Below are 54,769 nucleotides of genomic sequence, written 5' to 3'. Positions count from 1 at the left end.
CCGCGAAAACGGCCAGTTCAAGACCAGCTACCGCGCCGACCAGCAGATCTTCCCGATCGCGCAGGACCGCATCGCCATCCTTCTCATCCTGGCCGTGGCCTTCGTCGCCGTGCCGGCGCTGGCCAGCGACTACGCCTTCCGCGCCATCCTGATCCCCTTCGTCATCATGGCGCTGGCGGCCCTGGGGGTGAACATCCTGGTCGGCTACTGCGGGCAGATCTCGCTGGGCTCGGGCGCCTTCATGGCCGTGGGGGCTTACGGGGCCTACAACTTCTTCGTGCGCATCCCCGGCATGCCGCTGGTCCCGGCCCTGATCCTGGGCGGCCTGTGTGCCACCTTCTTCGGCATCCTGTTCGGCCTGCCCAGCCTGCGCGTGAAGGGCCTGTACCTCGCGGTGGCGACGCTGGCCGCGCAGTTCTTCAGCGACTGGATGTTCCTGCGCATCAAGTGGTTCACCAACAACTCCGACTCGGGTTCGGTCTCGGTGAACAACCTGCAGGTCTTCGGCCTGCCCATCGACAGCGCGACCTCCAAGTACCTGTTCTGCCTGGCGGTGCTGGTGGTGGTGGCCCTGCTGGCCAAGAACCTGGTGCGCGGCGCCATCGGCCGCGAGTGGATGGCCATCCGCGACATGGACGTGGCGGCCGCGGTGATCGGCATCCGCCCCATGTACGCCAAGCTCAGCGCCTTCGCCGTGAGCTCCTTCATCATCGGCGTGGCCGGTGCGCTCTGGGCCTTCGTACACCTGGGTGCCTGGGAACCGGCGGCCTTCTCGGTGGAAGTGTCCTTCCGCCTGCTGTTCATGGTCATCATCGGCGGCCTGGGCTCCATCATGGGCGCCTTCTTCGGCGCCGCCTTCATCGTGGTGCTGCCCATCTTCCTGAACCAGTTCCTGCCGGCCTTTCTGGGCATCTTCGGCATCTCCATCTCCACGGCGGGCGTTTCGCACGCCGAGCTGATGATCTTCGGTGCACTCATCGTGTGGTTCCTGATCGTGGAGCCCCACGGCCTGGCCAAGCTGTGGTCCACGGGCAAGCAGAAGCTGCGCCTGTGGCCCTTCCCGCACTGAAGAGCGAGCGCACTGCGCCAGCCCTCCCAGGAAACCCCTTACACGCAAGTCCTCATACCGCCTTCCCGCGTTGCCGTTAACTTGGTTTTTCCCGTGCTTCAACACATTCATCCAAAGGAGACATCCATGAAGCTTTCGAAACTCGTGATCGCCGCCGCGGTGGTGGCCGCTGGCGCCTCGTCCGTGGCGACGAGCGCCCTCGCGCAGGCCAAGGAGCAGTTCTTCCCGCTGCTGTCCTACCGCACCGGCCCCTATGCCCCCAATGGCGTGCCATGGGCCAACGGCAAGCAGGACTACATCAAGATGATCAACGCGCGCGACGGCGGGATCAACGGCGTCAAGCTCACCTTTGAAGAATGCGAAACCGGCTATGCCACCGACCGCGGCGTGGAATGCTATGAGCGCCTGAAGGGCAGGCCCGGCGTGTCGCTGTTTGACCCGCAGGCCACCGGCATCACCTTCGCGCTGACCGAGAAGGCCCCTGTGGACAAGATCCCGCTGATGACACTGGGCTACGGCCTGTCGGTGGCGCAGGACGGCCAGGCCTTCAAGTGGAACTTCCCGTTCATGGGCAGCTACTGGACCGGCGCCGACATCCTGATCCAGCACATCGGCAAAGGCGCCGGCGGCATGGACAAGCTCAAGGGCAAGAAGATCGCCCTGGTCTACCACGACAGCCCGTTCGGCAAGGAACCGATCCCGCTGCTGCAGGAGCGCGCCAAGATGCATGGCTTCGAGCTGCAGATGCTGCCCGTGACCGCGCCCGGAGTGGAGCAGAAGGCCACCTGGCTGCAGGTGCGCCAGAGCCGCCCCGACTTCGTGCTGCTGTGGGGCTGGGGCGTGATGAACTCCACCGCCCTCAAGGAAGCCCAGGCCACGGGCTACCCGCGCGACAAGATGTACGGCGTGTGGTGGGCCGGCGCCGAGCCGGACGTGCGCGACGTGGGCGAGGGTGCCAAGGGCTACAACGCGCTGGCGCTGAATACCTCGGGCACACAGCCCAAGGTGATCCAGGACATCCTCAAGCACGTGCATGAAAAAGGCCAGGGCACGGGTCCCAAGGACGAAGTGGGCTCGGTGCTGTACACGCGCGGCGTGATCATCCAGATGCTGGCCGTGGAGTCGGTGCGCCGCGCGCAGGAGCGCTTCGGCAAGGGCAAGGTCATGACCGGCGAGCAGGTGCGCTGGGGCATGGAAAACCTGGCCCTGGACCAGAAGAAGCTCGACGCCATGGGCTTTGGCGGCGTGATGCGCCCCCTGTCCACGAGCTGCGCCGACCACATGGGCTCGACCTGGGCCCGCGTGCATACCTGGGACGGCGGCAAGTGGAACTTCTCGTCCGACTGGTACCAGGCCGACGAGCAGATCCTCAAGCCCATGATCAAGGCCGGCGCGGACAAGTACCTGGCCGACAAGAAGATGAGCCGGCGCGACGCCGCAGACTGCCAGTCGTGATGTGAATGGCAAGCAGGGTGTGACGCCCTGCGCCCACGGTGCGGCTCCGCATGGAGCCGCCAGCCGACAGGCCTGCAGCGGACGCGATGCGTGCGCCACCAGGCCTGCCGATTGGTCAACCGGTAACGACTCATGGAACAGCAAGCACACAACATCGTTCTCAACGTCAACGGCATCGAGGTCATTTACAACCACGTGATCCTGGTGCTCAAGGGGGTCTCGCTGCAGGTGCGCGAAGGCAGCATCGTGGCCATCCTCGGCGGCAACGGGGCGGGCAAGACGACCACGCTGCGGGCGGTATCCAACCTGCTGCAGGGTGAGCGCGGCGCGGTCACCAAAGGGAGCATCGAGCTGCGCGGCGAGCGCATCGAGAACCTTTCGCCGGCCGACCTGGTCAAGCGCGGCGTGGTGCAGGTGATGGAGGGGCGCCATTGCTTTGCCCACCTGACCATCGAGGAAAACCTGATGACGGGCTCCTACACCCGCACCAGCAAGGCTGAGGTGGCCGCCAACCTGGAGAAGGTCTACAACTATTTTCCGCGCCTGAAGACCCGGCGCACCTCCCAGGCGGCCTACACCTCGGGCGGCGAGCAGCAGATGTGCGCCATCGGCCGTGCGCTGATGGCCAACCCCAGCATGGTGTTGCTCGACGAGCCCTCCATGGGCCTGGCGCCGCAGATCGTGGAGGAGGTGTTCAACATCGTCAAGGACCTGAACACCAAGGAGAAGGTCACCTTTCTGCTGGCCGAGCAGAACACCAACATGGCGCTCAAGTACGCCGACTACGGCTACATCATGGAAAGCGGCCGCGTGGTGATGGACGGTGCAGCCAGCGACCTGGCCAGCAACGAGGACGTCAAGGAGTTCTACCTGGGCGTGGGTGGTGGCGAGCGCAAAAGCTTCAAGGATGTGAAGAGCTACAAGCGCCGCAAGCGGTGGCTGGCCTGAACACGCACTTGCATCGACCGCACCCGAAAGCATTCCATGACCGCAGCCCACTACGACGATCTTGAAACCCGCGCGCCCGATGCGCGCGAAGCCGCCCTGCTCGCAGCACTGCCCGGCCAGGTGGCCCATGCGCAGAAGTCGTCTCCCGCCTTCGCCGACATCCTCGCGGGGATCGACGCCTCCGCCATCACCAGCCGCGCCGCGCTGGCGCAGTTGCCGGTGACGCGCAAGCACGAGCTGCTCGAACGCCAGCAGGCCGGCCGCGCCACCAACGTCTTTGGCGGCTTCAGCGCGCTGGCCTTCGGAGCGGCCATGCCGCGTGTGTTTGCCAGCCCCGGCACCATCTACGAGCCCGAAGGTACGCGGCGTGACTACTGGCGCATGGCGCGCGCCATGTACAGCGCCGGCTTTCGGCCGGGCGAACTCATCCACAACAGCTTCAGCTACCACTTCGTGCCTGCCGGCTCCATGATGGAAACGGGTGCCCATGCCCTGGGCTGCACCGTGTTTGCCGGCGGCACCGGCCAGACCGAGCAGCAGGTGCAGGCCATGGCCGAGCTCCGGCCTGCGGGCTACATCGGAACGCCGAGTTTTCTCAAGCTCATTGTCGAGCGTGCCGCCGAGATGGGCGTGGCGCTGCCCACCGTGACCAAGGCCCTGGTCTCGGGCGAGGCCTTTCCGCCCTCGCTGCGCGACTGGTTCACCGAGCGCGGCATCACCGGCTACCAGTGCTATGCCACCGCCGACCTGGGCCTCATTGCCTACGAGACCGCAGCGCGCGAGGGCCTGGTGCTCGACGAAGGCGTGATCGTGGAGATCGTGCGCCCCGGCACTGGCGACCCCGTGCCCGAGGGCGAGGTAGGTGAACTGGTGGTGACCACTCTGAACCCCGACTACCCCCTGGTGCGCTTTGGCACCGGCGACCTCTCGGCGGTGCTGCCCGGCACCTGCCCCACCGGCCGCAGCAACAGCCGCATCAAGGGCTGGATGGGCCGGGCCGACCAGACCACCAAGGTGCGCGGCATGTTCGTGCACCCCGGCCAGGTGGCCACCATCGCGCGGCGCTTTCCCCAGGTGCTGCGCGCGCGTCTGGTGGTCAGCGGCGAGATGGCCAACGACCAGATGCTGCTGCAGGTGGAAACCACCGAGACCGCCGAGGGCCTCGCCCGGCAACTGGGCGACGCCATCCGCGAGGTGACCAAGCTGCGCGGCGAGGTGCAGATGCTGCCCCCCGGCAGCCTGCCCAACGATGGGCGCGTGATCGAGGACGCGCGCAGCTACCGCTGACGTGCGTGCTTGTAGTCCATTGGACCCATGGGGGATTAATCGAGCGCGCCCATATTCTCTATATATAGGCATATTCTGGAGATATGGGTGCGGTGTGAAACCGCATTTTCGGCAACCCCTCCAGAACCTCTGACAAAGGTCAATCCAAGGGAAAACGCTGCCCCCTTTCAGCGCCAGTGTTTACCCTTAATGAGCTCCTTTTTCAGTAGCATTGAGTGACGGCATACAGTGCTTTTGAGGCGAATTTCGCTCAAAGCCACTACCCCCTGCATGGTACGTAATTCCCGCAATACTGGCGAAAGGGTCGCTGGATATCATGGCCCGTCTTTTACAGAGGAGCACTCATGAAAAAACTGATCCAACTCGCCCTTGTGGCCGCAGCGGCTGCAGCCGCCTTCGGCGCCGCCGCGCAGGAATATCCATCCAAGGACAAGACGGTCACCATCGTGGTGCCTTTCGCTGCCGGCGGCCCGACCGACCGCGTGGCCCGTGACTTGGCCGAAGCCCTGCGCAAGCCCCTGGGCGCCAACGTGGTGGTGGACAACACCGCCGGTGCCGGCAGCTCCATCGGCGCCGCCCGCGTCGCCCGCGCCGCGCCGGACGGCTACACCCTGCTGCTCAACCACATCGGCATGTCCACCATGCCCGCGCTGTACCGCAAGCTGGCCTTCAGCGTGCCCAACGACTTCGAGTACCTGGGCATGGTCAACGACGTGCCCATGACGCTGATCGCGCGCCCCACCATGGCCGCGAACAACTACAAGGAACTGTCGGCCTGGCTGACCCAGAACAAGGGCAAGATCAACATCGGCAACGCCGGCCTGGGCTCCGCCTCACACCTGTGCGGCCTGATGTTCCAGAGCGCGCTGCAGATCGACATGACCCCCGTTCCCTACAAGGGCACAGCACCTGCCATCACCGACCTGATCGGCGGCCAGATCGACCTGCTGTGCGACCAGACCACCAACACCTCGGGCCAGATCGAAGCCAAGAAGGTCAAGGCCTATGCCGTGACGACCCAGAAGCGCTTGACCACGCCCCTGCTCAAGGACCTGCCCACGCTGGCCGAGTCCGGCGTGAAGAACTTCGAAGTGACCATCTGGCACGGCCTGTACGGTCCCAAGGGCACGCCGCCTGACATCGCCAAGAAGATCAACGACGCCCTCAAGGTGGCCCTGAAGGACCCCGACTTCATCAAGAAGCAGGAAGGCCTGGGCGCCGTGGTCGTGACCGACAAGCGCGTCGAACCCGCAGAACACAAGAAGTTCGTGGTGTCCGAGATCGACAAGTGGACTGCCGTGATCAAGGCCGCAGGCACCTACGCCGACTGATCGCCGCCACACCGTGCGCGCACACCACTGTGCGCTGCGCCAGCCACCACGCTCCCGGGCCTGGTGGCTTTTTTGCGCCTGGACCGCCGAGACACCGGATTGACTTGCATCAGTCCCGGTCGCATTCCAGACCTGGTCTTCGGGTAATCCATCTGCACGGAGCGCGCGCGCCCGCGTAGAAATGCAGGCATACACCCAGCTCTTCAAGAAAGCAGTTCCATGGCACAGCACGCCCGCAGCACCCACCCCGCCATCGCCGCGAAAACCCGCGCCCGCAGCCGCCGCAAGGCCATAGCCATGGCCTTCACCCTGAGCGCGCTGGGCGCCCTGGCCGTGGCCACCGCCAGCGCCCTGCTGCTGCCCCGGTCGGCCCATGCACAGCAGCCGGCAGCGGCCCCTGCGGCAGGCGCATGGCCCAACAAGCCGGTGCGCATCGTCGTGCCGTTTGCGCCCGGCGGCACCACCGACATCCTGGCCCGCGCGCTCACGCCCGACCTGTCGCGCGTGTTCGGCCAGCAGTTCGTCGTGGACAACCGGGCCGGCGCTGGCGGCAACGTGGGTGCCGAGATCGTGGCCAAGGCCCCGGCCGATGGCTACACCCTGCTCATGGGCACGGTGGGCACGCATGGAATCAACCGCGCGCTGTACGCCAAGCTGCCCTATGACCCGATCAAGGACTTCGTGCCCATCACCATGGTCGCCGCCGTGCCCAATGTGATGGTGATGAACGTGGACAAGGCCAAGTCCCTGGGCATCACCAATGTGCAGGACTTCATCCGCGTGGCCAAGGCCAGCCCCGGCAAATTCAACATGGCATCGAGCGGCAATGGCACCTCCATCCATCTGGCGGGCGAGCTGTTCAAGAGCATGACCGGCACCTTCATGCTGCACCTGCCCTACCGTGGCTCCGGCCCGGCCCTGCTCGACCTGGTGGGCGGCAACGCCGACGTGATGTTCGACAACCTGCCCTCGTCCATGGCGCAGATCAAGGCCGGCAAACTCACCGCCCTGGCCGTGACGAGCAGCCAGCGCTCGGGCGCCCTGCCCGACGTGCCCACGGTCGAGCAGGCCGGCGGCCCCACGCTCAAGGGCTACGAGGCCAGTTCCTGGTTCGGCCTGCTGGCCCCCGCCGGCACCCCGCCCGAGATCGTCAACCGCATCCAGCAGGAGGTCGCCAAGTCCCTGGCCTCACCAGCGATGAAGGAGCGCCTGATGGCCCAGGGCGCCATCCCCGGCGGCAACACGCCGGCCGAGTTCGCCAAACACATCGATGCCGAGCACAAGAAGTGGGCGCAGGTGGTGAAGGCGTCGGGAGCGAAGGTGGATTGAGGCGCGCCATAGCCCCAGCGAAGGCCCGCATGAGCGGGCCCTTTTCATGCGGCTGGGAAAAGGTCTACACCCCCCAGACCACGTCGGCGTTCTCCGCCGCGCTTTTGCGCAGCATTTCAATGAACGGTGCAGTGCGTTGGCGCAGCTTCACGGTGTCGGCGCGGCCGGCCTGCTCGTCGTCCTCATCCGCACCGCTGCCTTCGGGTGCGGGAGACTGGGCCTCGCTGGCTTTGACGGCAGCCTCCAGGGCTGAAATGGCACCGGGAATCTGTGCGGCAGTCACTATGCCGCTGCTGCCGGGCGCCTTGCCGATGATCTCCAGGAGCTGGCGACCCTGGGGTTCCAGCATGATCAGATCGGCAGCGGCTTTGGACTTGAATTTGTAGAGCATGGTGTGCGAGGTGCTTTCGGTTTGAGCAGAGGTGGTTGCCTGTCGTTCGTCGTTTCCACCGCAGGCTAGCCGGATTGTGCGCCGGACACGCCAGCTTGCACTTTGGATGGTCCATTCTTCGCGCGCAACAGGAAGTTGCGCTTCCAGCCTGTCGGACCACACCGACAAGCGACTCCTGCGTCGTCTAAACACATGCCTCCATCCGCTCTGGCAGCTTCCGGGATGGCCCCATTGACAGCATTTTGTTTAGGTCTAAACTATTTTCCCATGAACATACTTTGCATTGGCGGCGGCCCCGCAGGTCTGTATTTCGCCCTGCTCATGAAGCAGCAGAACCCGGCGCACCGGGTGACGGTGCTGGAGCGCAACCGCCCATTCGACACCTTTGGCTGGGGCGTGGTGCTGTCGGACCAGACGCTGGCCAACCTGCAGGCGGCCGATGCCGCCACTGCCGGGCTGATCGGTGACGCCTTCAACCACTGGGACGACATCGAAGTTTTCTTCAAGGGCCAGAGCGTGCGCTCGGGCGGGCACGGCTTCTGCGGCATCGGCCGCAAGCGCCTGCTCAACATCCTGCAGGAGCGCTGCATCGCCGTGGGCGTGGAACTGGTGTTCGAGACCGAGGTGCAGGACGACCAGGAAGCCGCAGCGAAGTACGGCGCCGACCTGGTGGTCGCCAGCGATGGCCTGAACAGCCGCATCCGCACGCGCTACGCCGCCACCTACCAGCCCGACATCGACCTGCGCCAGTGCCGTTTCGTGTGGCTGGGCACGCACAAGAAGTTCGACGCTTTTACCTTTGCTTTCGAACAGACGGAGCACGGATGGTTCCAGGCCCATGCTTACCAGTTCGACGCCGACACCTCCACCTTCATCGTGGAAACACCCGAGGCGGTGTGGAAGGCCCATGGCCTGGACCAGATGGAGCAGCCCGAGGCGATTGCCTTCTGCGAGCGCCTGTTCGGCAAGTACCTTGATGGCAATGCCCTGATCAGCAACGCCACGCACCTGCGCGGTTCGGCCAACTGGATCCGCTTTCCGCGCGTGATCTGCAACACCTGGGTGCACCGCGAGACCATCGCCGGCAAGCCGGTGCCCATCGTGCTCATGGGCGATGCGGCGCACACCGCGCACTTTTCCATCGGCAGCGGCACCAAGCTCGCGCTGGAGGACGCCATCGACCTGGCCAAGGAGTTCGCCACCGGCCTGCCCATCGACAAGGTGCTCACCCACTACGAGGCGCGCCGCAGCGTGGAGGTGCTCAAGATCCAGAACGCGGCGCGCAACTCCACCGAGTGGTTCGAGAACGTGACGCGCTACACCGGCATGCAGGTGGAGCAGTTCGCGTACTCGCTGCTCACGCGCAGCCAGCGCATCAGCCACGAGAACCTGCGCCTGCGCGATGCGCAGTGGCTGGAGGGTTATGAAAGCTGGCTGGCTGGCGGCAAGGCCGCCGTGCCGCCCATGCTCACGCCCTTCACGCTGCGCGGCCTCACGCTCAAGAACCGCATCGTCGTCTCGCCCATGGCCACCTACAGCGCGGTCGACGGCGTGCCGCAGGACTTTTTGCTGGTGCACCTGGGCGCGCGTGCCTTGGGTGGCGCGGCCATGGTGGTGGTGGAGATGACCAGCCCCACGCCCGAAGGCCGCATCACCCCCGGCTGCACGGGGCTGTGGAACGACGACCAGCAAGCTGCCTTCACGCGCATCGTGCAGTTCGTGCATGGCAGCAGCAGCGCGAAGATCGGCATGCAGCTGGGCCACAGCGGGCCCAAGGGCTCGACCCGCGTGGGCTGGGAAGGCACGGACGAGCCGCTGGAAGCGGGCAATTGGCCCCTGCTGGCCGCCAGCCCCCTGGCCTACGGCGAGCAGAACCAGACGCCATCGGCCCTCAGCCGCGCCGAGATGGATGCCATGACCGCCGCCTTCGCCGACAGCGCGCGCCGTGCCGCCGCCTGCGGCTTCGACTGGCTGGAGCTGCACTGCGCGCACGGCTACCTGCTGGCCAGCTTCATCAGCCCCATCACCAACCAGCGCAGCGACGACTACGGCGGCAGCCTGGCCAACCGCTGCCGTTACCCGCTGGAGGTGTTCGCCGCGCTGCGCGCCGTGTGGCCGGCAGACAGGCCCATGAGTGTGCGCATCTCTGCACACGACTGGGCCCCCGGCGGCACCACGCCCGATGATGCCATCGAGATCGCGCGCCTGTTCAAGGCCGCGGGCTGCGACCTGATCGACGTCTCGTCCGGCCAGACCACGCGCGCCGCCAAGCCCGTCTACGGCCGCATGTACCAGACGCCGTTTGCCGACCGCATACGCAACGAGGTGGGCATCGCCACCATGGCCGTGGGCGCGATCAGCGAGGCCGACCACGCCAACAGCATCATCGCCGCGGGCCGCGCCGACCTGTGCGCGATTGCCCGACCGCATCTGGCGGACCCCGCCTGGACGTTGCACGCCGCGGCCCAGCTGAGCCCCGTGGCCGCCGCCCACACCGACTGGCCCGTGCAGTACTGGAGCGGCCGCGACCAGATGCTGCGCGAGATCGGCAAGCAAAAGCAGATGCAGGCCGCGCTGGAGGCCACGCGCAAGGCCACTGCGGGCGAAGAGGAAGGCTGATCCCATGGATCTCGAAGCCCGACTGCACGGCGCCGCGCCGAGCGAGCACCCCGAGGCCCTGCGCCTGTGGCTGCGCATGCTGACCTGCACGCAACTGATCGAAAAGCAGGTGCGCGCCGGCCTGCGCGAGCGCTTCGACACCACGCTGCCGCGCTTCGACCTGATGGCGCAGCTCGAACGCTCGCCCGAGGGCCTGAAGATGAAGGACCTCTCGCGCCGCATGATGGTCACCAGCGGCAACGTCACCGGCATCACCGACCAGCTCGTGGCCGAAGGCCTGGTGGAGCGCGTGGAGGTCGAGGGCGACCGCCGCGCCTACTGCGTGCGCCTGACGCCCCAGGGCCGCGCCCAGTTCAACGAGATGGCCCGCCAGCACGAGCAGTGGATCGTCGAGGCCTTTGCAGCGTTGGGCGAGCGCGACATCGCCACCCTGCACCGTCTGCTGGGCAAGGTCAAGGAACACACCCAAAAACACACCCTGGAGATCGAGGAATGAAGCACAACATTGGCGCAGGCAATCCGATGCGCGCGCAGTTCGAGGCCAAGGCCCCCTATACGGCCCGGCACTTCGACTGGAGCTACGCCGACGGCGTGGGCACCGTCACGCTGAACCGGCCCGAGCGCAAGAACCCGCTCACCTTCCAGAGCTATGCCGAGCTGCGCGACTTCTTCTATGCGCTGCGCTTTGCCACCGACGTGAAGTGCGTGGTGGTCACCGGTGCGGGCGGCAATTTCTGCTCGGGCGGGGATGTGCACGAGATCATCGGCCCGCTGACCGGCATGAGCATGCCCGAGCTGCTGGAGTTCACGCGCATGACGGGCGACCTGGTCAAGGCCATGCGCGCCTGCCCCCAGCCCATCCTGGGTGCCATCGACGGAATCTGCGCGGGCGCGGGTGCCATGATGGCGCTGGCCTGCGACATGCGCTATGGCACGGCAGCGGCCAAGACGGCCTTTCTGTTCACCCGCGTGGGCCTGGCCGGCGCCGACATGGGCGCCTGCGCCCTGCTGCCGCGCCTCATCGGCCAGGGCCGCGCCTCGGAGCTGCTGTTCACCGGCCGGTCCATGACGGCGCAGGAAGGCCTGGCCTGGGGCTTCTTCAACGACCTGTACGAACCGGCCGACCTGCTGGCCCAGGTGCAGGAAACCGCGCGCGCGCTGGCCAGCGGCCCCACCTTCGCCCACGGCATGACCAAGACCATGCTGGGCCAGGAATGGGCCATGACCATCGACCAGGCCATCGAGGCCGAAGCCCAGGCCCAGGCCATCTGCATGCAGACGCAGGACTTCCGCCGCGCCTACGGGGCCTTCGCGGCCAAGCAGAAACCCGTGTTCCAGGGGGACTGAGGCCATGCACATTGCCCCCCCACCAGCGCCCTTCCCGCCCTCGACGGCCCATCTGGACCTGCCCTTCTTCGACGAGGCGCACCGCGAGCTGGCGCGCGGCCTGGTGCCCTGGGCCGCCGCCCAGGACGTGGACGAAACCGACGACCGCGCCGCCTGCCGCGAATGGGTGCGGCGCCTGGGCGCGGGCGGCTGGCTGCGCTACTGCGTGCCCGCCGCACATGGCGGCGCCCTGCCCGCGCTCGATTCGCGCGCGCTGGTGCTGCTGCGCGAGACCCTGGCCTACCACTCGCCGCTGGCCGACTTCGCCTTTGCCATGCAGGGCCTGGGCAGCGGTGCCATCACCCTGGCCGGCAGCGCCGCGCAGCAGGCACATTACCTGCAGGGCGTGGCCAGCGGCCAGCTGATCGCGGCCTTTGCGCTGAGCGAACCCGAGGCCGGCTCGGACGTGGGCGCCATGCGCACCACGGCGCTGCCGGCCGCAGGCGGCGCCTACACGCTCGACGGCAGCAAGACCTGGATCAGCAACGGCGGCATCGCCGACTTCTACTGCGTGTTCGCCAAGACCGAGCCGGACGGCGGCACGCGCGGCATCAGCGCCTTCATCGTGGACGCCACGGCCAAGGGCCTGGACACGTCGCAGCACATCCAAGTGATGGCCCCGCACCCGCTGGCCACGCTGGCCTTCACGGGCTGCGAGGTGCCGGCCACCGCCCTGCTGGGCGAGCTGAACGGGGGTTTCAAGCTGGCCATGCGCACGCTGGACATCTTCCGCGCCTCGGTGGCCGCCGCCGCCCTGGGCATGGCCCGCCGCGCGCTGGCCGAGGCCGTGCACCATGCGCGCCAGCGCCGCATGTTCGGCCAGACGCTGGCGGACTTCCAGCTCACGCAGGCGCGCATCGGCGAGATGGCGGCGCTGGTCGACAGCGCGGCGCTGCTCACCTACCGCGCCGCCTGGCTGCGCGACGAAGGCGAAAAGCGCGGCGGCACCCGCGTCACGGCCGAGGCCGCCATGGCGAAGATGACCGCCACCGAGAACGCCCAGCGCGTGATCGACATGGCGCTGCAGCTGCACGGCGGGCGCGGCGTCGAAGTGGGCAGCAAGGTGGAGAGCCTGTACCGCGACATCCGCTCGCTGCGCATCTACGAAGGCGCGACCGAAGTGCAGCAGCTCATCATCGGCAAGGCTGCCCTGCAGGCGTCCTGACCCTCCAGACCAAGGAGCATTCCCATGGCCCACCCCAGCGCCCAGCCCGACCATTTCGTGCACGACCGCCTGCCCGCCCGCGAAGCCCTGCCCACGCTGCACTACGGCGCCCCGGAATTGCAGATCCCCGACCAGGCCAACCTGGTGCAGGCCCTGTTCGACCAGGCCGAGCGTGCCGGCCATGGCGACCGGCCCCTGCTGCGCGGCCCCACGCGCACCTACAGCTACCGCGAGGCGCGCACCGAGGCCGCGCGCATCGCCGAGTTGCTGACGAAGGAGCATGGCCTGGTCCCCGGCAACCGCGTGCTGCTGCGCGGCGGCAACACGGTGGAAATGGCCCTGGCCTGGCTGGGCGTGGTGCACGCCGGCCTGATCGCCGTGGCCACCATGCCGCTGCTGCGTGCGGTGGAGCTGGGCAGCATCATCGAACGCGCCCAGCCCGCGCTGGCGCTGTGCGACGGCCGCCTGCTGGCCGAGCTGCAGGCTGCCCAGGCCGAACACCCGGTGCTCGCCACCCTTATTCCCTTCCACACCGCGCCCGATGCGAGCGACCTGCTGGTGCGCGCCCAGGCCATGCCCGGCACCACGCCCGCCTGCCCCACGGCGGCCGACGATGTGGCACTGATGGCCTTCACCTCGGGCACCACGGGCGCACCCAAGGCCGCCGTGCACACGCACCGCGACGTGCTGGCCGCCTGCGAGGCCTGGCCGCGCCATGTGCTGCGCGCCCGGCCCGAGGACATCGTGGCGGGCTCGCCGCCGCTGGCCTTCACCTTCGGCCTGGGCGGGCTGCTGGTGTTCCCCATGTGGGCCGGGGCCAGCGTCTACTTCCCCGACCAGCCCTACACGCCCGAGACCATGGTGCGCCTGATGCGCGAGGCCGGCGTGACCATCTGCTACACCGCGCCCACTTTCTACCGCCAGATGGCACCGTTCGCGCGGCAGTTGGGCCTGCCCACGCTGCGCACCAGCGTGAGCGCGGGCGAGGCCCTGCCCGATGCCACGCGCCAGCTGTGGAAGGAAGCCACCGGCATCGACATGACGGATGGAATCGGCGCCACCGAAATGTTCCACATCTTCATCTCGGCCGCGGGCGGCGAGAGCCGTGCCGGCGCCATCGGCAAGGTGGTGCCCGGCTACGAGGCCAAGGTGGTCGATGGCGCGGGCAAGGAGCTGCCGCGCGGCACGGTGGGCAAGCTCGCAGTGGTCGGCCCCACAGGCTGCCGCTACCTCGACGACCCGCGCCAGGCCAAGTACGTGAAGGACGGCTGGAACTACCCCGGCGATGCCTTCGTGCAGGACGCCGACGGCTACTTCTTCTACCAGGCGCGCGACGACGACATGATCATCACCGCCGGCTACAACGTGGGCGGCCCCGAGGTCGAGGACGCCCTGCTGCGCCACCCGGCCGTGGCCGAATGCGCCGTGATCGGCGTTCCCGACGAGGAGCGCGGCATGGTGGTCAAGGCCTTCTGCGTGCTCAAACCCGGCCACGCGGGCGATGCCGCCATGGCCAAGGCCCTGCAGGACCATGTGAAGGCGACCATCGCCCCTTTCAAATACCCTCGCCTGGTGGAGTTCGCCACCTCGCTGCCGCGCACCGAGACGGGCAAACTCCAGCGCTTTCGGCTGCGCCAGCGCGAAGCCGCGGCAGCGGCCACCCCACCCACGACGAAAACACCATGAATACCACCTTGCAACCCGACGGATGGGCCACCCCCAAAGGCTATGCCAACGGCGTGGCCGCCCGCGGCACCATGATCTTCACCGGCGGCCAGATCGGCTGGAATGCGGCACAGCAGTTCGAGAGCGATGACTTCATCGCCCAGACGCGCCAAACCTTGCTCAATGTGCGCTCCGTGCTTGAAGCCGGCGGCGCCGGCCCCGAACACCTGGTGCGCCTGACCTGGTACGTGGTGGACCGCAACGAATACAACGCCCGACTGAAGGAACTGGGCGTCGTCTACCGCGAGGTGCTGGGCAAGCACTTCCCCGCCATGGCTTGCGTGCAGGTGGCCGGCCTGATGGAAGAGCGCGCCAAGATCGAGATCGAGGCCACGGCCGTCATCCCGGACGCGTAAGCCGGCAATCAGCCCGCTTGTCCCGCCCCGCTGGCGGGTGCCATCTCGCCACGGCGCGACCAGCGCGCCTGCAGGGCCTTGCCGTAGAGGATGAACACCAGTGCCAGGCCGATCAGCGGTAGCGCGGCATAGACCCAGCCCGTGAGCAGCTCGCCGCCCAGCGCCACGCCGACCAGCAGGGCCACGGCAGGGTTCACGAACGAATAGCTGCCGGCCAGCGCGGCCGAGGTGTTCTGCAGCAGCCAGAGGTAGGCATTGAGCGCCACCAGCGTGCCGAAGAACAGCAGGTACACCCAGGCCACCCAGGACTTGGCGCTGACCTGGCCCAGGGCACTGACCGGCTCGAAGCACAGCGCCACCACCAGGCCCATGGCCCCGCCCGTGAACCACTGCGCCGCCGAGGCCATGGCCGGTGCGGGCAGGGACAGGCGGCGCGACGCGTAGGAGCCGATGCTCCAGCACAGCGGCGCGCCAAAGGCCAGCAGAGCGCCCAGCCAGGTGGCCGAAAAATCCCCTTCCAGCGCCAGCAGCAGCGCGCCCACCACGCCCAGGGCCAGGCCGATCCAGCTGGTCACGGGCACACGCTCGCCACCCCAGCGCGACCACAAAGCCAGCCACATCGGCATGGTGGTGACCACCGTGGCCATGAGGCCCGAGCCAATGCCCATCTTCTGCGCAAAGCCCATGAGGTTCATGGCCAGGAACACCATGCAGCCGCCCACCACGGCCGAGTTGCGCCACTGCACCGCCGTGGGCAGGGCATGGCCCTGCCACAGCGCCACCGCCAGCATGATGGCCCCGGCGCAGAGGAAGCGGATGGCGTTCATCAGCAGCGGCGGCATGGTCTGCACGGCGATGCCGATGGCGACATAGGTGGTGCCCCAGACCACGTAGACCAGCAACAAAGCGATGGCGATAGCCCACACACGGCGGTTGCCTGCTTGCGCATTGAAAAATGTCGGCATATTCTTCACCTGACCGGAAAATTTATGGAAATCACAGGGATTTCGGAATTTTTACCAAATTCATGCGCTTATGCAAGCAAATATTCAGACAGATGAGATAGACGCCAGAATTATTTCTGCCTTGGGCACCGATGGCCGACGTTCATACGCCGACGTCGGGGCCGAAGTGGGCCTGTCGACGGCTGCGGTGCATGAGCGGGTGAAGAAGATGCTGGACAAGGGCGTGATCCGCCGCTTTTCGATCAGCGTGGACCACGAGCGCGTGGGGCTGAACTTCACGGCCTTCGTCGCCATCCGCAACGATGGCGGCATCCACTGCCGCGACGTGGCGCCGCGCCTGCGCGCCATGCCCCAGGTGGAAGAGTTGCACAGCGTGGCCGGCGAATACGACTTCCTGGCCAAGATCCGCACCACGCATGCGCGTGCGCTGGAAGACGTGATCTACGAGATCAAGGCGATTGCGGGCGTGGCCCGCACCACCAGCACCGTGGTGCTGAACACCGAGTTCGAGGACCGCCCGCTCGACCTGAATTGGCTGAGTGACAAGGCAGGATAAGCCTCGGCCCGCTGCCGCGGCTCAAAGAGCCAGGCCTGGCAGTGTATTGCGCACCGCGCGCACCAGGCTGTAGACCGTAAGCGCCGAGGTCTTGGGATTGGCCGCCAGCGGCAGGTTCTCCATCTGCAACTCGAGCCGACCGAAGGCGCCCCGCGCAATGACGGCGTGCACGTTGCGGGTGACTCCCGGGTCGGCCACCAGCTCCACCTGGGTGCGATCCAGCCCCAGGCCCGCCAACGACACCGTGGCCGCCACGTTGGCATTCTTCGGGAACTGCCGGGCCGCTTCGCGCGCACTGCCGCGAAAGATGACCTGCGGTGCCATCAGGCGGGCCAGGTCGCAAACCTGCTCGGCCGGCGTGCCCGCCCAGCTCAGCGGCGGCTTGCGCCCCACATAGACCACCTCGTCGAGCCCGCCCAAGCGCGCCGCTGCCAATGCGTCGATGGCGCCGATGGCGCCGGACACCAGTTGCAGCCGGGTGCCGCCCTCCTGCGCGGCAGCCTCCAGCCGCGCCAGCAGGTCCGCGTCGTGCAGCGCGCCTACCGAGGCCATGGCGCAGGGAATACCCGCCTGCAGCGCGGGCACCACATGGGCCAGCACCGCCGCATGGCCCGCGCATTCGACGACGAGATCGGGTCGCTGCCCCGGCCCGAGATCCAGCGTGCTGGCCACCCGCACCTGCGGCGCCAGCGCCGCGCAGGCCGCCTGGGCGTCTGCGAGGGACGCCGGGGACACGATGAGCTGTGCCAGGTGCACGCGGTCATCGCCCGCCAGTTCCCGCGCCAGGGCCTGGCCGATGGCCCCAAAGCCGACCACGGCCAGCCGCAGCGGTGAACGGTGCCCTGTCATACGGCCGTACCGGGGAAATGCTCCACGCAGCGCGCATGCCAGCTGCGCCAGTCGCGGCCCGGGTGCACTTCGCCGCAGTGCGCGCAGGTGCGCTCGGCCGGCACCGAGTCGTAGAACGCGGAGTAGGTGCGCGGCAGGTCTTCGACGATGCTCGTGAGCTGCAGCTCGCTGCGCACCACCAGTCCGCCGCAGGCGGCGCAGTACCACTCGAAGGCATCGATGGAGCCCATGGGCCGGTTGCGCTCCACCACCGTGCACAGGCTGCCCGACTCGGGCCGCTGGGGCGAGTGGCGCACGTGCGCGGGCAACAGGAAGATATCGCCCTCGCGCAGGTGCACGCGCTCGAACTTTCCGCGATCGGCGATCAGCAGCGAGGCATTGCCCTTGAACTGGTGGAAGTACTCCTCGTAGGGGTCGTCGTGGAAGTCGGTGCGCTCGTTGGGGCCGCCCACCACGGTGCAGACCAGGTCGGCGTTCTTCCAGATCTGCTGGTTGCCCACGGGCGGCTGCAGGCGCGCGCTGTGGGCATCGAGCCACTGCTGGAAGTTCAGGGGCTTGCTGTAGTGGTCGTAGGCCAGATCGGCCGGTTGGTAGGGCATGGAGACACTCACTTTCGAAACAGGGAAAACCAGCGTGCCAGCAGGCGCCGCAGACTGTGCCACGCAGATGGGGAAGGCCGGTCGGCGGGCACGCCCAGCACCCGGCTGAAACGCGCGAAGAACTCTTCGCTGAGCTTGCGCGAGCTGGCCTCGACCAGCCGGTTGCCGAACTGCGCCAGACGGCCGCTGAGCTGCACCTGCACCCACCAGTGCAGCAGCGTGCCGCCGTCGCCGGTGGGCTCGAAGCGCACACGCGCCGTGCCCTGGCCGCTGCCCAGGGCGCCCGCCTGGCCGACGAAGACCATGGTCAGCGACCGGGTCGGCTGCAGGTCGTGCAGTGTGACCTCGCTCTTGAAACGCACCGACAGCGGGCCCAGGCCGACCTTGACCGTGGCCTCGTAGTCGGTGGCGCTGCGCTGCACCAGCGCTTCGCAGCCGGGGATGCTGGCCTGCAGGTTCTGTGCATCGAGGATGGCCTGCCAGACTTGGGCCGGCGGCGCCGCCAACGCCTGGCGGCCGCCGAAGCCGTCCTTGGGCACGGCTTCGGTGCCTGGCGTGGCAGGCGTCTGCCGGACCGCCAGTGGCGCCAGCGGCGCATGGCGCGGCAGTGCCTCGCCCGTGAGGGCGGCCACGCAGCGCCGGGCCAGCACCCCGGCCAGATGGCATCGATAGCAGGCCGAGGCATGCAGGTCGCCCAGCGCCGTGAGGTCATCGAAGGGGACGGCAGACAAGGCCGCCAGGCCGAACTGGCCGCCAAGCGCCTGTTCGGCCCCAGGCCAGCGCGCGATGCCCATGCCCAGCCCGGTCACGGCCACGCGCACCCGGCCCGGCCCAGTATGCGCCACGGCCACGCCCACCAGCGCAAAGCGCGAGGCAGGCTGCTCGAACTTGAGGTAATGCAGGCCCTGCAGCCGGGGGAAGCGCACGCCGACGATCAGCTCGCCCGGTTCCAGCGCCGTGCTGTACAGGCCCTGGAAGTAGTCGTCTGCCGCAATCTCGCGCCGCACGGTGACGATGGTGGCACCCGCCGCCATCACCCCGGTGGGCCAGCAGGCCGCAGGGTCGTTGTGCGCCAGTGAGCCGCCAATGGTGCCCATGGCGCGCACCTGCGCGTCGGCGATGCCGCCGGCCAGGGCCGCCAGGCCGGGCGCGAAGCCCCGCACGGTGGCACTGGCCGCCACGCTGGCATGCGTGGCCATGGCGCCGATCCAGAGTGTGTCCGCGCCATCCGGTCCGTTGTTCTCCACGCGGATATCGCGCAGGCCCGGCACGTCCTGCAGGTCGACCAGCACCGAGGGCGTGGCCATGCCCAGCTTCATCGCGGCCAGCAGCGACTGGCCGCCGGCCAGCCAGGCCTGGCCGCCATCCGCAGACGCAGGCATCAGCGCAAGCGCCTCGGCCAGCGAAGCGGGTCGATGGAAATCCAATGCGTTCATGCCGGCTCCGTTCCGCGCATGGCGAGCAGTCCCTCGCAGACCGCCTTCACGATGCCCTCGTAGCCCGTGCAGCGGCACAGGTTGCCGCCCAGGGCATGGCGCACCCAGTGCGGGTCGATGGACTCCCCGGCGGCCTCGGGCTCATCGGCCAGGGCCACCGCGCGCATCAGGAAGCCCGGCGTGCAGAAGCCGCATTGCAGCGCATGGTGCCGGCTGAAGGCCTGCTGCATGGGGTGCAGCCGATCGGGTGCCGGGGCCAGCCCTTCGACCGTGCGCACGGCCCTGCCCTGCACCTGCAGGGCCAGCACATTGCACGACTTCACGGCCCGGCCGTCCACCTGCACCGTGCAGGCCCCGCACTGCGCCGTGTCACAGCCCTGGTGGGTCCCGAGCAGGCCTAACGGGCCGCGCAGGCAGTCCACCAGCAGCGTGTTGGCTTCCACCTGCACACTGCAGACGCTGCCATTGACCTGCAACTGGATCGGCATCCGCTGGCTCATGCGGGTGCGCGCCTCAGGCCAGGCGCAGGCCGCAGCCTGCAAAGGCTTCGCGCGTGGCAGCCAGCTCGGCCTCGGTCATGTTGAGCAGCGGGCGGCGCACCGGGCCGCCATGCTGCCCCAGCAGTTCCTGCCAGGCCTTGCCGTGCGCCTGCGGCTTGCCGGCGGGCTTGCTGGCGCGGAAGGCGGCGCGCACGGGCTCCAGGCTGTCGCGCACCTTGCGCGCTTCGGCATGCTGGCCGGCAAAGGCCAGGCGGGTGTACTCGTTCATGCGCTGGTCCACCTTGGTCTGCAGCAGGAAGGGCGGCGTGGAGCACAGGTAGAGCTTCCAGTTGAGCTCGATGATGTTTTCCAGCCAGTCTTCCTCGGAGGGGTTGCTCACCTGGATCTTGTGGCCGGCCAGCTCGGTCAGGCGCTTGTAGCGGGCGCGGTCGGCGCTGTACTTGATGGCCACGATGTTGGGCAGGTCGGCGATGCGGTTGCACAGCTCGGGACTCATGGTATAGCCGCAGTCGGGGTGGTTCCACATGGCGATGCCGATGTCGAGCTGCTCCGACAGGTAGCGGTAGTACTCGTAGATGGTCTCTTCGGTGTCGGCGCCGAAGTGCAGCACCGGGCTGTGCACGATCACGTAGTCGGCACCGGCGTTCGCCGAATGGCGCGCCAGGTCCAGCACCACGTCGAGGTTGGTGTCCGAGCACGAGGTGATGATGCCGCAGCGGCCGATGCCGCCACGGTTGCCCGCGGCCTGCGCGGCCTCGACCGACAGGGAGATCAGGCGCTTGCGCTCCTCGATCGACATGGCAAAGAACTCGGCCTGCTTGCCGGCGATGAACAGGCCACCCAGCTTCAGGTCGCGGATCCAGTGGTCCATGTTCTGGCGCAGCGCCTTTTCGTCGATGCGCAGGGCCTCGTCGAAGGGCGTGAGGTTGGCAGCCCAGACGCCGACAAAGTGTTCGCGGGCGTATTCCTTGGCTTCAGACTTCTTGTAATCCATGGTGTTTTCCTTTCAAGACATGGGTTGGGTTCAGAGACCCTGGCCGCTCATCGCGCGCCAGAACTGTTCGGAGGTGAGGGGAAACTGCAGCGCGCATTCGCCCACGGGCGAGAGCGCATCGCGCGCCGCGTTCATCAGCGCGGCCGGCACGCCGATGCAGCCGGCCTCGCCCACGCCCTTGGCGCCCAGCAGGTTGTGCGGGCTGGGCGTGGCAAAACTGTGGATGTCGATGGCGGCCGGCATGTCGTCGGCGCGCGGCGCCGCATAGTCCATGAGGGATCCGGTCACCAATTGACCAGCGCCGTCGTAGACCAGGCGCTCCAGCAGGGCCTGCCCCAGGCCCTGCGCCAGGCCGCCGATCAGTTGGCCCTTGGCGAGCTCGGGGTGGACGATGTGGCCGGCGTCGTCGGCCCAGGTGATCTGCTCGATGGCGGGGCGGCCGGTGTCGCGGTCCACGGCCATGCGCGCGATCACGCAGCCGTAGCTCCAGGCCTCGCCGCCCGTGAAACGGCCCGCCGAGGTCAGCGGCAGCGCCTCGCCCGCCGCACGCCGCGCCACCAGGTCGCGGCAGGCCTGCACAATGGCGCTGCCCGCAAGGGCGGTGCTGCGGCTGGCCAGCGCGCCCACGCCGGGCGGGCACAGTGCGGTGTCGCCATACACGACCTCGACCTGCTCCGCGGCCATGCCCAGTGCCTCGCCGGCAATGCGCGCATAGGTGGTTGCGTGGCCCTGGCCCTGCGCAGGGGACCCCGTGGCCACGGTCACGCGGCCGTCTTCATGCCAGTCCACGCGCGCCGACTCCCAGCCCACGCCGCAGGGCTCGACATAGAGCGCCATGCCGATGCCCACCACCTCGCCCTCGGCGCGGCGCTGCGCCTGCAGCACGCGCTGCTCCGCATAGCCGAAGCGCTCGCAGGCCAGCTCCAGCGCACGCCGGTAGTCGCCACTGTCGAAGACCTCGCCGGTCGGCGTGGTGTAGGGCATGTCGGCGGCTTCCACCAGGTTGCGCCGGCGCAGCTCCACCGGGTCGATGCCCGCAGTGCGCGCGGCCTGCTCGACCAGGGTTTCCATGAGCAGTGCGGCTTCGGGGCGGCCCGCACCGCGGTAGATGGTGACCGGGGCCGTGTGCGCCAAGCCGGCGCGCCCCTGCACGTCGAGCCGCGCCACGCGGTAGGGGCCGGGCAGGATGCGCGCTGTGTTGCGCAGCGGCACCACGGCCGAGAACGGCAGCCAGGCGCCCAGGGTGAACTGCAGCTCGGCCTGCAGCGCCGCAAAGCGCCCCTCGGCCGTGAGGGACAGGCGGCCTGCCAGCCGCGCACCGCGGCCGTGCATGCCCGAGGTGAACTCGTCCGAGCGCGAGGAAATCCAGCGCACCGTGGCCTGCATGCGGCGCGCGGCCAGCGCGATGGCCAGGTCCTCGGGGCACAGCGAGGACTTGGCGCCGAAGGCACCACCCACGTTGCCGGTGACCACGCGGACGCGCGCATCGCTCCAGCCCAGCGCGGTAGCGATATCGGCCTGCGCGCGGGACGGCGACTGCGTGCCCAGGTGCACGGTCAGGCGTGGCTCGCCAGCGTCGCCATGCCACTGCGCGAGCATGCCGCGCGGCTCCATCGACAGCGCCAGCACACGCGGCACCTCCAGCGTGGCGCTGGCCTCGCATGCCGCCGCCGGGGCCGCATCGGGCCCAGCATGGTGCGCCACTTCCGAGACCGGCAGGGTGCCGTCGAAGTCCAGCACGGCATCGAGCGGCTCGATATCGAGCTGGACCCGCAGGGCCGCCTGCTGCGCCGCACCCAGAGTGTGTGCCAGCACCAGGGCCACGGGTTGGCCCACATAGACCACTTCGCCCCGTGCCAGCGGTTCGATGGCGAGCACTGGGGCCACGGGCAACAGCGGGTTGGGCGGGGGCATGTGCACGGCACGGCCTTCTTCCGCGTCTGGCAGCAGGGTCTCGGCGGTCAACACCGCGGCCAAGCCTTCGGCGCTTTCGGCCGCCTGCAGATCGATGGAGCGCAGCCGGCCATGCGGAATCGGCGAACGCACGAACACCGCATGCAGCGCACCCTCGGCCGGCACATCGCCCGTGTACTGGCCGCGGCCCATGAGCAGGGCGGGGTCTTCGCGGCGAAGGGGGGTGAAGGCCGTGTTCAGCATGGGTCGGATTAGACCGGCGCCCCCTGCCGCGGGCAATCGCATAATTTTGAAAGACTTTGAAGTTTGCCGACACAATCGCGCCATGGACCTGCTGGACAACCCCTCCAACCTCAGCCTGCGGCAGCTGCGCGCCTTCTGGCTCGTCGCGCACGAAGGCACGATGACGCGGGCCGCCGCGCGCATGCACCTGACCATCTCGGCACTGTCGATGCTCGTGCGCACCCTCGAAGAAGAACTGGGTGTGCGCCTGTTCGAGCGCACCACGCGCCGAATCGAGCTGACCGATGCCGGCCGGCAATTCCTGCCCACGGTGCGCGACGTGTTCTTCGCCCTCGACTCGGGCCTGCAGACGCTGCAGGAGAGCAAGCGCCGCAAGAGCGAGCGCCTGTCGGTCGTGACCTCACCGCTGCTGGCGGCCAGCCTGGTGCCCGAGGTCATTGCGCGCTTTCGCGAGCAGTTCCCCAACGTGACCGTGACCCTGGTGGATGCACCCGTGGACCAGGTCGTGGCGCATGTGCGCGAGGGCAAGTCGGACTTCGGCATCTGCACGGCCGATCTGGCCTCGACCGACCTGGTCTCGCAGGTGCTCTACAAGGACACCCTGGTGCTGGCCTGCAGTCCCGACCACCCGCTCGCAGAGCGCCGCGAGGCCAGCTGGGGTGACCTCACGGACCAGAGCCTGATCCTGCTGACCTCCAACACTGGCCTGCGCCGGCTGGCTGACCAGGCCCTCGGCCAGCTCACGCTGCGGCTCAAACCGGCCTTCGAGGTCGCCAACATCCAGACCGCCGTCGGCCTGGTCGCCGCAGGCCTCGGGGTCTCGGTGCTGCCGGCCTACAGCCTGTCGCGCGTGGACGGCCAGCGCGTGGTCTCGGTCCCCTTGACCGACCCCGTGGTGACGCGTGAAATCGTCGCGCTGTGCACGCGCGCAAGGCCATTTTCAATGGCCGCTGAAGCATTCTTGAAGCTGTTCACAAAATACACGGACCAGAGCGCGATTTAAGCGGCTTTTCGATCGGTTTTGCTGGTGTTGCCTCTGTTCAGCGTGGCAGCGCGCCAGTACAAAAGTAAGGCGCCCTCACACGTCCTGGCGCACACACAAGGAAACCGATCCATGAAACCCCTTTGCGGCGCCAGCCCACTTCAGGCCCCTTCCTCCCCCCTGTCCCGCCGCCGGCTGCTGGCGCTGGGCCTCGGCAGCACCGCTGCCTGGCTGCACGCCACGCCGTCGCTGGCCAACACCTGGCCCTCCAAGCCCGTCAAGATCACCACCGCGGCCTCCACCGGCAGCGGGCCCGATGTGTCGCTGCGCCTGGTGACCGAGCAGCTGGCGCGCCGCTGGGGCCAGCCGGTCATCGTGGACAACAAGCCCGGCGGCAACGGCGTCGTGGCCTTCAACGCCACGCGCAGCGCCGCATCGGATGGCCACGAACTGATCCACCTGGACAGCACCATGCTGACCTCCAACGTGCACCTGTACAGCCGCCTGCCCTACGACCCGCAGCGCGACTTCACCCCGATCCGCCCCACCCTGCAGACCGACTTCTTCGTGGCCGTGGCCAAGGACAGCCCGTTCAAATCGGTCGACGACATCGTGCAGGCCGCCCTGGCCGCGCCGGACCGCATCACCTATGGTTCCTGGGGCCTGGGCAGCCCGGGCCATCTGGGGGCGCTGCGCCTGCTGGCCGCCACCCACACGCGCATGACGCATGTGCCCTACAAGGAGATCCCGCAGCTGTTTGCCGCAGTGGCCACCGGCGAGGTGCAGTGGGCGCTGGGCAGCATCGCCAGCGCCGGGCCCATGGAGAAGTCGGGCCGCATCCGCTTCGTGGGCGTGGCTGCACCGCAGCCCTCCCCGTTTGCGCCCGGCGTGCCCGGCATGGCCGGCTCGGCCCAGGCCAAGGCCTTTGTGGCCAATGCCTGGTTCGGCCTGTTCGCCCCCCGCAACACGCCCAAGCCGCTGCGCGAGAAGATCGCGGCGGACATCACCGAGATCCTGGCCACGCCGGACATCGCCGACCGCTACCGCAACCTGGGCTACAACCGTTTCGACCAGAAGCCCGACGAGTTCGGCGAGTACATTGGCCGCGAGACCCAGCTGTGGGGCCGCGTGATCGCCGATGCCAAGCTCAAGCTCGACTAGGAAGCGCAGCCGGTCGGACCAAGAACAACGGAGACGGAACGAAGATGATTGCACTCAAGGACATCTGCTACGTGCGCCTGGGCACGCGCGACCTCGATGGCGCCTGCCGCTACGCCAACGACATCCTGGGCCTGCGCGAAGGCCAGCGCTACGGGCCGCCGCGGCACGGCAAGGCCGTGGGCTTTCGCAGCGATGCGCGTGAGCAGACGCTGGTGTACTTCGACGGCGACCCGGCAGACCACACCACCGGCTTTGAGCTGGCCTCCATGGCCGAGCTGCAATCCGCCGCCGCCGAACTGGAACGCCTGGGCCACGCAGTGCGCGAGGGCCGGACCGACGAATGCGAGCAGCGCCGCGTGCAGGCCTTCATCGGTTTCAACGACCCGAGCGGCAATGCCATCGAACTCGCCGTGGCGCCCTTCCACAGCGGCGTGCGCTTTTTCCCGACGCGCGACACGGGCAACACCGGCTTCTCGCACGTGGGGCTGCGCAGCACCGACCCGGCGCGCGATGAGCGCTTCTGGACCACGGTGCTCAGTGCCAAGGTCAGCGACCGCATCGGCGCCGCACCGCTGTTGCGCATCGACGAGGTGCACCACAAGATCGCGCTGTTCCCTTCGGGCTACGCAGGCGTGCAGCACATCAACCACCAGGTGGCTTCCATCGACGACCTGATGCGCGCCTGGTACCTGCTGCAGTCGCGCGGCATCCGCGTGGTGTTCGGACCGGGCAAACACCCGACTTCGGGCGCCATGTTCCTCTACTTCGAGGGGCCGGATGGCATGGTCTACGAGTTCTCGAGCGGCGTGCGCTTGGTCACCGATCCGGACGCACCGCCGCGCCAGTTCCCGTTCCACCCCACCTCGTTCTGCATGTGGGGTTCGGTGCCCGACATTCCGGAATTCCGTTAGGGCCGGCTGGACACCTGTTCCATCAGCGCCAGGTAGTGCGGCAACGGCGGCGTGGCCCGCCCAGGCACCTTGGCCAGGTCGTCGTAGCGGCGCAGGCGGATGGCCTCGAAGGCGAAAGGCTGTTCGGCAAAGCGGGCCGCTTCTGCCTGGCCGTAAGGGCCGCCCTGCAGCTCCAGACTGTGCTGCGACGCAGGCGAAAGGGTCGCCCAGTAGGCCGTGTCCACCGCACACAGATAGCGCTTGGCATCCACATGCATGCGGATGGGTTCGAGCACCGCATCGGGCAGCACACCGCGCAGGAACGGCAGGGCCACGTACTGGTGCAGGTCGTCATGGCGCGGCGCGCGGGCCTCGTGTTCGGCCGCAGCGGGCGCCAGCAGGTGGCCCAGGTCGTGCAGCAGCGCTGCGACCACGGAGGCCGTGGTTTCACCGGCCTCCTCGGCCAGGAGCGCACACTGCAGCGCATGGTCGAGCTGGCTCACGGCCTCGCGGCCGTACTGCTTTTTCCCGCGCTCGGTGAGCAGCAGGGCGATGTCGTCCCGGGTCAATGCCATGGCGTCTCCCTGTCCCTAGACCATGGTCTTGCGAATGCGCGCGGAGACCAGGTCGATCACGCTCACGGTGACCACGATGATGAGCATCACTGCGCAGGTCTCGGCGTACTGGAAGCCGCGGATGATCTCCCACAGCACCACCCCGATACCGCCAGCACCCACCATGCCCACCACCGAGGCCGAGCGCACATTGGCCTCGAAACGGTAGAGCGTGTAGGAGATCCACAGCGGCATCACCTGCGGGATCACGCCGTAGATGATCTCGTGCAGCGCGCTCGCACCGGTCGAGCGGATGCCCTCCACGGGCTGCGGGTCGATGGCTTCCACCGCTTCAGAGAACAGCTTGGCCAGGGTGCCCGTGGTGTGGATCACAGCGCCAGCACGCCAGCAAAGGGCCCCAGGCCCACGGCCACCACGAAGAGCATGGCGAAGACCATCTCGTTGATGGCGCGGCAGGCATCGAGCACGCGGCGCACTGGCTGGTTCACCCACCAGGGCGCGATGTTGGACGAGGCCAGCAACGCCAGCGGAACGGCGGTGACCACCGCGAGCGCCGTGCCCCACAGTGCGATCTGCAGAGTGACCAGCATCTCCTGCACGTAGATGCGCCACTGCCCGAAGTTGGGCGGAAAGAATTCGGCCGCGTACTGGGCCATGTTGCCCGAATCGCGGACCAGGTCGAGCGGGCGCATGTCGGCGCCCTTCCACGATGCGGCCAGCACCAGCAGCAGGATGCCCCAGGACAGGTACCAGGCGAAGCTGCGCTTGGGCGCCGTGGTGCCCGCCAGGGTCGCGAGCGAAGGGGTCAATGCGGAAGACATGGTGGTCGCTGGCCGGCTGCGTTGCTTACTTCAGCGAAGCCAGCTGCTGGTCGATCTCGGCCAGGCGGGTCTTCTTGTCGGCGTCGGCCAGCGTGGTGTCGCCTTCGATCTTGTTGCGCTTGCCGAACAGGTCGAGCTGGCGGATGGGCATGAGCTGCGCGTTGGTCGATGGCTTGAAGCCCGAGAGCTTGGAGATCTTCATGACGATTTCCTTCTCACGCGCGTCGGTCTTGGCGTAGTTGAAGAAGAAATCCTTGATCTTGGTCTTCTGCGCCTCGGGCAGGTCCTTGCGCATCACCAGGGGGTCCAGCGGGATCAGCGGCGAGGTCCAGACGATCTTCAGGTCCTTGAACTTCTCGGGCTGGCGCTCCTTGAACTTCTCCAGGTTCTCGCTGTTGTTGGTGGCCACGTCCACCTGCTTGTTGGCCACGGCCAGGGCATTGGTCTCGTGGTTGGCGCTGCGCACCACCTTGAAATGGGTCTTGGCGTCGACCTTGTTCTGGGCGAAGGCGTAGTAGCCCGGCACGAGGAAGCCCGAGGTGGAATTGGGGTCGCCGTTGCCCAGGCTCAGCGACTTGCCGTTCTTGAGCACGTCGTCCAAGGTGGCCAGCGGGCTGTCCTTGTGCACGATCAGGTGCGAGTAGTAGCCCTGGGTGCCGTCGGCGTTGACCATCTGCGCGAACACTTCGCCGTTGGCGCGGTCCACGGCTTCCATGGCCGACTTGTTGCCCAGCCAGGCCACCTGCATCTTGTTGAAGCGCATGGCTTCGATCAGGCCGGCATAGTCGGATGCGAAGAAGGCGTTGATCTTGAAGCCTGTCTGCTTGGCCATGTCGTCCAGCAGGGGTTGCCAGTCGGCCTTGAGGTTCTGCGTGGCCTCGGTCGAGATCATGCCGAAGTTGATGTCCTGGGCGAGAGCGCCCGTCGTCATGCCCAGGCCGATGGCCAGGGCTGCGCACAGTTTCTTGAACATGGAAGCTCCAGTGAAAGAGAGAATGGTCGGAAGGAACGCGGAAACCGCGGAGAGAAATCGGGGGAAGCTTCAGGCAGCCTGGGCCAGGGGCTGCACCCAGCCGTTGGCGGACTGCTGCACTGGTGCGGGGGCCTGCGGCAGGCTGGCACCCAGGATCTCGTCGGCCTGCACCCCATACAGCTCGCGCAGCAGCGCCGGCGTAAGGGCCGCCGAGGGGCCGTCATACACCACGCGGCCCTGGTGCAGGGCGATGACGCGCGGGCAGTACTTGATGGCCACGTCCACCTGGTGCAGCGAGACGATGACGGTGCTGCCATCCTCGCGGTTGATGCGCGCCAGGATGTCCATGACCTTGCGCGAGGATTCGGGATCGAGCGAGGCGATGGGCTCGTCGGCCAGCACCACCTTGGCGCCCTGCACCAGGGTGCGCGCGATCGCGGCGCGCTGCTGCTGCCCGCCCGAAAGCGTGGAAGCGCGCTGCGCGTGGCAGTCGGCAATGCCCACCCGGGCCAGTGCCTCCAGGGCCAGGGCACGCTCGTGCGGGCGGAACACGCGCAGCCAGCCGCGCCATTTGGGCATGCGGTGCAGCATGCCCACCAGCACGTTCATCATCACGGGCAGGCGGTCGACCAGGTTGAACTGCTGGAACACGAAGCCCACCTGGGCGCGCACCTTGCGGATGTCGCGGTGGATGCGCCCGCCCTGTTGCACGCACTGGCCTTCGACCTCGATCAGCGACTGGCTGTCGCCATCGGCCACCACCAGGCCGGCCACGTGGCGCAGCAGCGTGGACTTGCCCGAGCCCGAGGCACCGATCAAGGCCACCATCTCGCCGGTCTGCACCTTCAGGTCGATGTCGCGCAGCGCGTGCTTGCCGTTGGCAAAGTGCTTGTTCAGCTGCTGGATGCGCAGGGCAATGGGCATGGAGAACTCCAAGTCGTCTATACAAATGCAGTGTGAAAGCGCGCCGTGACAGTGCTTTGACAGTTGCGGGAAATTTGAATGTCAATCAGCGCCGAGGTAGCGGCGTTCAGAGCACGCGCTGCCCCTCGCGCCAGACACCGCGCACCACGGCCTGCTGGGCGCCGCCCGGCAGCTCCACCATGTGCACCTGGATCAGGTCGGCACGCAGCCCCGGCGCCAGCTCGCCGCGGTCCGCCATTCCCGAGGCGCGCGCCGGGTTGCGCGTGACGGTGGCCACCGCCTCGGGCAACGTGAGGATGCCGTCGTGCACCAGGCGCATCACCGCGCTCAGCAGGCTGCCGGGCACATAGTCGGACGAGAGGATGTCCAGCAACCCCTGGCGCGCCAGCTCGGACGCTGCGACATTGCCCGAATGCGAGCCGCCGCGCACCACATTGGGCCCGCCCATCACGGTCAGCAGGCCGCGCTCATGCGCCGCCTGGGCTGCGGCCAGCGTGGTCGGGAACTCCGACATGCCCGCGCCTTCTGCATGGGCCTGCTCCACATGCGCCACCGTGGTGTCGTCGTGGCTGGCCAGCGCGATGCCATGGGTGCGGCAGTAGTCCACGAAGTAGGCGCGGTGCGGCTCGGCGTACTGCGCCTGCAGCGTGGCGGCATGCTGCACCTGGCGCTCGAACTTCTCGCTGCTCCAGCCCTTCTTGCCGGTGTAGTAGGTGCGCGCCTGCTCCAGGTTCTCCCACTGGCGCTGGCCGGGGGTGTGGTCCATCAGCGAGATCAGCGACAGGCGCGGGTGCCCGTGGAAGGGGCCGAACAGGTCGATGGTGTTGGGCGCCGGCAGCTCGCAGCGCACGTGCAGATGGTGGTCGGCACGCAGCAGATGGCGTTGGGTGCAGGTGTCGATGGTGTCGAGCACCTGGTTCCACGCGCTGCCGCGCAGGCTCTCCGCGTCCGCTTCGCCCACGCCCAGAGCGTCCAGCACCGTGGTGATGCCGGCGGCGGCGATCTCGGCGTCGTGGGCCAGCAGTGCGGGCATCGCAGCCCATTGCACCTTGGGGCGCGGCATCAGGTGGCGCTCGAAGTTGTCGGTGTGCACCTCCACCAGCCCGGGCAGCAGGTAGTCGCCGCCCAGATCGATGCCCTGCAGCGCGGCCGTGCCGCCCGAGGCCAGGGCGTCGATGCGCCCGCCCTGCACCGAGAGCGAGCCCTGCACCACCTCGCCGGGCAGCACCATGCGGGCGTTGTGGAAGACGGCGGTGGCGCTCATTGGAAAACCTCCGTGCTGCGCACTGCGGTGCGAGCTTGCTTGGGGCGGCCCGGCGCGGCACTCATGCTGCCACCCCGCGGAAGTCCGCCACGTTCACGCGGCGCGTGGCCACCGCGGCGCCCACGTGCGCATCGTGGAAGATGCCGACCAGCGCCGCGCCGCGCTCCACGGCCTCGCGGATGAGGGCGATCACGGTGTCGGTGTTGGCCGCGTCGAGCGAAGCCGTGGGCTCGTCGAGCAGCAAGAGGGGCTTGGGCTTGATCATGTTGCGCGCGATGTTGATGCGCTGCTGCTCGCCGCCCGAGAAGGTGGCCGGCGGCAGGTGCCACAGCCGTTCGGGAATGCGCAGCCGCGTGAGCCACTGGCGCGCCGCTTCGCGTGCGGCCTCCTGGGCGCCTTCATCGTCTCCCGCGTCTTCGGACAGGGGTTCGGCCACCACATCGAGCGCGCTCACGCGGGGGATCACGCGCAGGAACTGGCTCACGTAGCCCATGGTGTCGCGGCGCAGCTGCACCAGGGCGCGCGGACTGGCCTGGGTCACGTCCAGCGCCGGGCCGCTGGCGGGCTGCACGGTGATGCTGCCGGCGTTGGCGCGGTAGTTGGCGTAGATCATTTTCAGCAGCGTGCTCTTGCCCATGCCCGAGGGGCCGTCGAGCACCACGCACTCGCCCGCGCCGACCGTGAGGTCCACGTTGCCGAGCACGGGCAGCTCGATGCCGTTCTGGTGGTGCAGGGTGAAGCGCTTGGCCACGCCTTGGAGTTCCAGGATGGGTGGTTGCGTGTTCGTCATCATGGTTGCAGTACCGAGGAAACGAGGAGCTGGGTGTAGGGGTGCTGGGGGTCGTCGAGCACCTGGTCGGTCAGACCCGACTCGACCACGCGGCCGCGCTGCATCACCACCATGCGGTGGGCCAGCAGGCGGGCCACGGCCAGGTCATGGGTCACGACGATGGCCGCCAGCTGCATCTGCCGCGTGAGCTGGCGCAGCAGGTCCAGAAGGCGCGCCTGCACCGAGACGTCGAGGCCCGAGGTCGGCTCGTCCATGAACACCAGGCGCGGCCGGGTGACCAGGTTGCGTGCGATCTGCAGGCGCTGGCGCATGCCGCCCGAGAAGGCGCGCGGCGCGTCGTCGATGCGGCTGGCATCGATCTCCACGCGCTGCAGCCATTCGGTGGCGGTGGCGCGCAGGCGGCCGTAGTGGCGCTCGCCCAGGCCCATGAGGCGTTCGCCCACGTTGGCCCCGGCCGAGACGTCCATGCGCAGGCCATCAGCCGAGTTCTGGTGCACGAAGCCCCAGTCGGTGCGAGCCAAGAGGCGCTGCTGTGCCTCGCTCATGGCCAGCACATCCTGCATGCTGCCGTCGCGCCCCTGGAAGTGCACGCTGCCCGCATCGGGCCGGCTGCGCGCCGCCACGGCGTTGAGCAGGGTGGATTTGCCCGAGCCGGACTCGCCGACCACGGCCAGCACCTCGCCGGGCCACAGATCGAACGAGGCGTCCTGCAGCGCCATGCGCTGGCCATAGCACTTGCCGATGCCGCGCACGCTGAGCAGAGGGGCAGGAGATGAAAGAGTGGCGTCCATATCGATCAGGGTTCTATGGAGAAGCTCAGGCCATGCTGCGCAAAGCCCAGGGATTCGTAGAAGGCATGCGCATCGGTGCGCTTGCGGTGGGACGAGAGCGCGAGCTTGTAGCAGCCGGCCTCGCGCGCCTGCTGCACGGCATGGGCCATCATCTGGCGGCCAATGCCCTGGCCCTTGCGGTCCGCGGCCACCACCACGTCCTCGACGATGGCCGAGGGCGCGCCCCGGTGCGCCAGGTTGTGCATGACCAGCAGGGCGTAGGTGCCGACCACGTCGGCACCGGGCCCGGCGCTCTCGCAGGCCACCCACAGGCGGTAACTGGGGTAGTCGCGGAACCGGGCCAGGATGGTCCGGGCCTCGTCGAGCGTGAGCACGTGCTCGTGACTGTCCTCGACGCCCTGGTACAGCGCCAGCACCTCATCGAGGTCAGACTCGGTGGCTTCGCGCATGAAGACCGCGCTCATGCGCCCTCCCCGGCCGCCAGGGCCTGCGCGGAGCCCTGCCGCTCCTGGCAGTAGTCGGAGTCGGAGCACACATGCATGCGCGTGCCCTGGTCGTCGGTAATGACTTCGTCGAGGAAGCTGTCCGTGGCGCCGCACAGCGCGCAGGGGCAGTCCCAGCGCTGTACCTCGAAGGGGTGGTCCTCGAAGCCCAGGCTCTCCACAGGCGTGTAGGGCGGCACGGCATAGATGCGCTTTTCGCGGCCCGCGCCGAAGAGCTGCAGCGCGGGGTTCATGTGCATCTTGGGGTTGTCGAACTTGGGGATCGGCGATGGCGCCATCACGTAGCGGTGGTTGACCAGCACCGGGTAGTCATAGGTGGTGGCGATGTGGCCGTAGCGCGCGATGTCCTCGTACAGCTTGACGTGCATCAGCCCGTACTCGGCCAGGCCGTGCAGGGTGCGCGTCTCGGTCTCGCGCGGCTCCAGGCGCTGCATGGGCTCGGGCACCGGCACCTGGTAGACAAGCACCTGGCCCTCGGCCAGCGGCGTCTCGGGAATGCGGTGGCGCGTCTGGATCAGCGTGGCCTCGGCCGTGCGCGTGGTGGTGGCCACGCCCGTGGTGCGCTCGAAGAAGCGGCGGATGTTGACGGCGTTGACCGTGTCATCCGAGCCCTGGTCGATGACCTTGAGCCGGTCTTCGGGCCCGATGATGGCCGCCGTGACCTGGATGCCGCCCGTGCCCCAGCCGTAGGGCAGCGGCATCTCGCGCGAGCCGAAGGGCACCTGGTAGCCGGGGATGGCCACGGCCTTGAGGATGGCGCGGCGGATCATGCGCTTGGTGCGCTCATCCAGGTACGCAAAGTTGAAATGGCCGTCGGTGGGCGCGGCATCCGCGGGCAGGCCCATCAGAGAGGGTTCGTGGGGCGCGTTCATGCGTCGTCTCCTGGCGCAAGGGTGTCCACAGCCGCGGCACGCATGCGGCGCACCAGTTCCAGCTCGGACTGGAAGTCCACGTAGTGCGGCAGCTTCAGGTGCTGCACGAAGCCCGAGGCTTCGAGGCTGTCGCTGTGCGAGAGCACGAACTCCTGCATCTGCGCGGGCGACTCCACGGGCTCGCCCAATTCATCGGCACGCAGGGCACGGTCCACCAGGCCCATGGCCATGGCCTTGCGCTCGCTGTGGCCGAAGGCCAGACCGTAGCCGCGCGTGAACTGCGGCGGCTCGCTCTTGCTGCCCGCGAACTGGTTGACCATCTCGCACTCGGTGATCTCCATGTCGCCGATGGAGAGGGCAAAGCCCAGCTCCTCGGGCACGATTTCCACGGCCACCGTGCCCAGGCGCAGCTCGCCCACGAAAGGATGCGAGTGCGCGTAACCGCGCTGCGTGGAATAGGCCATGGCCAGCAGAAAGCCCTCGTCGCCGCGTGCCAGGTTCTGCAGCCGCGTGGCGCGGTTGGCCGGAAAGCGCAGCGGCTCGCGCGTGAGGTCGGCGGGGGCCGGGTCGCCCTCGGGCACGGGGCGCGTTTCGATCAGCCCCTCCTGGTTGAGCAGGTCCACCACGCGCGGGGTGGCGGCCGGTGGATCGGCCAGCGGCGCCGCTACACCGGCAACCGGCGCGTCACCCTGCGCCATCAGCGTGAAGTCGAGCAGGCGCTGGGTATAGTCGTAGGTGGGCCCCAGCACCTGGCCACCGGGCAGGTCCTTGAAGGTGGCGGAGATGCGGCGGTGAAGCTGCATGCGCGCCGTGTCCAGCGGGCGCGTGGTGCCCAGGCGCGGCAGCGTGGCGCGGTAGGCGCGCAGCAGAAAGATGGCTTCCACCAGGTCGCCTGCGGCCTGCTTGATGGCCAGGGCCGCAAGCTCAGGGTCGTAGACCGAGCCTTCGGTCATGACGCGGTCCACCGCGAGCTTGAGTTGTTCGCGTATCTGCGCCACGGACAACTCCGGCTGTGCGGTGTCACCCCGGCGCTGCTCCGCGAGCAGGCGGTAGCTGTTGAGGATGGCGGTTTCCCCGCCCTTGACGGCAACGTACATGGTTTCAAGCCTCCACAGCGGGGGAATCGATGCGGGTGGTGCGCGGCAGGCCGGCGATGTGCGTGGCGGTCGCCAGCACCAGGTCCACCCCGCGCGGGAAGGCCCCATGGTTCGCGGCCCACTGGCGCTCGAAGTCCTCCGGCAGCCCCGCCACGCACAGGTGCTGCGCCACCTGGATGCCGGGGCCCGTAAGGCGCCAGGCGCCGGCCCCTTCGACCGCCGGGGCCAGCACGGACACGTCGATCACGCAGGTGGCGGACTGGTCGGGGTACTCGTCGCTGCCACGCTGCAGGCTCTCCAGCAGGGGCATGCCGTCCCCCCCGGCCACCCAGGCAAAGCGCGCCTGTGCGGGCACATCCACCAGCACGCAACCGGTGTGAAAGCGCAGCCAGGTGCCGGCCTGGCTGGCCGCCAGTGTGGGCGAGAGCCACAGCGTGCATTCGCTGTCGAGCAGGGCCAGCAACACCGCAGCCGATGCGGCATGGCCGGTGGCGGGCACCTCGGCATCGTGCGCGATGGCCACCGGGCTGCCCGGCTGCGACAGCGCCTGCAGCACCGAACGGAACACAGCCTGGCTGCCCAGCGCCTCGCTGGAAAATCCCGCACCCAAGGTGGACAGGGAGCTCGTGGGGGTGGCACTCATTGCTGGTCCTCCTCGCCGTTGGTGCCGCCGCTCTCGCGCGCCACCGTGAAGAAATCCACCCGCGTGCTGGCCGCGCGGGCCTGGCGCTCGGACTGCGCCTGGACCAGGTGGCGGCGGATGGGGTCGAGCAGGCTGGCATCGAGCGCGGCCTGGAGCGCCGGGTCCTGCAGCAGCGCGTCGGCCAGGGCGGCCAGTTGCACCTGGCGGTGCGAGCGCCCGAGCACGTAGGCCACGCCCACGGTGGCATCGGCGTCCTCCGAAGGCTGCACGCGCAGCGCGCAGCGGGTGACCGTGATCTCGCCCAGGTTGAAGCGCTCGCCCGTGCCGCCGGCGCGGCCCTGCACCATCATCAGCCCGGTTTCGGGAGCACGCAGCCAGCGGGCGGGCAGCGCCGCATGGGCCTGCAGCGCGGACTCCAGGATGCCGACCGGCGCCCGCGCCAGGAGCGCCATCCAGTGCGCCCGTGCAAGCGGCCTTCCAGGGCCCGGGTTGTCAAAGGCTTGAAACATGGAAGTGGTACTCTTAAAGTTGTATAGACAAATTGAACAACTGGCGCCAGCTTAGACCGGGCGCATGTAGGTTTCATGACAGCCAGCACCACGACCTTTTCCGAGCCTTCGTCCCCTGCCCCGCGCCCGGCCCGCGACAGCTTCTGGACCCGCATCGCGGCCGAACTGGCTGAGGCCATCGGCAGCGGCATCTACTCCCCCGGCCAGCGCCTGCCGTCGGAGCACGCGCTGGCCGAGCAGTTCGGCGTGAACCGCCACACCATCCGCCGCTCGCTGGCCAGCCTGTGCAACCAGGGCCTGGTGCGCATCACCCAGGGCAGCGGCACCTATGTGGAAGATTTCGCGGTGGACCTGGCGCTGGGCAAGCGCGTGCGCCACCAGCAGGGCCTGGCCCAGGCCGGCCTGCGCGGCAGCCTGGTGGTGCTGCAGGAGCAGAGCGTGCGTGCCACGGCGGCCCTGGCCAAGGCGCTGCAGGTGCCGGCCCGCAGCCCACTGCTGCAGCTGCGCGTGATCGGGCAGGCCGAGGGCCAGCCGCTGCATGTGAGCGAGCGCTACTTCCCCCTGCCCCGCTTCGAGGGACTGGCCGCCGTGGTGCGCGAGACCGGCTCCATCACAGCCGGCTTCAGCGCCCACGGCGTGGCCGACTACACCCGGCGCGAAAGCCGCATCACCGCCGAGCTGCCCGATGCCGTCGTGGCCGCCGAGCTGCGCCAGCCCGCGGCGCGGCCCGTGCTGCTGGTAGAGAGCCTGAACGTGGACCTCGAAGGCACGCCCATCGAATGGGCACGCGCCTGGTTCGCGGGCGATCGCGTCAAACTCACGGTCACCCATGACGAATAACGCCAATCCCACCACCGCCCACCGCTACGCGGTCTACTTTGCCCCCCACCCCGGCACCCTGGCCTGGCTCGCCGGCAGCCACTGGCTGGGCCGCTGCGCCGCCCAATTGCAGCCCCTGCCGCAGTTGGACATCCACGGCGTGGCCAGGGCCGAGCTGGAGCGCCTGACCGCGGCACCGCGCCGCTATGGCTGGCATGCCACGCTCAAGGCCCCGTTTGCGCTGGCGTCCGGGGTGGACTGGCTCACGCTGCACCACGCCGTGCAGACCCTCGCGCAGGGCTTGCGGCCCTTTGCCATGCCGCCCATGGTGGTGGAGCGCATCGGCGATTTCCTGGCCCTGGTGCCCGCAGCCTCGAACCCGGCCAACGCCGAGATCCAGGCGGCCGCGGCTGCTTGTGTGACCCAATTGCATCCCCTGGCCGCACCGCTGTCGGAACCTGATCTGGCGCGCCGCCGTGCCGCAGGACTCTCGCCCCGCCAGGACGAACTGCTGCAGCAGTGGGGCTATCCCTTCGTGTTCGAGGAATTCCGCTTCCACATGTCGCTGACCGGCTCGCTGTCGGATGCGGACGGCACGGTGGTGGAGCTGGTGCAGGATGCTGCGGACCAGTTCTTCGCCGACCTGCCGCCGCTGCGTTTCAACAGCCTGGCCCTCTTTTCCGAGCCCACGCCGGGCGCCGACTTCGTGCTGCTGGACCACGTGGAGCTGGGCGCATGAGCGGCACATCCGGCCGGCTGCTGTATTTCATGGGCCCCTCGGGTGCGGGCAAGGACAGCCTGCTCGACTGGCTGCGCCAGCACCTGCCGGCGGAACTGCCCGTGCAGTGGGTGCGGCGCACCATCAGCCGCCCTGCAGCATCCGGCGGAGAAGCCCACGAGAGCACGACACCCGATGGCCATGCCGCACTGCGCGCTGCCGGAGCATTTGCTCTGCACTGGGAGGCCAATGGCCTGGCCTATGGCGTACGCCACAGCGAGCTGGCACCGCTGGACCAGGGCCGCTGGCTGCTGGTGAACGGCTCGCGTGCCTACCTGCCCAAGGCGCTGGTGCGCTACCCTGCCCTGGTGGCCGTGCACATCACGGCCAGCCCCGAGGTGCTGCGCCAGCGCCTGCAGGCGCGGGGCAGGGAAAGCAGCGACGAGGTCGAGCAGCGTGTGCAGCGCGCGCTGCGCTTTCTCGCGCCGCCGGGCACGGCCGGTATCGAGGTGCGCAACGACACCAGCCTGGATGCGGCGGGCCAGCAGTTGCTGCAGGCCCTGGAACGTCTGCCCGGCTGGCCGGGTTAGGGAACGGTGAAGTCCGCCCGCGCCGTGAGCGCCTTCTCGCGCGCGTGGCAACCCTCCAAGTGGTCGTTGACCAGGCCCATGGCCTGCATGAAGGCATAGACCGTGGTCGGGCCCACAAAACTCCAGCCGCGCTTCTTGAGGTCCTTGGACATGGCCACCGACCCCGGCGAGGTGATGAAGGTGCGCGCCACCTCGCGGGTGATGCGCTCGGGCCGCTCGCCGGCCGGTGGCTCGTAGCGCCAGGCGTAGTGCGCGAGCGAGCCGAACTCCTTGCGCAGTTCCAGCACGCGCTGGGCGTTGTTGATGGTGGAGGCGATCTTGCCCCGGTGGCGCACGATGGCCGCGTCCTGCACCAGGCGCTCCACGTCCTTGTCGGTGAAGCGGGCCACCTGCTCGGCATCGAACTGCGCGAACGCGGCCCGGAAACCCTCGCGCTTGTTCAAAATGGTGAGCCAGCTCAGGCCCGACTGGAAGCCCTCCAGGCACAGCTTCTCGAACAGGCGCCGGTCGTCCGCCACGGGAAAGCCCCATTCCGTGTCATGGTAGTGGCGGTACAGCGGCGTGGCCTGGCACCAGGTGCAGCGCGGGCAGCCGGCTTCATCGGCGAACAGGCCATCGGGGATTGCGGGGCTGGCAGCAGTGGCATCGGTCATGGCAGCCATTCTAGAAACCTGCCACGCCATGCTCCTGACAAGCCCTCCCGACCCCGCAGTGAACGCCATGTGTCTACACTGGTCAACCAATATGCCCACTGCCCAGCCTTTCCGATTCCGCCCCCTTGGCACGCTGCTCCTCGCCGGGGCCAGCCTGCTGCTGTCCGGCTGCGCCGGCAGCACCCTGGGCTACTACTGGCAATCGGTGCGAGGTCATGTGCAGCTGATGGGTGCGGCCGAGCCGCTGGAGGACTGGATCGCACGCGGCGACATCTCCGTGCCGCTGCGCGAGCGCCTGCAACTGGCCCAGCGCGCCCGTGCCTTTGCCGTCACCGAGCTGGGCCTGCCCGACAACCCGAGCTATCGCCGCTACGCAGACCTCAAGCGCACGGCCGCCGTGTGGAACGTGGTGGCCGCGCCGCCCTACTCGCTGACCTTGCACACCTGGTGCTTTCCGGTCACGGGCTGCATCGGCTACCGCGGCTACTTCGACGAGGCCGATGCCAAGGCCGAAGCCGAACAGCTCGCACAGCAAGGCCTGGAGGTCGAGGTCTATGGCGTGCCCGCCTACTCCACGCTGGGCTACATGAACTGGGCCGGCGGCGACCCGCTGCTCAACACCTTCATCGGCTGGCCCGAAGGCGAGTTCGTGCGCCTCTTGTTCCATGAACTGGCGCACCAGGTCGTCTACGCCAAGGGCGACACGCTGTTCAACGAATCCTTTGCCACGGCGGTGGAGCGGCTGGGCAGCGCGCGCTGGCTGGCCCAGCAAGCCACGCCCCAGGCCAGCACCGCCTTCGCGGCCAGCGAGGCGCGCCGGCGCGACTTTCGCGCCCTGGCCCAGGCCACGCGCGAGCGCCTGGCCGCCATCTATGCACAGGACGATGCCGCCGCCCGGCAGGCGCAGAAAGCCGAGGCCATGCAGGCCTTCCGAGCCAACTATGCCGCCCTGCGCGAGCGTTGGCAGGCCACGCCAGCGCAGACCGCAGGCTACGACCGCTGGGTGGCCGGCGCGAACAACGCGAGCTTCGGTGCCCAGGCGGCCTACAACGAGTTCGTGCCCGCCTTCGAGACGCTCTTCGAGCGCGAGGGCCGGGACTTTCACCGGTTTTATGATGCGGTACGCGCGCTGAGCGAACAGCCGCAGGCGCAGCGCCACGAGGTGCTGCGCGCCCTGCTACCCAAAGAGGAGACCCCTGGTGCCTGACATCCACATCCACCGCGAACACCACCTGGGCTTCAAGGAAGCCCGCAAGGTCGCCTTCTCCTGGGCCGAAAAGGCCGAGGAGAAGTTCGACATGGAATGCATCTACGAAGAGGGCGACACCGAGGACACGCTGCACTTCACCCGATCCGGGGTCAAGGGCACCCTGCTCGTCGATGCGAAGCGCTTCGAGATGAATGCGCAGCTCGGCTTTCTCTTCGGCGCCTTCAAGGACCGCATCGAAGCCGAGATCGGGGAACAGCTCGACGTCTTGTTGAAAGCACCCGCGCCTGTCGCCAAGAAGACTGCGGCCAAAAAGAAGGCCACCGAAGCGGCGCCCGCCAAGGCAGCAGCCAAGGCGCCGGCAAAAGCCAGGAAGGCCTGAGCGCGGCCATGACCACGCCTGCGCACGACACCCTCTGCGCGCTGCTGCACACGCGCTACAGCTGTCGCTCCTTCCTGCCCGAAGCCCTGCCGCGCACCACCATCGAGCAGATCCTCGCCACGGCGCAGCGCACGGCCTCATGGTGCAATGCCCAGCCCTGGCAGGTGCACATCGCCAGCGGCGAGCCGCTGGCCCGGCTGCGCTCCGCCTTCCAGCAGGCCATCGTCAGCACGCCGCCCGCACCCGACCTGCCCTGGCCGCGCGAGTACCGCGGCGTGTACCAGGAGCGCCGGCGCGAGTGCGGCTACGGCCTGTACGAGGCATTGGGCATTGCCAAGGGCGACCGCGCCGCATCGGCGCGCCAGGCGGCCGAGAACTTCAGCATGTTCGGCGCGCCCCATGTGGCCATCGTGAGCAGCGACGAGGCCCTGGGCGTCTATGGCGCGGTGGACTGCGGTGCCTATGTGGGCAATTTCCTGCTGGCCGCGCACAGCCTGGGCGTGGCCTCGGTGCCGCAGGCGGCGCTGGCCTCCTACCCCGGCGTGCTGCGCGAGGTGCTGGGCATCGGAGCGGACCGCACCATCGTCTGCGGCATTTCCTTTGGCCTGGCCGACCCGGCGCACCCTGCCAACCAGTTCCGCACCACGCGCGCCGATCCGGCCAGCAGCGTGGTCTGGCGCGATTGAGCATGCATGCACCCGGCACCCGCGTGGTGCTGCAGCACTTCAACGGCACCGCCGAGGGCCCGCCGGACGGCAATCCCTCGGACGGCTACTGGCGCCTGATCGGCAGCACGGGCACCGTGCTCAGCCCCGCCAACGCGCAGGGCCGGGTGCTCGTGCGCTTTGACAACGACGTGGCGGTGCCGGGACTGGCCTGCCACAACCCCGAGCCCAATAGTTTGTTGATCGCGACTACCGACCTGGCCACGGCCTGAGATCAGGCCACCGCCTGGAGCCGTGCGGGCGCAATGCCCTGCCGCAGCGTACCGAACAAATCCTTGGGATCGGCCAGCTCCGGAATCAGCTGGATGCGTTCGCCCACGCCCAGCTCCAGCGCGGCATCGCGCATGAAGCGCAGGGCCGAGAAGTCTTCCAGTGCAAAACCCACGGAGTCGAACACCGTTACCTCGTCATCGCTGCGGCGGCCTGGCTGGCGGCCGGCCAGCACCTGGCACAGCTCGGTCACGGCGAAGTTGGCCGGCATCTGCTGGATTTCGCCTTCGATGCGGGTCTGGGGCGCGTATTCCACGAACACCCGGCCGCGCGTGAGCACCTCGGCCTGCAGCTCGGTCTTGCCGGGGCAGTCGCCACCCACGGCATTGATGTGCATGCCGGGCTCGACCATGTCGGCGGTGATGATCGTGGCACGCGCCTTGTCGGCGGTGATGGTGGTGACGATGTCGGCACCGCGCACCGCCTCGACCGTGCTGGCGCAGACGGTCACCAACAGACCCGAAGACTGCAGATTGGCCCGCAGCTTGGCGGTGGCGGCAGGGTCGGTGTCGTACAGCCGCACCTCGGTGATGCCCACCAGGTGCTGGAAGGCCAGGGCCTGGAACTCGCTCTGCGCGCCGTTGCCGATCAGCGCCATCACCCTGCTGTCCTGCCGCGCCAGCGCTCTGGCCGCCACGGCCGACATGGCGGCGGTGCGCATGGCCGTGGTCAGCGTCAGCTCGCTGAGCAGCTGCGGCGTGCCCGTGGCCGTATCGGCCAGCACGCCGAAGGCCATCACGGTGGACAGGCCCAGGCGCGTGTTCCTGGGGTGGCCGTTGACGTACTTGAAGCTGTAGGTCGCGTCATCCGCGATGGGCATGAGCTCGATGACGCCGTCTTGCGAATAGCTGGCCACCCGGGCAGATTTGTCGAATTGCTCCCAGCGCAGGAAGTCTTTGGTGATGCAGTCCGCGATGCCGGACAGGCAGGCCGCCAGGCCCTTGCGGCGCACCAATTCCACCGCTTCGGGGGCGCTCAGGTACAGGGTGGATGCATCGGCGTGTGGGAGGGTGGTTTCGGCTCGCATGGTGTTGTCTCCGGTTCGGTGGCATCCAGTGTCTGGCGGGCGAGAGGCAATGTGAATCGGCAAAAATGTGCCGATTTGCAGGCTTTTTTGCCACAATGGCAGGTCTGACTTACCCTTTTGCCAAAAAGCTGGAGGGACGTGCCATGGACCTGCCCGGACCGCTCCCTCATCGCCCTGCATCCACCTGACGACCTACCGGTGATGGGACGCTGGCGTCACCCGACCTGCCCACCCAGGCTGCGCGCGGCTTCGAGCACGCTCTTCACATAGCGCTCGTCGTAGCGGTGGGCCGGCATGGTCAGCGTGACTGCAGCGGCCACCGAGCCATCTGCCGCGAACACGGGCGCCGAGATGCCGGCCACTTCGCTGAGCCGGTCGCCCACGCTGGCCAGGTAGCCGTCGGCGCGGATGCGCGCGTACAGCGCCCGGTCATGCCGCCCGAGCGAGTTGGAGAGCGCTGCATCGAAAGCCACCAGCACCCGCCCGCCCGTGCCCCGGTCCAGCGGCAGCAGGTCGCCCGCACGGATGTGGTCGCGGATCGGGTGCGGCGAATCCACGCGGAACTGGCACAGCCGCGCGTCGCCCTGGCGCACATGGTAGGCCGCGCTCTCGCCGGTGGCGGCCACCAACTCCCGCAGCACGGGCAGCACCACCCGGTCCAGCGAGAACGAGGCGGCATACAGCGCATGCAGCCTCGCAACCTCGGGGCCGATGGCATAGCGGCCATCGTCGAGCCGCTGCACCCAGCGCGCATGCTCCAGCGAGGCCAACAGGCGCAGCGCCGTGCTCTTGTACAGCCGCGTGCGCGTGGCCAGCTCGGTCAGGGCCAGGGGGCCGTCGCCCTGGCGAAAGGCCGCCACCAGGCTCAGGGCGCGGTCCACGGCAGCCGCGCCGCCCGGGGCGGCATCGGCATCGGCGACGGATTCGGAAACGGCTTTGCGGGGCATGGCAGTGGATTGCGCAAGAGAATGGAGTTCCGTTCATTGGAACACCTGCCCACCACCACGTCCATGAAAAAAGGCGGCCGAAGCCGCCTGGGGGTGCGAAAGCCTGCGAGGGCTTCAGCTGAGTTCGGTGATCAGGTCGATGTACTGCTGCTTGGCGGCATCGGACTCGGTGCCCTTCAAGGCATTCCAGGCATCCCACTTGGCACGGCCCACCATGTCGGAAAAGCTGGGCTTCTTCTCGGTGTTGTCGCCCACGGTGGCTTGCTTGTACAGCGCGTAGATCTTGAGCAGCGTGGCGTTGTTGGGGCGCTCGCTCAGGTTCTCGGAATTGGCTTTGGCGGCTTCGAAGGCGGCGTTCAGGTCGGCCATGGGGATGCTCCTTGGATATCGAAAAATAGGGGAGGGAAAGAACGGTGTCGGCAATTCTTTGCGCCGTTGTATCTTACGGGTTCGACGGGATGAGAGGCCCCGCGATCCATAGAGGCAAGCCCCCAAAACGACCACAACAGGTGTACATCCGATGGTGACCCGCATTGCAGCTCCTGACGCCACCCGCCCCGAGGGCATCACCAACCCGCTGAACACCGCATCCCAGGTCGCCCGCAAGGCCCGGGACACCACGGCAGCCGCGGCCCGCCGCAGTGCCCAGGCCCTGCCGCCCGCCGCGCGCAAGGCCGCCGGGGCGGTGCAGAAGAACGTGCGCCGCGCGGCCACCGGCATGCTGGGCCTGTCCGGCGAGCGCATGAGCAAGGTCGACACGGCCTGGCTGCGCATGGACTCGGACAGCAACCTGATGATGATCAACGGCGTGTGGACGCTGGCCCCCGGCATCACCTGGGAAGCGCTGTGCGAGCGCGTGCAGCAGCGCCTGCTGCAGTACCCGCGCTTTCGCCAGCGCGTGGTGGAGGATGCGGCCGGTGCCACTTGGGTGGAGGACCGCCATTTCGACATCGCCGCCCACGTGCTGCGCGAGACCCTGCCGCAGGAGCCCGGCCAGAGCATGCAGCGCGCCCTGCAGGACCGGGTGGGTGAGCTCGCCATGGAGCCGCTGGACCCGCGCCGCCCGCTGTGGCAGATGCACCTGGTCGAGAACTTCAGGGGCGACGATGGCCAGCTGGGCAGCGCGCTCATCGTGCGCATCCACCACTGCATTGCCGACGGCATTGCGCTGATATCCGTCACCATGTCCATCGTGGACGGCGGCGCCGAGCCGCCCAAGCGCAGCCGCAAGGAGCGCGAGGCTGCCGCCACTGCCGAGGACTGGATCGCCGACGCGCTGATCAAGCCCTTCACCGGCCTCACGGTGAAGGCACTGGACTTGGCGGGCGATGGCGCGGCGCGCTCGCTCAAGGTGCTGGGCGATCCCGAAAAGGCCATGCAGCACGGCCTGGCCGGCACCATGGACATGGCGCGCGTGGCCTACCAGATGGTGAGTGACGCGGCCGCCCTGGCGCTGATGCCCGACGATTCGCCCACGCGCCTGAAGGGCCAGCCCGGCCAGGCCAAGCGCGTGGCCTGGTGCCCGCCGATTCCGCTGGAGGAGGTCAAGGCCATCGGCAAGGCGCTCAACTGCTCGATCAACGACGTGCTGCTGTCCTGCGTGGCCGGCGCCATCGGCGGCTACCTGCGCAGCCAGGGCGACGACCCCACGGGCCAGGAGATCCGCGCCATGATCCCGGTGAACCTGCGCCCCATGGAAGAGGCCTGGAAGCTGGGCAACCGCTTCGGCCTGGTGCCGCTGGTGCTGCCCATCGGCGTGGCCAACCCGGTGGAGCGCGTGTACGAGGTGCGCCGGCGCATGGCGGCGCTCAAGGGCAGCACCCAGCCCATCCTGGCCTTCGCCATGCTGGCCGTGGCCGGCCTGATGATCAAGCCCGCGCAGGATGCGCTGCTCAACCTGTTCGGCCGCAAGACCACGGCCGTGATGACCAATGTGCCCGGCCCCAAGGAGCAGCTCACCTTGTGCGGCTCGCGCGTCACGCAGTGCATGTTCTGGGTGCCGCAGTCGGGCGACATCGGTCTCGGGGTCTCGATCCTGAGCTATGGCGGTGGCGTGCAGTTCGGCGTGATCACCGACACCACGCTGTGCCCTGAGCCCCAGCGCATCATCGACGCCTTCGCGCCCGAGTTCGACCAGTTGTCGCTCCTGACGCTGATGCTGCCCTGGGGAGACTGACTTCGTGCGTTGGCTGGCCACTCTGGCAGCACTGGCACTGCTGCAAGGCCCCGCCAGCGCCACGGTGCTCCAGGAGCATTCGCAACGCCCTTACCCCGTTCAGGTAGCGCCCGGACAGACTTTGCGCCAGGCGCTGCAGGCCGCCACGCCCATCGTGGTGGACGGCCGGCGCTTCCACGGCTACACGCGCTGGAATGTGCGCTGGAACTACCGCTGGTGGCGCGAGGCCTCGGGCCGCTGCAGGATCACGGAGGTCACCACACGCCTGACCACCGAGGTGCAACTGCCGGAATTGCGCGGCGCAACACCACCGCAGCAAGCAAGCTTCGACCGCTACCTGCGCGCGCTGTCGCAGCATGAGCAGGGCCATGTGCAGGTCGGACGCGATGCGGCCCAGGCCATCGACCAGGGCATTGCCCGCCTGCCGGCAGCCGCCGATTGCGCCACGCTGGAGCGCCAGGCCGATGCGCTGGGCCGCCGGCTGCTGCAGGAGCATGTGGAACGCGAGCAGCAGTACGACCGAGACACCGGCCACGGCACATCGCAAGGCGCGCGGCTGGACTGAGGGCTGCTATGCGGCGCCCCATGCCGACAGCAGGCGCGACACGCTGGCCAGCACCGCGGGCACGGGCTCACCGAGCTGCACCCGCACGATGGCGCCCTCAACCACCAGGGCCAGCGCCTGCGCATCCTGCGCCTGCGTAGGCGATGGCGGCAACAGGGTGGTGGCCAGCAGGTCCGCCATGTCCTGCTTGTGGCGGCGGGCGATGGCATTCACCTCGGGCACGGTATCGCCCAGCTCGCTCACGCTGTTGATGAAGGCGCAGCCCCGGAAGTCCTCACGCGTGAACCACTCGCCCAACGCAGGGGCCAATGCGGCCAATCCGGTGCCGGCCTTGCCATGGCGCGCCAACGCATCGGCGAACCAGGCCATCCACAGCGTGTGTCGCATCTCCAGGTAGGCGCAGACCAGGTCGTTCTTGCTCGGAAAGTGCCGGTAGAAGGTCACCTTGGTCACGCCCGATTCGGCGATCACCTTGTCGATGCCGGTGGCGCGGATGCCCTCGCGGTAGAACAGCCGGTGTGCCGTGTGCAGCAGGCGCTCGCGCGCAGGCAGGTCGTGGACTTCGGTGATGGGAGCAAGCAGCATGGCGCCATTGTAGACAAGTCTGTCTACATATGTGTATGATGACGACGTAGACAGATCTGTCTACACCCTATCGACCTGCCCATACCGAGGTGCTACCCATGGAATCCCGCCCACCCTTGCCCCCTTTTTCGCTCGAAACCGCCATCCAGAAAGTCCGCCTGGCCGAAGACGGCTGGAACTCCCGCGACCCGGCCCGCGTGGTGCTGGCCTACACCGAAGACACGCGCTGGCGCAACCGCGCCGAGTTCCCGCTCGGCCGCGCGGCTGCGCAGCAGTTGCTCGAACGCAAATGGGCGCGCGAACTCGACTACCGGCTCATCAAGGAGATCTGGGCCTTCAGCTCGCACCGCATCGCCGTGCGCTTCGCCTACGAGTGGCACGACGATGCCGGCAACTGGTACCGCAGCCACGGCAACGAGAACTGGGAATTCAACGACGCCGGGCTCATGGCCGTGCGCCACGCCAGCATCAACGACCAGCCGATCCAGGCGGCGGACCGGCTGTTCCACTGGCCCCAGGGCCGGCGCCCGGATGACCATCCGGGGCTGACCGAGTTGGGTCTGTAAAAATCAGCGGCTCAGGCCGTCAACCGCTTGGAACATCGATTGGCGGGCCTGGCTCACGATCTGGCCCTTCCAGGCGTCGGTATCGGTGTAGAAGGCTTCCATCATCTGCGCCTTGATCTGCTTGGCCTGCTCGGCCGGGGCCTCTGGGTGCAGGTTGAGCCACTGCTCGGCGCGGATCGCGTTCATCACGTCGAGCACGGGCACGGTGCCGTACTCCATCGCAATGCCGGTGCTCTCGGCGTGCGGGCATTCGTCGTAGACCGCGTTCCACATCAGCCCCGTGAGGAAGGCCGAGGTCGAGGAGCCGTCGTAGATCGAGGTCACCGGCGTGGCGCCACCGCCATCCCACCAGGCGCGGGCGCGCGCCACCGAGGCGGCATCGTCCTTGCCGGCGTAGATGCGTTCGCCATGGCCATTCGGCCCCAGGCCGGTGTGCAGGTCGATCCAGGCGATCTGCGAGGCACTCGCGCCGTGCTGGCGCAGCACCTGGCGCAGCGTGCGGTTGCTCCAGGTGGGCTCGGTGCCGCCGAAGAACAGGCCCTGCGGAAACTCGTGCTGGCCGCGCGAGATGGCGGCCTGCCATGCGGCTTCGCCCTTGGTGTCGATGTACTGCTGCACGGCGGCCAGGTTGTCGGGGCCCGGCGGCCATTGCTCGGGCAGCAGCAGGGGCTGCACCTCGCGATAGGCCTCGTTCACGGGCAGGGGCTTGGAAAAGTCCTGGAAGTTGCGGTTCAGGTCCACGTTCTCGTGCGTGAAGCGGCGCACATGCGAGAAGCCGTAGGGGTTGAGCGCATGGATGTAGAGCATGGCCACACCCGCCGCATGGGCCTTGTCGCGCCACTCCTGGTCGTGCAGCGCAAACACCTGCACGCCCGTGCCGCAGTAGCCTTCCACGCCATGGCAGGCGCTGCTCACGATGAGCAGCTTCTTCGCATCGGCCGGGCCGTCGCGCACCACATCCATGGCCAGATCCTCGCCATCGCGGCCCTTGAGCGGGTGCGCATGCGACTCGATGGGCAGGCCTGCTGCGGCAGCGCCCTCCAGAAACTTCTTGCGGGCCTGGGCGTAGCTGGGCGAAAAGGCGTCGACGATGCCGATCATGGGGGGCTTGCTTTCGTGGGTGGGGTTGGCAGGGAAATGCACGCGGGCCCACGCAGCGGCGGGCCCGGCAGAGGCGAGCGGCGCCCCCGGGGAGGAGGCCTCAGGCGGCCGGCTGGGCCAGCCACTCCTCGGCGAGCTTGACCCAGTAGGTCGCGCCCAGCGGGATCAGGTCGTCATTGAAGTCGTAGCTCGGGTTGTGCAGCGTGCAGGGGCCGCCGCCGTGGCCCATCTCGCGGTGCGCGCCGTCGCCGTTGGCGATGAAGCAGTAGGCACCGGGCTTGGCCTGCAGCATGAAGGCGAAGTCCTCGGCGCCCATGGTGGGCTCCTGCACCAGCACGTTGGCCTCACCCACGATGCCGGCCATCACCTTGCGCGCAAAGTCGGCCTCGGCCGGCGAATTCACGGTGGGCGGGTAGTTGCGGTGAAAGTGGAACTCGCAGGTGGCATCGTGCGCGGCGCAGGTGTGCTCGGCCACCTGCTGCATGCGCTTTTCGATCATGTCCAGCACCTCGATGGAGAAAGTGCGCACCGTGCCCTGCAGCTCGCAGCTGTCGGGCACCACGTTGGTGGCCTCGCCTGCGTGCACCATGGTCACCGAGATCACGCCCGCGTCCACGGGCTTCTTGTTGCGGCTGATGATGGTCTGGAAGGCCTGCACCATCTGGCAGGCGATCGGCACCGGGTCGATGCCGTTGTGCGGCAGCGCCGCATGGCTGCCCTTGCCGCGGATGGTGATCTTGAACTCGTTGCTCGACGCCATCACGGGGCCCGGGCTCACCGCGAACTGGCCCACGGGCATGCCCGGCCAGTTGTGCATGCCGTACACGGCCTCCATGGGGAACTGCTCGAACAGGCCGTCCTTGATCATCTCGCGCGCGCCGCCACCGCCCTCTTCCGCGGGCTGGAAGATCAGGTACACGGTGCCGTCGAAATTGCGGTGCTTGGCGAAATGCTGCGCCGCAGCAAGCAGCATGGCCGTGTGGCCATCGTGCCCGCAGGCGTGCATCTTGCCGGCGTGCTTGCTGGCATGGGCGAAGGTGTTGAACTCCTGCATGGGCAGGGCGTCGATGTCGGCGCGCAGGCCGATGCCGCGGCCGTTGGCACCGCCATCGCGCCCCTTGACGATGCCCACCACGCCCGTGGTGCCCAGGCCGCGGTGGATGGGAATGCCCCATTCCGTGAGCTTGGCCGCCACCACGTCGGCCGTGCGCACCTCTTCGAAGCACAGCTCGGGGTGGGCGTGAATGTCCCGGCGCACCGCTGCAATACTGGCCGCCTGGGTGACGATGGAGTCAATAACGTTCATGATATGTGTCCTTACGATCTGACAGTCTAGTCCGAGAGTGGTCCATGTGTCAGTCCGGGTTATTCCGGGAGCAACGTGCGTGCCAGCCCTCCAGCGTCATCTCCACACGAGTGAGTACCTTTTCCATGATTTCACCGCAAGCCCTTGAACTGGCGCAAACCCTGGTGCGCATGAACACCGTGAGCCATAACTCCAACCTGGAGCTGATCCACTTCATCCGCGACCACCTGGCCAAGCTGGGCGTCACGAGCCGCCTGACCTACAACGCCGACAAGACCAAGGCCAACCTGTTCGCCACGCTGGGCGAAGGCAAGGCCAGTGGCATCATCCTCTCGGGCCACACCGACACCGTGCCGTGGGATGGCCAGGATTGGACGATGGACCCCTTGAGCGCTCTCGTCAAGGACGGCTGCCTGTACGGCCGTGGCAGCGCGGACATGAAGGCCTTCATCGGCATCGCGGTATCCCATGCCGAGCAATTCCTGAACAGCGACACCCCCTTTGCCGTGCACCTGGCTTTCAGCTATGACGAGGAAGTGGGCTGCTTCGGCGTGAAGGAGCTGATCGCCGACCTGCGCGATGCCAGCATCCGCCCGCTGGCCTGCATCGTGGGCGAACCCACGGGCATGGTGCCGGCCATCGCGCACAAGGGCGTGTACCGCTACAAGTGCTGCGTGCGCGGCAAGGAAGCGCATTCTTCGCTCACCCCGCATTCGGTGAACGCCATCGAGATGGCAGCGCGCGTGGTGGGCCGGGTGCGCGACATGGCCGAGGGCTTCGAGCGCGACGAGCCGCGCTTCGAGGGCTTCGACGTGCCGTTTTCCACCGCCAGCGTGGGCCAGTTCCACGGCGGCATTGCCGACAACGTGGTGCCGCGCGACGCCGAGTTCCGCTACGAATTCCGCGATCTGCCCACGGCCAACGCGGCGCAGATGCAGGCCGAGGTGCTGGCCTATGCGCGCTCGCTGGAGCCGGCCATGCAGAAGGTGGCGCCGCAGACCGGCTTCAGTTTCGAGACCATCTGCGAGATCCCGAGCTTTCTGGGCAGCAAGGACGACGCCGTGACCCGCCTGGCGCAGGAACTGAGCGGCGAGCAGGGCACCACCCTGGTGGCCTTCGGCACCGAGGCCGGCCTGTTCAAGAACGCCGGCATCCCCACCGTGGTGTGCGGCCCGGGCAGCATCCAGCAGGCGCACCAGCCCGACGAGTATGTGAGCCTGGAACAGTTGGGCCGCTGCGAGGCCTTCATGCAAGGCCTGGCGCGCACCAAGGCCTTCGGCTGAGAGGGACGTTCAGGTCCTCACCCGGCCGTCGCCGGCCAGGTAGCCCTCCAGGCTGGAGTAGTTGGCCTGCACCTTGTCGCCCCCCTTCCTGATGGCGTCCAGGAATTCGCGCGTGATCTGGCGCGAGGGCCGAACAGCGCGAACACGTCGTCGGCCAGGAGCTTTCGGGTGTTCTCGGCACAGCGCTCAGGTTGGTAGCCATCGTCCAGCGTGCGGATCTCCACTGGGCATTGAGCTGGTCGAAGAACAGCTCGGCGCCTGCTGGAACTGGATGCCGAGCTGCGCGGTCGGGCCGGTGAGTGCGGCCGACTGGCCCAGCACGATGCGCCCTCGCCCTGCGCCCGGGCCAGTTGGAAGCCGCCCAGGGCCGCCGCCCCCACATCCTACTGAAAACTGCCTGCGCCCTATTGGTACCTTGTTCATGGTGAAATCCCGTTCCTGGGGTGTGGACCCCCGTGAATCGCCGCAAGCCGAGCGAATCATTCTTCTGGACATGCGTGCCACAAGCGCGCCCCCACCCAGCCCTGCAGCCAGCTTAGCGACCAGCCCCGAAAAATGCCCATGATCGAAGCGCCCGCCCCTACCGAATCCGCGCCCATTTCCGTGCGCGGCGCCTGCCCCCACGACTGCCCCGACACCTGTGCGCTGCTCACCACCGTGGTCGATGGCGTGGCCACCCGGGTGCAGGGCAATCCGGAGCACTCCCACACCGACGGCGTGCTGTGCGCCAAGGTCTCGCGCTACACCGAGCGCAGCTACCACCAGGAGCGTGTGCTCACCCCGCTCAAGCGCACAGGCCCCAAGGGCAGCGGGCAATTCACGCCCGTTGGTTGGGACGAGGCCCTGGCCGACATCGCGCAGCGCCTTTCCACCATCGCCGCGCACGACCCCGAGGCCATCCTGCCCTACAGCTACGCTGGCACCATGGGCATGGTGCAGGGCGAGAGCATGGACCGGCGCTTCTTCCACCGCCTGGGCGCCTCGCTGCTGGACCGCACCATCTGCGCCTCGGCCGGTGCGGAGGCCCTGGTGCAGACCCTGGGCGGCAAGGTGGGCATGAAGGTGGAGTTCTTCGCCGAGGCGCAGCTCATCCTGATCTGGGGCAGCAACTCCATCGGCAGCAACCTGCACTTCTGGCGCTACGCCCAGCAGGCCAAGCGCAACGGCGCCAAACTGGTCTGCATCGACCCGCGCAAGACCGAGACGGCCGACAAGTGCCACGAGCACATCGCCCTGCGCCCCGGCACCGACGCGGCGCTGGCCCTGGCGCTGATGCACGAGCTGATCGCCCACGACTGGCTGGACCACGACTACATCGCGCGCCACACCCTGGGCTGGGACGGCCTGCGCGAGCGCGCCCTGCAATGGCCGCCCGAGCGCGCGGCCGAGGTCTGCGGCATCCCGGTGGAGCAGATCCGCCAGCTGGCCAGGGACTACGGCACCACGAAGCCCGCCGCGATCCGCCTGAACTACGGCATGCAGCGTGTGCGTGGCGGGGGCAATGCCGTGCGCGCCGTCACCTGCCTGCCCGCGCTCACGGGCGCCTGGCGCCACCGTGCGGGCGGCATGCTGCTGTCCAGTTCCGGCCAGTACCCGGTGCAGCGCGCCGTGCTGCAGCGCCCCGACCTGCTGGCGGGGCGCCAGCCGCGCACCATCAACATGTCCACCATCGGCGACGACCTGCTGCGCCCGGCCTCGCCCGGCTTCGGGCCCCAGGTGCAGGCCGTGGTGGTCTACAACAGCAATCCCGTGGCGGTGGCGCCCGACTCGGGCAAGGTGGTGCAGGGCTTTGCGCGCGATGATCTGTTCACCGTGGTGCTGGAGCACTTCCGCACCGACACGGCCGACTATGCCGACTACGTGCTGCCCGCCACCACGCAGCTCGAGCACTGGGATGTGCACCTGTCCTACGGCCACACCGACGTGGTGCTCAACAGGCCCGCCATCGCGCCGCTGGGCGAGGCGCGCTCCAACGCGCAGATCTTCCGCGACCTAGCCTTGCACATGGGCTACACCGACCCGTGCTTTACCGACGACGACGCTACCCTGTGCCGCCAGGCCTTCGGCGATGCGGTGGACTTCGCACTGCTCGAATCGCAGGGCTTTGCCACGCTGGCCATGCCCGATGCGCCGTTCGCCGAGGGGCAGTTCCCCTCCCCTTCGGGCAAGTGCGAGTTCTACAGCGCACGCCTGGCCGCCCAGGGGCTCGATGGTCTGCCCGACCACCTGCCCAACTACGAGCTGCAGGGCAGCTCGGCCGCCTACCCGCTGGCGATGATCTCGCCGCCGGCGCGCAACTTCCTCAATTCCACCTTCGTCAACGTGAAGACTCTGCGCGACATCGAAGGCCGGCCGCTCTTGGAGATCCACCCCGACGACGCCGAGGCACGCGGCATTGCCAACGACAGCATCGTGCGCGTGTTCAATGCCCGGGGCAGCTACCGCTGCCACGCCAGCGTGTCGCGCCGCGCCCGGCCCGGCGTGGTCAACGGCATGGGCATCTGGTGGCGCAAGCTGGGGCTCGATGGCACCAACGTCAACGAGATTACCAGCCAGGCCCTGACCGACCTGGGGCGCGCCCCCACCTTCTACGACTGCCTGGTGGAGGTGGAGGCGGTGAACGAAACGGCCTGAACCGTCACGCCCCGGGCGCCAGCGCCAGGTAGTGGTGCACCACGGGCTTGTCCGGGCCCTGGTGGAAGCGCAGCGCCTGCGCCTGCAGGTCGGCATCGGCCTGGGAAACCCGGTCGTGCTGGCGCAGGTGCTCGGCCCAGGACTCGACCAGGAACCATTCGATCACGCGCCCGGGCTCGCCCGTGTGCTCGGCCACACCCCAGGCATAGGCCCCGTCGCGCCGGCGCTCCGCCGCCACCAGCTGCATGGCCTGCAGAAAGGCCGGCTGGTCCTCCTTGCGGATGCGGTACTCCACCTGCACCATGACCGGGCCCCGGTCGTGCGCCACAGGCTCGGCCAGCAGGGGCTCGGGCCAGTGGCGCGAGGGCTGCAGGTCGGCCTCGCCCGTGGGCAGCTTGACGCGGTGGAACACGAAGGCCACCACCACCAGCCCGGCCGCGCCGATGAGCAGCGTGGTCGCCACCCCGAGTTGCCCCGCCACCAGGCCCCAGCCCAGGCTGCCGGCCGCCATGGCACCGTTGAACACCATGAGGTAGATGGCCAGGCCGCGCCCGCGCACCCAGTTGGGCAGCACCGCCTGGGCCACGCCGTTGAGGGTGGTCAGCGCGATGATCCAGCCCAGGCCCAGCACCAGCATCAGCGCCACGGCGGCCCATTGCGGGGGCGCCAAGGTCAGCAAAGCCATCACGCCGGCCGTGAGCAGCGACGCGGTGAGCACCAGGCCATCGGTGTCAAGCCGGCGGCGCAGTTGGGGCAGCAGCACGGCACCCAGGATGGCACCTGCCCCTACGGCGCCCAGCAGCACGCCATAGAACCCGGCCGAGCCGCCCAGCATGCGCCGGGCCACCAGGGGCAGCAGCGCCCACACGGAACTGGCGAACAGGAAGAACACCGCCGCGCGCAGCAGCACCACGTGCAGCTCGCGGCTGGCACGGGCATAGCGCACGCCGGCCCGGAAGGCGCCGAAGAACTGCTCGCCGCGCCCCGTGTCCACAGCCGCCGGCCGGCGCCACCACAGCAGCGCCGCGATCACGAACACATAGCTCAGCACATCCAGGCCATAGGCCGCGGCCGCGCCGAAGCTGGCCAGCAGCAGGCCGCCGACCGCCGGGCCCACGGCGCGTGCGATGTTGATGCCCAGCGAGTTGAGCGCCACGGCATTGCGCAGCTCGCTGCGCGGCACCAGCTCGGGCACGATGGACTGCCAGGTGGGCCCCATGAGCGCCGCACCCACACCGCCCAGGAAGGTCAGCGCGATCAGGTACTCCACCGTGAGCGTGTGGGTGTGGGCCAGCAGCAGCAG

At 68.4% G+C, this 54,769-nt stretch carries 55 protein-coding genes and 3 pseudogenes (2 of these 58 running past the window's edge); 28 read left to right on the top strand and 30 right to left on the bottom strand.

All coding sequences use genetic code 11. The features are described 5' to 3' along the window. From AC07X5_RS04610 to AC07X5_RS04585, 6 genes are all read left to right on the top strand, one after another. Window positions 1-1,069, top strand: the 3' portion of a protein-coding gene (locus AC07X5_RS04610) for a branched-chain amino acid ABC transporter permease (RefSeq protein ID WP_409960284.1). It extends 8 nt beyond the left edge of the window; 1,069 of the gene's 1,077 nt are visible here — the last part of the coding sequence; its start codon lies beyond the left edge, outside the window; it ends in the stop codon at window positions 1,067-1,069. A 126-nt stretch (window positions 1,070-1,195) separates the two neighbouring features. Continuing rightward, window positions 1,196-2,524: an ABC transporter substrate-binding protein gene (locus tag AC07X5_RS04605; protein WP_494769193.1), complete on the top strand. Its 1,329-nt coding sequence runs from the start codon at window positions 1,196-1,198 to the stop codon at window positions 2,522-2,524. Window positions 2,525-2,656: 132 nt separating this feature from the next. Next, complete coding sequence (locus AC07X5_RS04600; RefSeq protein ID WP_409960286.1) at window positions 2,657-3,472, top strand: ABC transporter ATP-binding protein; 816 nt, start codon at window positions 2,657-2,659, stop codon at window positions 3,470-3,472. Window positions 3,473-3,508: 36 nt separating this feature from the next. Continuing rightward, window positions 3,509-4,759 carry a phenylacetate--CoA ligase family protein gene (locus AC07X5_RS04595; protein WP_494769192.1) on the top strand — a complete coding sequence of 417 codons (1,251 nt, stop codon included), beginning with the start codon at window positions 3,509-3,511 and terminating at the stop codon, window positions 4,757-4,759. A gap of 344 nt (window positions 4,760-5,103) precedes the next feature. Beyond that, window positions 5,104-6,090 (top strand): tripartite tricarboxylate transporter substrate-binding protein, encoded by a 987-nt coding sequence (locus AC07X5_RS04590; RefSeq protein ID WP_409960288.1) that lies wholly within the window; start codon window positions 5,104-5,106, stop codon window positions 6,088-6,090. Between the two features lie 219 nt (window positions 6,091-6,309). Next, the gene (locus AC07X5_RS04585; RefSeq protein ID WP_494769191.1) at window positions 6,310-7,419 is read left to right on the top strand and encodes a Bug family tripartite tricarboxylate transporter substrate binding protein; all 1,110 of its coding nucleotides are present in this window, start codon (window positions 6,310-6,312) and stop codon (window positions 7,417-7,419) included. 64 nt (window positions 7,420-7,483) lie between these two features. On the opposite strand, the gene AC07X5_RS04580 is transcribed toward AC07X5_RS04585, so the two are convergent. Then, complete coding sequence (locus tag AC07X5_RS04580) at window positions 7,484-7,810, bottom strand: DUF1840 domain-containing protein (RefSeq protein WP_494769465.1); 327 nt, start codon at window positions 7,808-7,810, stop codon at window positions 7,484-7,486. A 267-nt stretch (window positions 7,811-8,077) separates the two neighbouring features. Here AC07X5_RS04580 and AC07X5_RS04575 point away from each other — a divergent pair, with 267 nt between their 5' ends. From AC07X5_RS04575 to AC07X5_RS04550, 6 genes are read left to right on the top strand one after another with little or no spacing between them, the layout of a single operon-like run. Next, the gene (locus AC07X5_RS04575) at window positions 8,078-10,429 is read left to right on the top strand and encodes a bifunctional salicylyl-CoA 5-hydroxylase/oxidoreductase (RefSeq protein ID WP_494769190.1); all 2,352 of its coding nucleotides are present in this window, start codon (window positions 8,078-8,080) and stop codon (window positions 10,427-10,429) included. A gap of 4 nt (window positions 10,430-10,433) precedes the next feature. Continuing rightward, a complete protein-coding gene (locus AC07X5_RS04570; RefSeq protein ID WP_409960292.1) occupies window positions 10,434-10,925 on the top strand; it encodes a MarR family winged helix-turn-helix transcriptional regulator in 492 nt (163 codons plus the stop codon). Then, entirely contained in the window at window positions 10,922-11,776 is an 855-nt protein-coding gene (locus tag AC07X5_RS04565; RefSeq protein WP_494769189.1) for an enoyl-CoA hydratase family protein, read from the top strand. The genes AC07X5_RS04570 and AC07X5_RS04565 overlap by 4 nt, the downstream gene beginning before the upstream one ends. A gap of 4 nt (window positions 11,777-11,780) precedes the next feature. Next, complete coding sequence (locus AC07X5_RS04560) at window positions 11,781-12,980, top strand: acyl-CoA dehydrogenase family protein (RefSeq protein WP_494769188.1); 1,200 nt, start codon at window positions 11,781-11,783, stop codon at window positions 12,978-12,980. 24 nt (window positions 12,981-13,004) lie between these two features. Further along, on the top strand, window positions 13,005-14,666 hold the full coding sequence (locus AC07X5_RS04555; RefSeq protein WP_494769187.1) for an AMP-binding protein: 1,662 nt from the start codon (window positions 13,005-13,007) through the stop codon (window positions 14,664-14,666). Beyond that, entirely contained in the window at window positions 14,663-15,061 is a 399-nt protein-coding gene (locus AC07X5_RS04550; protein WP_409960296.1) for a RidA family protein, read from the top strand. Before AC07X5_RS04555 ends, AC07X5_RS04550 begins: the two co-directional genes overlap by 4 nt. Window positions 15,062-15,069: 8 nt before the next feature. On the opposite strand, the gene AC07X5_RS04545 is transcribed toward AC07X5_RS04550, so the two are convergent. Next, window positions 15,070-16,026: an EamA family transporter gene (locus tag AC07X5_RS04545; RefSeq protein WP_494769186.1), complete on the bottom strand. Its 957-nt coding sequence runs from the start codon at window positions 16,024-16,026 to the stop codon at window positions 15,070-15,072. Between the two features lie 70 nt (window positions 16,027-16,096). Here AC07X5_RS04545 and AC07X5_RS04540 point away from each other — a divergent pair, with 70 nt between their 5' ends. After that, entirely contained in the window at window positions 16,097-16,582 is a 486-nt protein-coding gene (locus AC07X5_RS04540; RefSeq protein ID WP_409960298.1) for an Lrp/AsnC family transcriptional regulator, read from the top strand. Window positions 16,583-16,603: 21 nt separating this feature from the next. Here AC07X5_RS04540 and AC07X5_RS04535 read toward each other — a convergent pair whose 3' ends face one another. The 7 genes and pseudogenes from AC07X5_RS04535 to AC07X5_RS04505 all read right to left on the bottom strand — a co-directional run bounded on the left by AC07X5_RS04535 (window position 16,604) and on the right by AC07X5_RS04505 (window position 23,117). Next, complete coding sequence (locus tag AC07X5_RS04535; RefSeq protein WP_494769185.1) at window positions 16,604-17,431, bottom strand: aspartate dehydrogenase; 828 nt, start codon at window positions 17,429-17,431, stop codon at window positions 16,604-16,606. Next, the gene (locus AC07X5_RS04530; protein ID WP_494769184.1) at window positions 17,428-18,030 is read right to left on the bottom strand and encodes a 3-hydroxyanthranilate 3,4-dioxygenase; all 603 of its coding nucleotides are present in this window, start codon (window positions 18,028-18,030) and stop codon (window positions 17,428-17,430) included. The genes AC07X5_RS04535 and AC07X5_RS04530 overlap by 4 nt, the downstream gene beginning before the upstream one ends. Window positions 18,031-18,038: 8 nt before the next feature. After that, window positions 18,039-18,569, bottom strand: coding sequence for an SRPBCC family protein (locus AC07X5_RS04525; protein ID WP_494769464.1), 531 nt, complete (start codon window positions 18,567-18,569; stop codon window positions 18,039-18,041). 84 nt (window positions 18,570-18,653) lie between these two features. Further along, window positions 18,654-19,466: pseudogene (locus AC07X5_RS04520) on the bottom strand (FAD binding domain-containing protein); the annotation flags it as partial. Next, a complete protein-coding gene (locus AC07X5_RS04515) occupies window positions 19,463-19,966 on the bottom strand; it encodes a (2Fe-2S)-binding protein (RefSeq protein WP_409960301.1) in 504 nt (167 codons plus the stop codon). The pseudogene AC07X5_RS04520 and the gene AC07X5_RS04515, both read right to left, overlap by 4 nt. A gap of 13 nt (window positions 19,967-19,979) precedes the next feature. Next, entirely contained in the window at window positions 19,980-20,960 is a 981-nt protein-coding gene (locus AC07X5_RS04510) for a dihydrodipicolinate synthase family protein (protein ID WP_494769183.1), read from the bottom strand. Window positions 20,961-20,990: 30 nt separating this feature from the next. After that, on the bottom strand, window positions 20,991-23,117 hold the full coding sequence (locus AC07X5_RS04505) for a xanthine dehydrogenase family protein molybdopterin-binding subunit (RefSeq protein ID WP_494769182.1): 2,127 nt from the start codon (window positions 23,115-23,117) through the stop codon (window positions 20,991-20,993). A gap of 82 nt (window positions 23,118-23,199) precedes the next feature. Here AC07X5_RS04505 and AC07X5_RS04500 point away from each other — a divergent pair, with 82 nt between their 5' ends. The 3 genes from AC07X5_RS04500 to AC07X5_RS04490 all read left to right on the top strand — a co-directional run bounded on the left by AC07X5_RS04500 (window position 23,200) and on the right by AC07X5_RS04490 (window position 26,171). Continuing rightward, window positions 23,200-24,120, top strand: coding sequence for a LysR family transcriptional regulator (locus tag AC07X5_RS04500; protein ID WP_494769181.1), 921 nt, complete (start codon window positions 23,200-23,202; stop codon window positions 24,118-24,120). A gap of 111 nt (window positions 24,121-24,231) precedes the next feature. Then, window positions 24,232-25,260 (top strand): Bug family tripartite tricarboxylate transporter substrate binding protein, encoded by a 1,029-nt coding sequence (locus AC07X5_RS04495; RefSeq protein WP_494769180.1) that lies wholly within the window; start codon window positions 24,232-24,234, stop codon window positions 25,258-25,260. Between the two features lie 44 nt (window positions 25,261-25,304). Continuing rightward, window positions 25,305-26,171 carry a VOC family protein gene (locus tag AC07X5_RS04490; RefSeq protein WP_494769179.1) on the top strand — a complete coding sequence of 289 codons (867 nt, stop codon included), beginning with the start codon at window positions 25,305-25,307 and terminating at the stop codon, window positions 26,169-26,171. On the opposite strand, the gene AC07X5_RS04485 is transcribed toward AC07X5_RS04490, so the two are convergent. The 12 genes and pseudogenes from AC07X5_RS04485 to phnG all read right to left on the bottom strand — a co-directional run bounded on the left by AC07X5_RS04485 (window position 26,168) and on the right by phnG (window position 35,912). Continuing rightward, on the bottom strand, window positions 26,168-26,725 hold the full coding sequence (locus AC07X5_RS04485) for a phosphonate degradation HD-domain oxygenase (protein WP_494769178.1): 558 nt from the start codon (window positions 26,723-26,725) through the stop codon (window positions 26,168-26,170). The two genes, AC07X5_RS04490 and AC07X5_RS04485, sit on opposite strands and share 4 nt — an antisense overlap. A gap of 15 nt (window positions 26,726-26,740) precedes the next feature. Then, window positions 26,741-27,546, bottom strand: a pseudogene (phnE, locus tag AC07X5_RS04480) (phosphonate ABC transporter, permease protein PhnE). Between the two features lie 25 nt (window positions 27,547-27,571). Beyond that, window positions 27,572-28,519, bottom strand: a complete 948-nt coding sequence (gene phnD / locus AC07X5_RS04475; protein WP_409960309.1) for a phosphonate ABC transporter substrate-binding protein — start codon at window positions 28,517-28,519, stop codon at window positions 27,572-27,574. Window positions 28,520-28,588: 69 nt separating this feature from the next. Then, entirely contained in the window at window positions 28,589-29,443 is an 855-nt protein-coding gene (gene phnC / locus AC07X5_RS04470; RefSeq protein WP_494769177.1) for a phosphonate ABC transporter ATP-binding protein, read from the bottom strand. Between the two features lie 106 nt (window positions 29,444-29,549). Beyond that, the gene (locus AC07X5_RS04465; protein WP_494769176.1) at window positions 29,550-30,707 is read right to left on the bottom strand and encodes an alpha-D-ribose 1-methylphosphonate 5-triphosphate diphosphatase; all 1,158 of its coding nucleotides are present in this window, start codon (window positions 30,705-30,707) and stop codon (window positions 29,550-29,552) included. A gap of 61 nt (window positions 30,708-30,768) precedes the next feature. Next, the gene (gene phnL, locus AC07X5_RS04460; protein ID WP_494769175.1) at window positions 30,769-31,500 is read right to left on the bottom strand and encodes a phosphonate C-P lyase system protein PhnL; all 732 of its coding nucleotides are present in this window, start codon (window positions 31,498-31,500) and stop codon (window positions 30,769-30,771) included. After that, window positions 31,497-32,288, bottom strand: coding sequence for a phosphonate C-P lyase system protein PhnK (phnK, locus tag AC07X5_RS04455; RefSeq protein WP_494769174.1), 792 nt, complete (start codon window positions 32,286-32,288; stop codon window positions 31,497-31,499). The genes phnL and phnK overlap by 4 nt, the downstream gene beginning before the upstream one ends. 5 nt (window positions 32,289-32,293) lie before the next feature. Continuing rightward, the gene (locus tag AC07X5_RS04450; RefSeq protein WP_494769173.1) at window positions 32,294-32,752 is read right to left on the bottom strand and encodes a GNAT family N-acetyltransferase; all 459 of its coding nucleotides are present in this window, start codon (window positions 32,750-32,752) and stop codon (window positions 32,294-32,296) included. Then, window positions 32,749-33,663: an alpha-D-ribose 1-methylphosphonate 5-phosphate C-P-lyase PhnJ gene (locus tag AC07X5_RS04445; RefSeq protein WP_494769172.1), complete on the bottom strand. Its 915-nt coding sequence runs from the start codon at window positions 33,661-33,663 to the stop codon at window positions 32,749-32,751. The genes AC07X5_RS04450 and AC07X5_RS04445 overlap by 4 nt, the downstream gene beginning before the upstream one ends. Further along, the gene (locus AC07X5_RS04440) at window positions 33,660-34,760 is read right to left on the bottom strand and encodes a carbon-phosphorus lyase complex subunit (RefSeq protein ID WP_494769171.1); all 1,101 of its coding nucleotides are present in this window, start codon (window positions 34,758-34,760) and stop codon (window positions 33,660-33,662) included. Before AC07X5_RS04440 ends, AC07X5_RS04445 begins: the two co-directional genes overlap by 4 nt. A 4-nt stretch (window positions 34,761-34,764) precedes the next feature. Next, complete coding sequence (gene phnH / locus AC07X5_RS04435; protein ID WP_494769170.1) at window positions 34,765-35,403, bottom strand: phosphonate C-P lyase system protein PhnH; 639 nt, start codon at window positions 35,401-35,403, stop codon at window positions 34,765-34,767. Further along, window positions 35,400-35,912 carry a phosphonate C-P lyase system protein PhnG gene (phnG, locus tag AC07X5_RS04430; protein WP_494769169.1) on the bottom strand — a complete coding sequence of 171 codons (513 nt, stop codon included), beginning with the start codon at window positions 35,910-35,912 and terminating at the stop codon, window positions 35,400-35,402. The genes phnH and phnG overlap by 4 nt, the downstream gene beginning before the upstream one ends. 75 nt (window positions 35,913-35,987) lie before the next feature. Between phnG and phnF the strand changes: the two genes are divergently transcribed. From phnF to phnN, 3 genes are read left to right on the top strand one after another with little or no spacing between them, the layout of a single operon-like run. After that, window positions 35,988-36,752: a phosphonate metabolism transcriptional regulator PhnF gene (gene phnF, locus AC07X5_RS04425; RefSeq protein ID WP_409960318.1), complete on the top strand. Its 765-nt coding sequence runs from the start codon at window positions 35,988-35,990 to the stop codon at window positions 36,750-36,752. Next, window positions 36,742-37,470, top strand: coding sequence for a DUF1045 domain-containing protein (locus AC07X5_RS04420; protein WP_494769168.1), 729 nt, complete (start codon window positions 36,742-36,744; stop codon window positions 37,468-37,470). Before phnF ends, AC07X5_RS04420 begins: the two co-directional genes overlap by 11 nt. After that, the gene (gene phnN / locus AC07X5_RS04415) at window positions 37,467-38,039 is read left to right on the top strand and encodes a phosphonate metabolism protein/1,5-bisphosphokinase (PRPP-forming) PhnN (RefSeq protein WP_494769167.1); all 573 of its coding nucleotides are present in this window, start codon (window positions 37,467-37,469) and stop codon (window positions 38,037-38,039) included. The genes AC07X5_RS04420 and phnN overlap by 4 nt, the downstream gene beginning before the upstream one ends. Here the strand turns inward: phnN and AC07X5_RS04410 are convergent. Next, window positions 38,036-38,692: a DNA-3-methyladenine glycosylase I gene (locus AC07X5_RS04410; RefSeq protein WP_494769166.1), complete on the bottom strand. Its 657-nt coding sequence runs from the start codon at window positions 38,690-38,692 to the stop codon at window positions 38,036-38,038. The genes phnN and AC07X5_RS04410 overlap by 4 nt on opposite strands. 91 nt (window positions 38,693-38,783) lie before the next feature. Between AC07X5_RS04410 and AC07X5_RS04405 the strand changes: the two genes are divergently transcribed. Genes AC07X5_RS04405 through AC07X5_RS04390 form a run of 4 tightly spaced genes read left to right on the top strand, consistent with a single transcriptional unit; the run spans window position 38,784 to window position 41,218 of the window. Next, entirely contained in the window at window positions 38,784-39,899 is a 1,116-nt protein-coding gene (locus tag AC07X5_RS04405) for an aminopeptidase (protein WP_494769165.1), read from the top strand. Continuing rightward, window positions 39,892-40,281: a polyhydroxyalkanoic acid system family protein gene (locus tag AC07X5_RS04400; protein ID WP_494769164.1), complete on the top strand. Its 390-nt coding sequence runs from the start codon at window positions 39,892-39,894 to the stop codon at window positions 40,279-40,281. Before AC07X5_RS04405 ends, AC07X5_RS04400 begins: the two co-directional genes overlap by 8 nt. A gap of 8 nt (window positions 40,282-40,289) precedes the next feature. Continuing rightward, a complete protein-coding gene (locus AC07X5_RS04395; protein WP_494769163.1) occupies window positions 40,290-40,967 on the top strand; it encodes a nitroreductase in 678 nt (225 codons plus the stop codon). A 2-nt stretch (window positions 40,968-40,969) separates the two neighbouring features. Then, window positions 40,970-41,218 (top strand): hypothetical protein, encoded by a 249-nt coding sequence (locus tag AC07X5_RS04390; RefSeq protein WP_494769162.1) that lies wholly within the window; start codon window positions 40,970-40,972, stop codon window positions 41,216-41,218. Between the two features lie 2 nt (window positions 41,219-41,220). On the opposite strand, the gene ocd is transcribed toward AC07X5_RS04390, so the two are convergent. From ocd to AC07X5_RS04375, 3 genes are all read right to left on the bottom strand, one after another. Continuing rightward, complete coding sequence (gene ocd, locus AC07X5_RS04385) at window positions 41,221-42,303, bottom strand: ornithine cyclodeaminase (RefSeq protein WP_494769161.1); 1,083 nt, start codon at window positions 42,301-42,303, stop codon at window positions 41,221-41,223. A 215-nt stretch (window positions 42,304-42,518) separates the two neighbouring features. After that, window positions 42,519-43,250, bottom strand: a complete 732-nt coding sequence (locus tag AC07X5_RS04380; protein ID WP_494769160.1) for an IclR family transcriptional regulator — start codon at window positions 43,248-43,250, stop codon at window positions 42,519-42,521. 114 nt (window positions 43,251-43,364) lie between these two features. Then, complete coding sequence (locus AC07X5_RS04375; RefSeq protein ID WP_179682334.1) at window positions 43,365-43,619, bottom strand: acyl-CoA-binding protein; 255 nt, start codon at window positions 43,617-43,619, stop codon at window positions 43,365-43,367. Between the two features lie 151 nt (window positions 43,620-43,770). Between AC07X5_RS04375 and AC07X5_RS04370 the strand changes: the two genes are divergently transcribed. After that, window positions 43,771-45,426, top strand: coding sequence for a wax ester/triacylglycerol synthase family O-acyltransferase (locus AC07X5_RS04370; protein ID WP_494769159.1), 1,656 nt, complete (start codon window positions 43,771-43,773; stop codon window positions 45,424-45,426). A gap of 4 nt (window positions 45,427-45,430) precedes the next feature. Beyond that, entirely contained in the window at window positions 45,431-45,991 is a 561-nt protein-coding gene (locus tag AC07X5_RS04365; RefSeq protein WP_494769158.1) for a DUF922 domain-containing Zn-dependent protease, read from the top strand. Window positions 45,992-45,997: 6 nt separating this feature from the next. Here AC07X5_RS04365 and AC07X5_RS04360 read toward each other — a convergent pair whose 3' ends face one another. Continuing rightward, window positions 45,998-46,576 (bottom strand): TetR/AcrR family transcriptional regulator, encoded by a 579-nt coding sequence (locus AC07X5_RS04360; RefSeq protein ID WP_494769157.1) that lies wholly within the window; start codon window positions 46,574-46,576, stop codon window positions 45,998-46,000. A gap of 98 nt (window positions 46,577-46,674) precedes the next feature. On the opposite strand from AC07X5_RS04360, the gene AC07X5_RS04355 reads away from it, so the two are divergent. After that, entirely contained in the window at window positions 46,675-47,142 is a 468-nt protein-coding gene (locus AC07X5_RS04355; RefSeq protein WP_494769156.1) for a nuclear transport factor 2 family protein, read from the top strand. A 3-nt stretch (window positions 47,143-47,145) separates the two neighbouring features. On the opposite strand, the gene AC07X5_RS04350 is transcribed toward AC07X5_RS04355, so the two are convergent. Further along, window positions 47,146-48,243 carry a M14 family metallopeptidase gene (locus AC07X5_RS04350; RefSeq protein WP_494769155.1) on the bottom strand — a complete coding sequence of 366 codons (1,098 nt, stop codon included), beginning with the start codon at window positions 48,241-48,243 and terminating at the stop codon, window positions 47,146-47,148. A gap of 100 nt (window positions 48,244-48,343) precedes the next feature. After that, on the bottom strand, window positions 48,344-49,549 hold the full coding sequence (locus tag AC07X5_RS04345; RefSeq protein ID WP_494769154.1) for a M20 aminoacylase family protein: 1,206 nt from the start codon (window positions 49,547-49,549) through the stop codon (window positions 48,344-48,346). A 125-nt stretch (window positions 49,550-49,674) separates the two neighbouring features. Between AC07X5_RS04345 and argE the strand changes: the two genes are divergently transcribed. Then, on the top strand, window positions 49,675-50,832 hold the full coding sequence (gene argE, locus AC07X5_RS04340) for an acetylornithine deacetylase (RefSeq protein ID WP_494769153.1): 1,158 nt from the start codon (window positions 49,675-49,677) through the stop codon (window positions 50,830-50,832). A gap of 128 nt (window positions 50,833-50,960) precedes the next feature. On the opposite strand, the pseudogene AC07X5_RS04335 reads toward argE, so the two are convergent. Then, window positions 50,961-51,255 (bottom strand): annotated as a pseudogene (locus tag AC07X5_RS04335) (ABC transporter substrate-binding protein); the annotation flags it as partial. 132 nt (window positions 51,256-51,387) lie between these two features. Between AC07X5_RS04335 and AC07X5_RS04330 the strand changes: the two are divergent. Further along, window positions 51,388-53,466, top strand: coding sequence for a molybdopterin-containing oxidoreductase family protein (locus AC07X5_RS04330; protein WP_494769152.1), 2,079 nt, complete (start codon window positions 51,388-51,390; stop codon window positions 53,464-53,466). A gap of 4 nt (window positions 53,467-53,470) precedes the next feature. Here AC07X5_RS04330 and AC07X5_RS04325 read toward each other — a convergent pair whose 3' ends face one another. Continuing rightward, window positions 53,471-54,769, bottom strand: the 3' portion of a protein-coding gene (locus AC07X5_RS04325) for an MFS transporter (protein WP_494769151.1). It continues 324 nt past the right edge of the window; the window shows 1,299 of its 1,623 coding nt (coding positions 325-1,623); its start codon lies beyond the right edge, outside the window; it ends in the stop codon at window positions 53,471-53,473.

Source organism: Acidovorax sp. GW458-11-26-14-TSB4 (assembly GCF_059423865.1).
Note: the sequence above shows the minus strand (reverse complement) of the source record. Positions and strands in the feature narration are given on the sequence as shown.

Coding starts and splice junctions, on each gene's coding strand:
- AC07X5_RS04605 (WP_494769193.1), top strand. CDS start 1,196: ATGAAGCTTTCGAAACTCGTGATCGCCGCCGCGGTGGTGGCCGCTGGC.
- AC07X5_RS04600 (WP_409960286.1), top strand. CDS start 2,657: ATGGAACAGCAAGCACACAACATCGTTCTCAACGTCAACGGCATCGAG.
- AC07X5_RS04595 (WP_494769192.1), top strand. CDS start 3,509: ATGACCGCAGCCCACTACGACGATCTTGAAACCCGCGCGCCCGATGCG.
- AC07X5_RS04590 (WP_409960288.1), top strand. CDS start 5,104: ATGAAAAAACTGATCCAACTCGCCCTTGTGGCCGCAGCGGCTGCAGCC.
- AC07X5_RS04585 (WP_494769191.1), top strand. CDS start 6,310: ATGGCACAGCACGCCCGCAGCACCCACCCCGCCATCGCCGCGAAAACC.
- AC07X5_RS04580 (WP_494769465.1), bottom strand. CDS start 7,810: ATGCTCTACAAATTCAAGTCCAAAGCCGCTGCCGATCTGATCATGCTG.
- AC07X5_RS04575 (WP_494769190.1), top strand. CDS start 8,078: ATGAACATACTTTGCATTGGCGGCGGCCCCGCAGGTCTGTATTTCGCC.
- AC07X5_RS04570 (WP_409960292.1), top strand. CDS start 10,434: ATGGATCTCGAAGCCCGACTGCACGGCGCCGCGCCGAGCGAGCACCCC.
- AC07X5_RS04565 (WP_494769189.1), top strand. CDS start 10,922: ATGAAGCACAACATTGGCGCAGGCAATCCGATGCGCGCGCAGTTCGAG.
- AC07X5_RS04560 (WP_494769188.1), top strand. CDS start 11,781: ATGCACATTGCCCCCCCACCAGCGCCCTTCCCGCCCTCGACGGCCCAT.
- AC07X5_RS04555 (WP_494769187.1), top strand. CDS start 13,005: ATGGCCCACCCCAGCGCCCAGCCCGACCATTTCGTGCACGACCGCCTG.
- AC07X5_RS04550 (WP_409960296.1), top strand. CDS start 14,663: ATGAATACCACCTTGCAACCCGACGGATGGGCCACCCCCAAAGGCTAT.
- AC07X5_RS04545 (WP_494769186.1), bottom strand. CDS start 16,026: ATGCCGACATTTTTCAATGCGCAAGCAGGCAACCGCCGTGTGTGGGCT.
- AC07X5_RS04540 (WP_409960298.1), top strand. CDS start 16,097: ATGCAAGCAAATATTCAGACAGATGAGATAGACGCCAGAATTATTTCT.
- AC07X5_RS04535 (WP_494769185.1), bottom strand. CDS start 17,431: ATGACAGGGCACCGTTCACCGCTGCGGCTGGCCGTGGTCGGCTTTGGG.
- AC07X5_RS04530 (WP_494769184.1), bottom strand. CDS start 18,030: ATGCCCTACCAACCGGCCGATCTGGCCTACGACCACTACAGCAAGCCC.
- AC07X5_RS04515 (WP_409960301.1), bottom strand. CDS start 19,966: ATGAGCCAGCGGATGCCGATCCAGTTGCAGGTCAATGGCAGCGTCTGC.
- AC07X5_RS04510 (WP_494769183.1), bottom strand. CDS start 20,960: ATGGATTACAAGAAGTCTGAAGCCAAGGAATACGCCCGCGAACACTTT.
- AC07X5_RS04505 (WP_494769182.1), bottom strand. CDS start 23,117: ATGCTGAACACGGCCTTCACCCCCCTTCGCCGCGAAGACCCCGCCCTG.
- AC07X5_RS04500 (WP_494769181.1), top strand. CDS start 23,200: ATGGACCTGCTGGACAACCCCTCCAACCTCAGCCTGCGGCAGCTGCGC.
- AC07X5_RS04495 (WP_494769180.1), top strand. CDS start 24,232: ATGAAACCCCTTTGCGGCGCCAGCCCACTTCAGGCCCCTTCCTCCCCC.
- AC07X5_RS04490 (WP_494769179.1), top strand. CDS start 25,305: ATGATTGCACTCAAGGACATCTGCTACGTGCGCCTGGGCACGCGCGAC.
- AC07X5_RS04485 (WP_494769178.1), bottom strand. CDS start 26,725: ATGGCATTGACCCGGGACGACATCGCCCTGCTGCTCACCGAGCGCGGG.
- phnD (WP_409960309.1), bottom strand. CDS start 28,519: ATGTTCAAGAAACTGTGCGCAGCCCTGGCCATCGGCCTGGGCATGACG.
- phnC (WP_494769177.1), bottom strand. CDS start 29,443: ATGCCCATTGCCCTGCGCATCCAGCAGCTGAACAAGCACTTTGCCAAC.
- AC07X5_RS04465 (WP_494769176.1), bottom strand. CDS start 30,707: ATGAGCGCCACCGCCGTCTTCCACAACGCCCGCATGGTGCTGCCCGGC.
- phnL (WP_494769175.1), bottom strand. CDS start 31,500: ATGATGACGAACACGCAACCACCCATCCTGGAACTCCAAGGCGTGGCC.
- phnK (WP_494769174.1), bottom strand. CDS start 32,288: ATGGACGCCACTCTTTCATCTCCTGCCCCTCTGCTCAGCGTGCGCGGC.
- AC07X5_RS04450 (WP_494769173.1), bottom strand. CDS start 32,752: ATGAGCGCGGTCTTCATGCGCGAAGCCACCGAGTCTGACCTCGATGAG.
- AC07X5_RS04445 (WP_494769172.1), bottom strand. CDS start 33,663: ATGAACGCGCCCCACGAACCCTCTCTGATGGGCCTGCCCGCGGATGCC.
- AC07X5_RS04440 (WP_494769171.1), bottom strand. CDS start 34,760: ATGTACGTTGCCGTCAAGGGCGGGGAAACCGCCATCCTCAACAGCTAC.
- phnH (WP_494769170.1), bottom strand. CDS start 35,403: ATGAGTGCCACCCCCACGAGCTCCCTGTCCACCTTGGGTGCGGGATTT.
- phnG (WP_494769169.1), bottom strand. CDS start 35,912: ATGTTTCAAGCCTTTGACAACCCGGGCCCTGGAAGGCCGCTTGCACGG.
- phnF (WP_409960318.1), top strand. CDS start 35,988: ATGACAGCCAGCACCACGACCTTTTCCGAGCCTTCGTCCCCTGCCCCG.
- AC07X5_RS04420 (WP_494769168.1), top strand. CDS start 36,742: ATGACGAATAACGCCAATCCCACCACCGCCCACCGCTACGCGGTCTAC.
- phnN (WP_494769167.1), top strand. CDS start 37,467: ATGAGCGGCACATCCGGCCGGCTGCTGTATTTCATGGGCCCCTCGGGT.
- AC07X5_RS04410 (WP_494769166.1), bottom strand. CDS start 38,692: ATGACCGATGCCACTGCTGCCAGCCCCGCAATCCCCGATGGCCTGTTC.
- AC07X5_RS04405 (WP_494769165.1), top strand. CDS start 38,784: ATGCCCACTGCCCAGCCTTTCCGATTCCGCCCCCTTGGCACGCTGCTC.
- AC07X5_RS04395 (WP_494769163.1), top strand. CDS start 40,290: ATGACCACGCCTGCGCACGACACCCTCTGCGCGCTGCTGCACACGCGC.
- AC07X5_RS04390 (WP_494769162.1), top strand. CDS start 40,970: ATGCATGCACCCGGCACCCGCGTGGTGCTGCAGCACTTCAACGGCACC.
- ocd (WP_494769161.1), bottom strand. CDS start 42,303: ATGCGAGCCGAAACCACCCTCCCACACGCCGATGCATCCACCCTGTAC.
- AC07X5_RS04380 (WP_494769160.1), bottom strand. CDS start 43,250: ATGCCCCGCAAAGCCGTTTCCGAATCCGTCGCCGATGCCGATGCCGCC.
- AC07X5_RS04375 (WP_179682334.1), bottom strand. CDS start 43,619: ATGGCCGACCTGAACGCCGCCTTCGAAGCCGCCAAAGCCAATTCCGAG.
- AC07X5_RS04370 (WP_494769159.1), top strand. CDS start 43,771: ATGGTGACCCGCATTGCAGCTCCTGACGCCACCCGCCCCGAGGGCATC.
- AC07X5_RS04360 (WP_494769157.1), bottom strand. CDS start 46,576: ATGCTGCTTGCTCCCATCACCGAAGTCCACGACCTGCCTGCGCGCGAG.
- AC07X5_RS04355 (WP_494769156.1), top strand. CDS start 46,675: ATGGAATCCCGCCCACCCTTGCCCCCTTTTTCGCTCGAAACCGCCATC.
- AC07X5_RS04350 (WP_494769155.1), bottom strand. CDS start 48,243: ATGATCGGCATCGTCGACGCCTTTTCGCCCAGCTACGCCCAGGCCCGC.
- AC07X5_RS04345 (WP_494769154.1), bottom strand. CDS start 49,549: ATGAACGTTATTGACTCCATCGTCACCCAGGCGGCCAGTATTGCAGCG.
- argE (WP_494769153.1), top strand. CDS start 49,675: ATGATTTCACCGCAAGCCCTTGAACTGGCGCAAACCCTGGTGCGCATG.
- AC07X5_RS04330 (WP_494769152.1), top strand. CDS start 51,388: ATGCCCATGATCGAAGCGCCCGCCCCTACCGAATCCGCGCCCATTTCC.